Below are 56,347 nucleotides of genomic sequence, written 5' to 3' on the forward strand. Positions count from 1 at the left end.
TCCGCTCAGCTATCTGCTGGCCTTTATCGGCGCCTTTATCTGGGCGGCCTACTGCACGGTGACGGCCAAATATGCCCGCGGCAAAAATGCCATTACCCTGTTCGTCCTGTTAACCGCGCTGACGCTGTGGCTGAAGTTTCTCGCCACGCCGCAGCCGCCGATGGTCTTTAGCTGGCCGGTCAGCATCAAGCTGCTGACGGTAGCGGTGGCGCTCGGTCTGGCCTACGCCGCGTGGAACGTGGGGATCCTCCACGGCAACGTCAGCCTGCTGGCGGCGGCCTCCTACTTCACGCCGGTGCTCTCCTCCGCGCTGGCGGCGATCCTGCTTAGCGCCGCGCTATCGTGGCCCTTCTGGCAGGGGGCCGGGATGGTGTGTCTCGGCTCCCTGCTCTGCTGGTACGCGACCCGCCGTTAGCCGAGATCGCCGCCCGCCACCGGGAGGGTCACGCCGGTGATATAGCTAGCCTCATCGCTGGCGAGGAACAGGATCGCGTTCGCCTGTTCCGCCAGCGTGCCGTAGCGGTGCATCAGGCTGCTGGCCACTGTCTGATCGACCACCTGCTGATACCACGCCTTCTCCTGCTCACCGGGCTGCTCGTCGTTACGCGGCGTCAGGCGCGGCGGCGCCTCCGTCCCGCCCGGCGCGACCGCATTGATGCGGATGCCGCTGCCGCTGTACTCCATGGCAATCGACCGGGTCAGCGCATTGACGCCGCCTTTCGCCGCCGAGTAAGGCACCCGGTTGACCCCCGCCGTCGCCACCGATGAGACGTTGACGATGCTGCCTTTGCCCTGCTTGAGCATCCAGGGCAGCGCCGCGCGGCAGCCCCACAGGGTGGGAAACAGCGAGCGGCGGATCTCTTTCTCAATCTGGTCCGGCTGGTATTCGGCAAACGGCCGCGCCCAGATGGTCCCCCCGACGTTATTGATTAGCACATCGATGCGGCCAAAATGCGCGACCCCGTCGGCAAACGCCTGCTCGGCGCTCGACCACTGTTCCAGGTCCGCCTCCAGCGCCAGCACCTGACTGCCGGACTGCGCCAGGGTCGCCGCCAGCTCGCGCACCCAGGGCGCGCGATCGATGAGCAGCAGAGCCGCGCCTTCCGCAGCCGCCTGCTCCGCGGTCTGGCGGCCAATGCCCTGGGCCGCGCCGGTGATGGCGACCACTTTATCGCGAAAACGCATACTACCTCCTTATGCCGCCGCGCTCTGGCTGGCGATAAATTTCTCGTACCAGAAGCCCGCCGGGGCGATCCCTCGCTCGCGCAGCGCCGTGGCGACCGCGTTGACCATCGGTGGCGGGCCGCAAAGATAGATATCGACCTCGCCATTATTCAGCATGGCGTCGTCAAGATGATCGGTGACAAAGCCGCGCTGCGGGCAGGCACTGTTTTCCTCCGCCACCACCGGCAGCCAGCGAAAGTGGGTTAACTGCTGACGGAATGCCTCCAGCGCCTCGGTCTTCACCAGGTCGCCGTCGCGCGTGACGCCATACAGCAGGGTCACCGGGCGCGAGCTGTTCTGCGCCTGCAGGGTCTCGAGCATGGAGAGCAGCGGCGCCAGCCCGGTACCGCCGGCCAGCATCAGCAGCGGACGTTCGCCATGGCGCAGATAGAAGCTGCCCATCGGGCCGCTGAGGATCAGGCGATCGCCGGGCCGCGCCTGCCGGGTTAACCACTGGCTCATCATGCCGCCGGGCACGTTACGGATCAGGAAACGTCCTTCTGCCGAGCCTGGGCGGGAGCTGAAGGAATAGGCGCGAACGTGCGGCGTGCCTGGCACCTGGATGTTGACGTACTGCCCCGCCAGGAAGTCCAGCGGCTCATCGAGGGCGACCACCAGCTCGACGGCGGTATCGGACAGACAATTCACCTGCCGCACCTGCGCCCCGGTGTTCGTCAGGGCGGTTTTACACTGGGCGGCAACCACCGGCACATCGATTACGCAGTCGCTGGTGGGCACCATCTGACAGGTCAGCACCTGGCGGGCCTGCGCTTCCTCGTCGCTTAGCGCTTCGTCGAGATACTCGTCGCCGAGAGCGTATTCCCCGCTGGCGCAGTGGCATTTGCAGGTGCCGCACACGCCGTCCGAGCAGTCCATCGGCAAATTCACCTTCTGCCGATAGGCGGCATCCAGGACTTTCTCTCCGGCATGGCATTGAATAAAGCGGGTAATACCGTCCTCAAAATTAAGAGCAATAGTGAAGGTCATAAGCGCCTCTTAAATGTGGTAAACGTCGATCACCTGACGGATATAATCGTTATTCAGGCGCACGGTTTTGCGCACGATCTGCGGCCTGCCGTCCTGCTCGGTCAGCGTGCAGCAGGTGGCGCCGAAAAAGGCGTCGGTGTGCTGATAGCGGTGGCTCCAGGTCACCCAGCTGTAACGCACCTCCAGCCCTTCATCGTTCTCCCCCAGCAGCTCGACGTTACTGATGATATGGGTGGTCCGCGGCTCCGGCGTGCTGGCCCCGGACCGCTCGGTTTTAATGCGGTAGACGCGATCCTCCAGCCCTTCGCGGTTGGGATAGTAGATCAGCGAAATCTCTTTTTGCGGATCGCGCGTCAGCTGGTCATCGTCGCCCCACGCCGGCATCCAGTAGACGACCTGCGGGCTGTAGCAGCTGAGCCATTCATCCCACTGACGATCATCCAGCAGACGGGCTTCGTAGTAGAGAAACTGGCGTACCTGTTCGAGGTTCAGCATCAGGCCACCTCCACGCGCTGGGTGATCGACTGGTCATAGCGTTGCTGCTCTTGTTCAATCGCCGCCAGCATCAGCGTCTGCCAGTGATGGTGATGGGCGATATACAGCGCCTCGTCCTCCGATTTCACGCCGCTTAAGCGCGGATGAAATCCGGCGTGCTGCGCATGCTCATCCGGACCGTCGACCCAGCGCAGCGCGCCGCGGCTGAGATCGCTCCACGCCAGGTTTTCGCCGAGATAGCCGCGCTGACAGGCGCTGAACTCTTCGAGGTCGTCCGGGGTCCCCATCCCGCTGACGTTAAAGAAATCCTCGTACTGGCGGATGCGCAGGGCCCGCGCCTGGTCGGATTCCCCCTTCGGCGCAAAGCACCAGATAGTGACTTCGGTTTTGTCCACCGCCAGCGGACGAATGACGCGGATCTGGGTGGAGAATTGATCCATCAGATAGACGTTGGGGTACAGGCACAGGTTGCGGGTTTCGTTGACCATCTGGTCGGCGCGGAGTTCGCCGAATTCCGCCTGCAGGCGCTCGCGGTGGGCATACACCGGGCGCACCTCCGGGTTCAGCGCCCGGGTCCACAGCAGCATATGGCCGTTATCAAATCCGTAGCCGCCGCCGAGGCTTTTTGACCAGCCGTTGGCGTCCACCGCATGGGTGCCTTCCGCTTCATAGTTGCGCCGCGACATGGTGGAGGCATAGTTCCAGTGCACCACGCTCACGTGGTAGCCATCAGCGCCGTTCTCTGCGCCCAGCTTCCAGTTGCCCTCGTACACATAGCTCGACGATCCCTTGAGCACCTCCAGCCCCTCCGGCGCCTGGTCGACGATCAGATCGATGATTTTGCAGGTTTCCCCGAGATAGGCTTCCAGCGGCTGCACGTCGGCATTGAGGCTACCGAATAAGAAACCGCGATAGGACTGAAAACGCGGCAGCTTTTGCAGGTCGTGCGATCCTTCCTGTTTGAAAGTGTCAGGATAGCCGCCGGTGCTTTCATCTTTGGCTTTTAATAGTTTGCCATTATTGCTGAAGGTCCAGCCGTGAAACGGACAGGTAAATGAGTTTTTATTCCCGGTTTTCCGTCGACATAACATCGCGCCGCGATGGGCGCAGCTGTTAATTAACGCATGCAGCTCGTTCTTTTTATCGCGGGTAATAATGACCGGCTGACGCCCCAGCGTCAGGGTATAATAATCCCCCGGTTCGGCTATTTGGCTTTCATGGGCGAGAAACGCCCAATTACCTTCAAAGATATGCTTCATTTCAAATTCAAACAGCTGCGGGTCGGTAAATATCGAACGGTGGCAGCGGTAAATATGGTTTTCACGATCGACAATTAAGGCGTTGTTAATTTTTTCTTTAAGCGCTGATAGCGTTTTTTGCATGAGTCAGTCCCTCCTGCAGTATTCAGGATGAAAGAAACCGGGTGAATGGTTTGCTTTCAGGTGCAATGTCTGGCCCGGGCAACCGCATGCCCGGGGCCGTTACAGCAGATTACGCTTTGGCGCGCAGGCGGGCGCCGCGCTGCTCTTCGTCGGCGCTGAGCGCTTTACACAGGGTGAAATCAAAACAGACCTCAGTGTGCTCTCCCTCAAGGTCGCGCTGCGCGATAGTCTCGCGGTCCGTCACTTTGATCGGGTCGGCAATCAGGCCGTCGCGGGTGGCAAAGGCAAAATCATCCCACAGGTATTTATCGCCGCTGAGGTTGATCTGGCTGGTGAGATGTTTATGCCCCGGCGCGGAGACGAAGAAGTGAATGTGCGCCGGACGGTTGCCATGGCGGCCTAACCGATCCAGCAGCTTCTGCGTCGGGCCATCCGGCGGACAGCCGTAGCCGGAAGGCAGGATGCTGCGCACGCTGTAGCGGCCATCGGCGCCGGTGCGGATCCGCCGGCGCAGGTTGTATTCGCTCTGGCTCGGGTCGAAGAAGGAGTAATTGCCGAGGGTATTGGCGTGCCAGATATCGACAATGGCGTTGGCCACCGGCCGGCCCTCGGTATCGTTGACCTGGCCATGCAGCCACATCACTTCCCCGGCGTCGGCGCCATCATCCATCCGGGCGTGGCCGTCCGCCAGCGGCGCATTAGCCACATACAGCGGCCCTTCGATGGTGCGCGGGGTGCCGGTTTCCCGGCGCGCCGCCGCGTCAATGGCGTCCTGACGCAGGTCGAGGAAATGCTCCAGACCCAGTCCCGCCGCCAGCAGCGCCGCCTCCTGACGGCCGCCCAGCGCATGCAGATAGTTCACCGCATGCCAGAACTCTTCTTCGGTGACGTTATAGTCGTCGATCAGCGTACAGATATTCTCCAGCAGACGGTGAATAATGGCTTTAAAACGTTCGTTACCGCCAGGGACATGTAAACCCGCGCCTTCACGTAATAATTTCTGCACGGCTTCTTGTTGTACGAAAGCATTACTCATCATTATTCTCTCTTATCGTTGTAGGGTATTTCCCGGGTCACCCCGGCATAAGGTCAGGTGTTATTATTATTAGCTATCGTCGTCACGAACAGACGAGGGATGACGGCACAGCGCCTCGACGCGAATATCCATAAAAGGATACAGCGGCAATCCCATTAATATTTGATGTAACTCTTCGGCATCGTTGACATCGAAAATACTGACATTGGCGTAAAGACCGGCGACGCGCCAGATATGTCGCCATTTGCCTTCCCGCTGTAATTGTTGTGAATAGGCTTTTTCGCGTTGCTTTATTTCCTCCGCTTCGGCGACGGGAAAACCAAGCGGAATATTCACGGTCATCTCCACTTTAAATAGCATGTGTTTCTCCTGTTACCCGCTACGCCTGGCGGGTGTAAAAACGCAGTTTGTCTTCATCCAGCTCGACGCCAAGACCCGGGGTTTGCGGGAGCACCACCTCGCCGTCGGCAAAGGAGAGCGGTACGCTGACGATATCGTCTTTCAGCAACAGCGGGCCGAACATCTCGGTGCCCCACTGCAGCGGCAGCGTCGACCAGGCATGCAGCGAGGCGACAGTCCCCACGGTCCCCTCCAGCATGGTGCCGCCATACAGGCCAATCCCCGCCGCCTGGGCGACGCGAGCCAGCGCCAGTACGCTATTCGGTCCGCCGGCCTTGGCTATTTTCAGCGCGTAAGCGCCGGTAAAGCCCTGCTGCGCCAGTTGATAGCCATCGTAAGCGGTGGCTACCGCTTCGTCGGCGAGGATCGCGGTTTCAATATGCTGGCTCAACCGCACCAGCGCCGCGTTGTCGTGGGCGCTGACCGGCTGTTCGATGAGGTCGACGCCCATCGCCGCCAGCTCGCGGCAGCCTTTCGCGCCGGTCGCGGCGTCCCAGGCCTGGTTGACGTCGACGCGGATGCTGGCGCGATCCCCTAACGCTTCCACAATGGCGCGGGTATGGCGCAGGTCGGTAGCTAATTCGCGGGCGCCAATTTTCAGCTTAAACGCCCGATGGCGGCCCTCTGCTAACAATTTTTCCCCTTCGGCAATATCTTTTGCGGTATCGCCGCTGGCTAACGTCCACAGCACCGGCAAGGACGTTTGCAGCGCGCCGCCGAGTAGCGCCGACACCGGCAGGCCCAGCGCTTTGCCATGCGCATCCAACAGTGCGGTTTCAATGGCGGACTTCGCAAAGGTGTTGCCTTTAACGGCGCTGTTCATGCGGGCGGTCAGCGCATTCAGGTTATCGGCCGGTTGCCCCAGCAGCAGCGGCGTCAGGTAATGCGTTATCGCCGACGAGATAGCCTCCGGGCTCTCGACGCCATAGCTCAAGCCGCCGATGGTGGTGGCCTCGCCAATGCCGCAGATGCCGTCGGAGCGAGTAAGGCGCACGATCACCAGCGTCTGACATCCCATGGTGGTCATCGACAATTTATGTGGCCGGATGGTTGGGACATCCACAATCCAGCTCTCAATACCTTCTACGGTGGCAGTCATTTTCGCTTCCTGATGAGATGTATAACTTTTTGTACCCACATCCATAACGGGGAGGGCTGTGCCATTGACAATAGGGTTCGGTCTGGCGGGTGGTCAACGGCGATAATCGAAATGTTGTGCGATTATCGGCACGTTTGTTAAAAGGCGGTTAATAATGTGATCGCGGTGGTAAAACCGGCACAATTCAGGACGGTGCGGTTTGCGCACGGTATAGTGATGCCCCGTGAGCTTTGCAATGCAACGGAGAGGGAATCCATGCGTGACCATACCCCCACCACCCTAAGCGCCAGGCAGGCCGAGCACGATCCCAACTTTATGCTGTCTCTGGCTCGCGGGCTGGAGGTGCTTAACGCCTTTACCCCGCAGCGTCAGCGGCTGACCATTTCCCAGTTAAGCCAGAAAACGCAAATTTCCCGCGCGGCGGTACGCCGCTGCCTGTATACCCTCGCCGCGCTGGGCATGGTCCATAGCCCGGATGGCCGCCATTATGAGCTGTTGCCCCGGGTGCTGGCGGTGGGCCATGCCTATCTCGCCGGCACCCCGCTGGCGAAAGTGGCGCAGACGGCGCTGGATAGCCTCGGCAAAGCCCTCGGCGAATCCTGTTCGGCGGCAACGCTCGATGGGGATAACGTGCTCTATATCGCCCGCGCCGCGGTGAATAATTTACTGAGCGTCGATCTCGGACGCGGCAGCCGTCTGCCGGCGTGGGCGACGTCGATGGGTCGCGTATTGCTCAGCGCGCTGCCGGAGGAGCAGCTGGAGGTGACACTGTCACGCGCTATGCTCATTCGCTACACCCCACACACCCTGTGCGATATGGCCGGGCTACGCGCGGAGATTGATCGGGTGCGCATGCAGGGCTATGCCCTCGCCGACCGCCAGATAGAGGTGGGCCTGTGCTCGCTGGCGGTGCCGGTGCTGTCGCGTCATGGCCAGGTGGTGGCCGCGCTGAATGTCGGAGTGCCGGCTGCGACGGTCAGCGCCGCGGCGTTAAAAGAGAAGGCCCTCGCCCCGCTACGTCGCGCGGCGATGGACCTGTCGCTACAGCTATAGCGCCGACTGCGGCTTCGTCGCCGTGGCGAGACTGCGCCAGATCCCGGCGGCCAGCAGCAGAAGCATGACCCCCGCTGTCGCCAGCACCAGGCTGTGCGCCTGGGTAAAGGCCGCCTTCGCCGCCGCCATTAGCGCCTCCGCCACCCCGGCGGGCAGCGCCTGGGTCAGGCTGACCGCCTCGCCGATCGATGACGACGCCTGCTGCGCGATCGTCTCATTCAGCCCGGACGGTAGCACAATGCTGGCGCTGTAGCTGCGGGTGAGGATCAGGCCGAACAGCGCAATGCCGAGGCCGGCGCCCAGCTCATAGGCCATGGTTTCGATCGCCCCGGCCGCCGCCGCTTTCTCCTTCGGCGCCGCCGCCATAATGGCGGAGCTGGAGGCCAGCAGCGCGCTGGCGACGCTAAAGCCCAGCAGCGTCATCAGCCCCCAGGCCAGCCAGTGTTGAGTGCTGAAATCGGTCAGCGCCAGGCCCAGAAAGCTGAAGGCGCTCAGCAACATCCCGCCGGTAGCCACCTCGCGCAGTCCGAGCTTCGACACCAGCATCCCGGCAATCGGCCCGCTAAAGCCGCTGGCCACCATCACCGGCAGCATAAACATCCCCGCCTCGAACGGCGTTTTCTGATGCACAAACTGCAGCTCCTGCGCCATCAGCAGCTCAAAACCCACCAGGGTAATCAGGGCCGTCATCGCCATCATCACCCCGCTTAAAATAATACGATGGGTGAACAGGCGCATATCCACCATCGGCCGGGCCGCCGACAGCTGTTTGCGGATAAACCAGGTCAGCATCGCCGCCCCGCCGATCGCCACCAGCGCGGTGAGCCACAGTGCCAGCTGGCCCTTCAGGGCCGATTTGGCGCTAAACACCAGCATCAGGATCGCGGCAATCAAAATGAGCGCCTGCAGCAGGTTCAGCGGCTGGTCGCGGCGCGCGGGCTGGCGCGGCACCACTTTCGCGTTAATGGCGATAACCACCAGCACAATCGGCACGTTGATCAGGAACACCGATCCCCAGTAGAAATGCTCCAGCAGCATGCCGCCCACCAGCGGACCAAAGGCCGCGCCGCCGGAGCCCACCGCCGCCCACAGCCCCAGCGCCATATTGCGCTGGCTGGCCTCGGCGAAGGTGCTGCGGATCCCGGCAAGCGTCGCCGGAACGATCATCGCCGCCCCCACCGCCAACAGGGCGCGAGAGGCAATCAGCGTCAGGGCGGTCGGCGACAGCGCGGCGCACAGCGAGGCGACGCCAAAAATAGCGCTGCCGAGCAGTAGCAGACGTTTAAAGCCGATTTTATCGCCAAGGGCGCCCATCGGCAGCACCATCCCGGCCATCACCAATGAATAGATATCAATGATCCACAACAGCTCATTGCCACTGCTGCCCAGCGCGACGCTGAGGGTCGGCGCGGCCACATGCAACACCGTGGCGTCAATCGCCACCGGAATATAAACCAGCAAAATCGCCATCAGCGTCATCCATTGCCGTGACATAACGTGTACCTCAATGTTAGAACTTGGACACATGTCCAGGATGGCGATCCTGCCGGATTGTTGAACACATGTCCAACTTTTTGTTACACTCGGCCAAAGCCAGATATCAGCGGGGTTCTATGCACTATTTACAGCGGGATGAGCGACGGGAAGGAATTATGCAGGCCGCCATGCGTCTGGCGCTGCGCGGCGGCTTCAGCGCCATGACCGTCCGGCAGATCGCCCGCGAGGCGCAGGTGGCCGCCGGACAACTGCACCACCACTTCGCCTCCATTGGCGAGCTGAAGTCCCAGGTGTTCATCCGTCTTATCCGCGAGATGCTCGACATGCCGCTGGTGGCGGAGGATGCCAGCTGGCGCGAGCGGTTATTCTCGATGATCGGCAGCGAGGATGGCCGGCTGGAACCCTATATCCGCCTGTGGCGGGAAGGCCAGGTCCTGGCCGACAGCGACCCGGACATCAAAGCGGCCTACCTGCTGACCATGACCATGTGGCATGCCGAGACCGTGGCGATCGTGGAACAGGGTCTCGCCTGCGGAGAGTTTCACTCGAGCGAGCCGCCGGTGGATATCGCCTGGCGTTTTATCGCCCTGGTGTGCGGCCTCGACGGAATTTACGCCCTCGGCACCCAAACCCTGGACGAGACGGCGTTTAGCCGTTACGTCAATAAGATGATTACGCTGGAGTTATTTTAGTTAAATTTTACATTTAGTAACAATTAATCCCGTTACGCTCTCCACGTGCTCTCCGACAGCACGTTTTTTTTATCTACGCTTTTTAGATAACGCCAATTAAGGGTTATTCACCGTCACCTTGTATTCAGCTGTTGACCTTATTTATTTACTCCATTCCGGGCAATTAGAGGGCAATATGTCGGTACAGAATGAGAAAGATAATCATTACCTTTTGAAAAACTGGCGGCCAGAAAATAAGGCCTTCTGGGAAAACAAGGGTCAGGCCATTGCGAGAAGAAACCTCTGGATATCAGTCACCTGCTTACTACTTGCCTTCTGCGTATGGATGTTATTCAGCGCCGTGGCGGTCAACCTTAATAAGGTCGGTTTTCATTTCACTACCGACCAGCTTTTTTTATTAACCGCACTTCCTTCACTTTCCGGCGCGATATTACGGGTCCCCTACTCCTTTATGGTACCCCTCTTCGGCGGGCGCTACTGGACCGTATTAAGTACAGTGATCCTAATTGTGCCTTGTATTTGGTTAGGCGTGGCGATCCAGAATAGTGCTACTCCATTCTGGGTATTTATTGTTATTGCGCTGCTGTGCGGTTTTGCCGGGGCTAATTTTGCTTCCAGTATGGGAAATATCAGTTTCTTTTTTCCCAAAGCCAAACAGGGCAGCGCGCTGGGGGTCAACGGCGGCCTGGGCAATCTCGGGGTCAGCGTGATGCAGATGGTCGCCCCGGCGGTGATCTTCCTGCCGCTCTTCACCTTCCTCGGCGTCCATGGCGTCACCCAGCCCGATGGCTCGACCATGGCCCTGAGTAATGCGGCGCTCGTCTGGGTACCCCTCCTTCTGCTTGCCACCGCTGCCGCCTGGTTCGGTATGAATGATATCGCCAGTTCGAAGGCCTCGATTCGCGATCAGCTTCCCGTACTCAAGCGCCCGCATATGTGGCTGTTGAGCCTGCTCTATCTGGCGACTTTCGGCTCATTTATCGGCTTCTCCGCCGGCTTCGCCATGCTGGCGAAAACCCAGTTTCCTGCGGTCGACATTCTCAAGCTGGCTTTCTTTGGACCGTTTATTGGCGCGCTGGCGCGCTCGTTCGGCGGGATCATCTCCGACCGTCTGGGCGGTGTGCGGGTGACGCTGGTCAATTTCGTGCTGATGGCGCTCTTTACCGGTCTGCTGTTCCTCACCCTGCCGGGCAGCGGATCCGGCAGCTTCCTCGCCTTCTACGTGGTGTTTATGGGGCTGTTCTTAACCGCCGGGCTCGGCAGCGGCTCCACCTTCCAGATGATCGCCGTCATCTTCCGTCAGCTCACCATCGAGAGCGTGAGGCAGCGCGGCGGCAGCGAAGAAGAAGCGCAGCATGAAGCCGTAACCGATACCGCTGCCGCGCTGGGCTTTATCTCGGCAATTGGCGCCATCGGCGGCTTCTTTATCCCGAAAGCCTTCGGCACCTCGCTGGCGATGACCGGTTCGCCGGTCGGGGCGATGAAGGTCTTTTTCGTTTTTTATGTGGTTTGCGTATTGGTGACCTGGCTGGTCTACGGCCGACGTAAACCCGCTTAACCATAACGATTTATCTGCCGGATGGCGGCTTCCGCCTTATCCGGCGTACGCGTTCGTTCGCTCATCCGGCCGGGTGGCACGATGCCGGACTTTATCGGAGCAGGAGAAATGTCATGAGTAAACTACTGGATCGCTTTCGCTACTTTAAGCAGAAAGGCGAAACCTTTGCCAACGGCCACGGTCAGGTCTACAACAACAACCGTGACTGGGAAGACAGCTACCGTCAACGCTGGCAGTTCGACAAAATTGTCCGCTCCACCCACGGCGTGAATTGCACCGGCTCCTGCAGCTGGAAAATTTATGTCAAAAACGGTCTGGTGACCTGGGAAACCCAGCAGACCGATTATCCGCGTACCCGCCCGGATCTGCCGAACCATGAACCACGCGGCTGCCCGCGAGGCGCCAGCTACTCCTGGTATCTCTATAGCGCCAACCGTCTGAAGTACCCGCTGGCGCGTAAACGGCTGATTGCGTTGTGGCGCGAAGCACTGGCGCAGTTTCCCGACCCGGTGCAGGCCTGGGATAGCATCATGCAGGATCCGGCCAAAACCACCAGCTATAAAGCGGCGCGCGGCAAAGGCGGCTTTGTCCGCTCCAGCTGGAAAGAGCTGAATCAGCTCATCGCCGCCGCCAACGTCTGGACCATCAAACACTACGGCCCGGACCGTGTCGCCGGGTTCTCGCCGATCCCGGCGATGTCGATGGTCTCCTACGCGGCGGGTACCCGCTATTTATCCCTTATCGGCGGCACCTGCCTCAGCTTCTACGACTGGTACTGCGATCTGCCCCCGGCCTCGCCAATGACCTGGGGCGAGCAGACCGACGTGCCGGAATCCGCCGACTGGTACAACGCCAGCTACATTATCGCCTGGGGCTCCAACGTGCCGCAGACCCGGACCCCGGATGCCCACTTCTTCACCGAAGTACGCTACAAAGGCACCAAAACCATCGCCATCACCCCGGACTATTCGGAAGTGGCCAAACTGTGCGACCACTGGCTGGCGCCGAAGCAAGGTACCGACAGCGCGCTGGCGATGGCCATGGGCCACGTCATCCTCAAAGCCTTCCACCTTGATAACCCGAGCGATTACTTTCTTAACTACTGCCGCACCTATACCGACATGCCGATGCTGGTGATGCTTGAGCCGCGCGACGATGGCAGCTATGTGCCAGGCCGCATGCTGCGCGCCTCCGACCTGCTGGATGGACTGGGCGAAACGAATAACCCGGAATGGAAAACCGTCGCCTGCACCGCCGACGGCGAACTGGTTGCGCCAAACGGTTCCATCGGCTTTCGCTGGGGCGAAAAAGGGAAATGGAATCTCGAACCGCTGGCTGACGGCAAAACGGTGGAGCTCACGCTGTCTCTGCTGGATATTCGCGACAGCGTGGCGTCAGTCGCCTTCCCCTACTTCGGCGGCAATGAAAACCCGCATTTCCGCAGCGTGCCGCAGGCACCGGTAACCCTTCATCCGCTCCCGGTGAAACAGCTGACGCTGGCCAGTGGCGAAAGCGGCCTGGTGGTCAGCGTATATGACCTGATTCTGGCTAACTACGGCCTGGACCGAGGGCTTGATGATGTCAATGCGGCGAAAGATTTCGCCGAGGTTAAAGCCTATACCCCGGCGTGGGCGGAGCAGATCACCGGCGTGCCGCGCCAGCATATCGAACAAATCGCCCGCGAGTTCGCCGATACGGCGCATAAAACCCATGGCCGTTCGATGATTATCCTCGGCGCCGGGGTAAACCACTGGTACCACATGGATATGAACTACCGGGGGATGATTAACCTGCTGGTGTTCTGCGGCTGCGTCGGCCAGAGCGGCGGCGGCTGGTCGCACTATGTCGGCCAGGAGAAGCTGCGCCCACAGACCGGCTGGCTGCCGCTGGCGTTCGCGCTGGACTGGAACCGCCCGCCGCGGCAAATGAACAGCACCTCCTATTTCTACAATCACGCCAGCCAGTGGCGCTATGAAAAACTGACCGCGCAGGAGCTGTTGTCGCCGCTGGCCGACGCCAGCAAATTTAGCGGCAGCCTTATCGACTTCAACGTCCGCGCGGAACGGATGGGCTGGTTGCCTTCTGCGCCACAGCTCAACGTCAACCCGCTGACCATCAAGCAGCAGGCCGAGGCCGCCGGGCTATCGCCCTCGGAGTTCACGGTGCGGTCGCTAAAATCCGGCGAGATCCGCTTTGCCGCCGAGCAGCCGGACAGCGGCAAAAACCATCCGCGGAACCTGTTTATCTGGCGCTCTAACCTGCTGGGATCGTCCGGTAAGGGGCATGAGTACATGTTGAAATACCTGCTCGGGACCGACAGCGGTATTCAGGGGGATGAACTGGGCGCCAGCGATGAGGTGAAACCTGAGGAAGTCGAGTGGCAGACGGCGGCTATCGAGGGCAAACTCGACCTGCTGGTGACGCTGGATTTCCGCATGTCCAGTACCTGTCTCTTTTCCGATATTGTTCTACCGACCGCCACCTGGTACGAAAAAGACGATATGAACACCTCGGATATGCATCCGTTTATCCACCCGCTTTCCGCCGCCGTCGACCCGGCGTGGGAGGCAAAGAGTGACTGGGAGATTTACAAAGATATCGCCAAATCCTTCTCGCAGGTCTGCGTCGGCCATCTCGGGAAAGAGACCGACGTGGTGCTGGTCCCGCTGCAGCATGACTCTCCGGCTGAGCTGGCGCAGCCGTTCGAGGTGCTTGACTGGCGCAAGGGCGAATGCGATCTGATCCCCGGGAAAACCGCTCCGTCGATTGCCCTGGTGGAGCGCGACTATCCCGCCACCTGGGAACGCTTCACCTCTCTCGGGCCGCTGCTCGATAAGCTTGGCAACGGCGGGAAAGGCATCTCGTGGAATACGCAAAGCGAAGTCGATTTCCTCGGCAAGCTTAACTACCTCAAGCAGGACGGTCCGGCCAAAGGCCGGCCGCGGATCGACAGCGCCATTGACGCCTCCGAAGTTATTCTCAGCCTCGCGCCGGAAACCAACGGCCAGGTGGCGGTGAAAGCCTGGCAGGCGCTGGGAGAATTTACCGGTCGCGACCACACTCATCTGGCGCTGAATAAAGAGGATGAGAAGATCCGCTTCCGCGATATTCAGGCGCAGCCGCGCAAGATCATCTCCAGCCCAACGTGGTCCGGACTGGAAAGCGAGCACGTCTCCTACAACGCCGGTTATACCAACGTGCACGAACTGATCCCGTGGCGCACCCTCTCCGGGCGGCAACAGCTGTATCAGGACCATCCGTGGATGCGGGCTTTTGGCGAAAGCCTGGTGGCTTATCGCCCGCCCATTGATACCCGCAGCGTCAGCCAGATGAAGGCCGTGCCGCCGAACGGTTTTCCGGAGAAAGCGCTGAACTTCCTGACCCCGCACCAGAAATGGGGGATCCACTCCACATACAGCGAAAACCTGCTGATGCTGACGCTGTCGCGCGGCGGGCCGATCGTCTGGCTCAGTGAAACTGACGCCAGAGAGCTGGGCATTGAAGATAACGACTGGATTGAAGCGTTCAACGCCAACGGCGCCCTCACCGCCCGGGCGGTGGTGAGCCAGCGCGTGCCGCCGGGGATGACCATGATGTATCACGCTCAGGAGCGGATTATGAATATCCCGGGTTCGGAAGTGACCGGCCGCCGCGGCGGCATTCATAACTCCGTCACCCGCGTCTGCCCGAAGCCGACGCACATGATCGGCGGCTACGCCCAGCTGGCCTATGGCTTTAACTACTACGGCACCGTCGGCTCCAACCGCGACGAGTTCATCATGATCCGCAAAATGAAAAATATTGCCTGGCTGGATGACGAAGGTCGCGATCAGGTACAGGAGGCGAAAAAATGAAAATCCGTTCTCAGGTTGGAATGGTGCTGAATCTGGACAAATGCATCGGCTGTCACACCTGCTCGGTCACCTGTAAAAACGTCTGGAGCAGCCGGGAGGGCATGGAGTACGCGTGGTTCAATAATGTGGAAACCAAACCGGGCATTGGCTACCCAAAAAACTGGGAAGACCAGGAGCAGTGGCAAGGCGGCTGGATCCGCGGCATCAGCGGTAAACTGACGCCCCGCCTCGGCAATCGGGTTAGCGTGCTGTCCAAGATATTCGCCAACCCGGTGCTGCCGGCGATTGACGATTACTACGAACCTTTCACCTACGATTACCAGCATCTGCACAACGCGCCGGAGGGAAAATATCTGCCTACCGCCCGCCCTCGCTCGCTGATCAGCGGCGAGCGGATGGATAAAATTGACTGGGGCCCGAACTGGGAGGAACTGCTCGGCGGTGAGTTCGAGAAACGCGCCCGCGACCGTAACTTCGAAGCCATGCAGAAAGAGATGTACGGCCAGTTCGAAAACACCTTTATGATGTACCTCCCGCGCCTGTGCGAGCACTGCCTCAACCCGAGCTGCGTGGCCACCTGCCCGAGCGGCGCCATCTACAAGCGTGAGGAAGATGGCATCGTGCTGATAGACCAGGACAAATGCCGCGGCTGGCGGATGTGCATCAGCGGCTGTCCATATAAAAAAATCTACTTTAACTGGAAGAGCGGTAAGTCGGAAAAATGCATCTTCTGCTATCCGCGCATTGAGTCCGGGCAGCCAACGGTGTGCTCCGAAACCTGCGTCGGGCGCATCCGCTATCTCGGCGTCTTGCTGTATGACGCCGACCGTATCGAAGAGGCTGCCAGCGCCGAGCATGAAACCGACCTCTATGAGCGCCAGTGCGAGGTATTCCTTAATCCAAACGATCCGGCGGTCATCGAGGAAGCGTTAAAACAAGGCATCCCCCACAATGTCATTGAGGCGGCGCAGAAATCGCCGGTCTATAAGCTGGCGATGGACTGGAAACTGGCCCTGCCGCTGCATCCGGAGTATCGCACCCTGCCGATGGTCTGGTATGTGCCGCCCCTGTCGCCGATCCAGTCGGTTGCCGACGCCGGCGGCCTGCCCAACAACGGCGCCATCCTGCCGGCGGTGGAGAGCCTGCGCATTCCGGTCCAGTACCTGGCGAACCTGTTGAGCGCCGGGGATACCGGGCCGGTATTGCGCGCGCTGAAACGGATGATGGCGATGCGCCACTACAAGCGCTCGCAAACCGTCGAGGGCGTGACCGATACCCGGGCAATTGAAGAGGTGGGACTCAGCGTTGAGCAGGTCGAAGAGATGTATCGCTATCTGGCGATCGCCAACTACGAAGACCGCTTCGTGATCCCCACCAGCCATCGCGAACTGGCGGAGGATGCCTTCCCGGAACGCAACGGCTGCGGCTTTACCTTCGGCGACGGCTGCCACGGGTCAGATACGAAATTCAACCTGTTTAACAGCCGGCGGATTGACGCCATCGACGTCAGCGGCGTGCGTAAGCATGGGGAGGGAGAGTGATGCGGATCCTGAAAGTGCTCGGTCTGCTGCTGGAGTATCCCGACGAGGTGCTGTGGGAGAACCGCGACGAAGCCCTGGCGCTGGTCAGCGCCGATATCCCATCCCTGACGCCCTTTGTCGGGGAGCTGCTGGCGGCGCCGCTGTTGGATCGCCAGGCCGACTGGTGCGAGGTGTTCGAGCGAGGGCGCGCCACCTCGCTGCTGCTGTTTGAACATGTGCATGCTGAGTCCCGCGACCGTGGCCAGGCGATGGTGGACCTGATGAATCAGTATCAGCAGGCAGGTCTGCTGATCGATTGCCGTGAACTGCCCGACTATCTGCCGCTGTATCTGGAGTATCTCAGTATTTTACCCCTCGCCGACGCCCGCGAAGGGCTGCAGAATATCGCGCCGATTCTGGCGCTGATCGGCGGCCGCCTGAAGCAACGAGAATGCTCGTATTATCAACTGTTTGACGCCCTGCTGGCGCTGGCAAAAAGCCCGCTCACCAGTGACAGTGTCACCAAACAGGTGGCGGGAGAAAAGCGCGACGATACCTGTCAGGCGCTGGACGAAGTGTGGGAAGAAGAGCAGGTGAAGTTTATTGAAGATAATGCGACCGCTTGCGACAGCTCGCCTATGCAAGCTTATCAACGACGCTTTAGCCAGGATGTGGCGCCGCTGTACGTCGACATCCGCGCCGGAGGCCCGAAATGATCCAGTATCTGAACGTCTTCTTTTACGATATCTATCCTTACCTTTGCGGCGCCGTGTTTCTGCTCGGCAGCTGGCTACGCTACGACTATGGGCAGTATACCTGGCGCGCGTCTTCCAGCCAGATGCTGGATAAACGCGGGATGGTGCTATGGTCGAACTTGTTTCATATCGGCATTCTCGGCATTTTTTTCGGCCATCTCTTTGGCATGCTGACCCCGCACTGGGTCTACTCGTGGTTCCTGCCGATGTCGCAGAAGCAGCTGATGGCGATGATCCTCGGCGGCGTGTGCGGGGTGCTCACCCTGGTGGGCGGCATCGGCTTGCTGGCGCGCCGCCTGACCAACCCGCGCATTCGCGCCACCTCCACCACGGCAGATATTCTGATCCTGTGCATTTTGCTGATTCAGTGCGCGCTGGGGCTGACGACGATCCCCTTCTCCGCCCAGCATCCGGACGGCAGCGAAATGCTCAAGCTGGTGGACTGGGCGCAGGCGGTGGTCACCTTCCACGGCGGCGCCTCGGCGCATCTGGACGGCGTGGCCTGGATTTACCGCGTCCACCTGGTGCTGGGGATGACCATCTTCCTGATCTTCCCGTTCACCCGTCTGGTTCACGTCTGGAGCGCGCCGGTGGAGTATTTCACCCGCCGCTACCAGGTGGTGCGCTCCCGACGCTGAGCGCTGGCGGCTGTTATTATTCATCCTAACCGGTAGCCCGGACGCGGCCTTCGCGCGAGTCCGGGTAGTTATCGGCCCGGGCTCCAGCCGTTATGCCGGGTGGCGGCTGTCGCCTTACCCGGCCTACAGGGCCCTCTCACAGGCTCAGACCCCGTAGGCCCGCGCAAGCGCAGCGCCGCCGGGCAAGATATCAGGCACGGTACCTGTAATTTCGCCGGGTGGCGGCTGTCGCCTTACCCGGCCTACAGGGCCCTCTCACAGGCTCATCCCCCGTAGGCCCGCGCAGGCGCAGCGCCGCCGGGCAAGATATCAGGCGCGGTACCTGTAATTTCGCCGGGTGGCGGCTGTCGCCTTACCCGGCCTACAGGACCCTCTCACAGGGCTCATACCCCGTAGGCCCGCGCAGGCGCAGCGCCGCCGGGCATGAGGAGATTTACTTCCCGGCTTCCGGATGGGTATCGAACGCCGCCATCACCGCCGCCAGCGCCGCTTCGCTGAAGCCATGTTTAGGATCGTCCACGCCGAGGCCGAAGCGGGTCTGCAACCCTTCGTACAGCGCGGAGACATCGGCAAAATCGACCTTCTCCACCACGTGGTTATTCTCCCAGTGGGTAAAGTGGAAATTGGTGAGGGTCATTTTGCCGCCGTCAGGCAGATGACGGCACATCAGCAGGTGGTGACGGAAGTGGGACTGCGGCCAGTGCGCCGACCAGAAGTTACCCATCACATAATCAGACGCATACTGGCGGCCTAAATCGAAATGGTACATCGACTGCCAGTGTTCGTGATGGTTGAACTGCAGCGTCCACTCATCCCCTTCATGCACCAGACGATAGCTGCCGTGCGGCGTCTGCTGCGGGATATCGGCCAGCAGCTTGATCGGCGCGGTCAGCGTCTGGCCGCCGAAGCCAACGTCGGCTACCCAGCGCTCGCCCGCCACTTCCACCAGCAATAAACGGTGAGTGCGCGGCGGCATCTGCGGCGGATTGGCCAGCACCACCCGGCCAAGCAGGCTGCGAACGTTAAAGCCTATTTCGCGCAGCGCGCGCTCCAGCAGGCCATTTTGTTCAAAACAATATCCCCCGCGGCGGCCGGCGATCAGCTTCTCTTCCAGCGCCAGGTCGTCAAGATGGATCTCGCGCGGCAGCAGGACGTCGAGGTTTTCAAAGGGGATGGCGCTGTTATGCTGCAGATGCAGTTGGCGCAAGGTATCAATGGAAACTTCAGGTTCGCCCGTCCAGCCCAGACGGGAAAAATAGGCGCGTAAAAAGGGACTCATCAGGGTCTCCAGCTGTAGGTGTCCGACATTTATAGCCTATTTTTCCGCACCGACCCTCTTTTTTGTGCGCTTGCCGTTAACCGCGCGTGCTGCGCTGCATCAGCGCCAGCGCCGTCAGCATCAGGACCAGACCGGTCAACAGCGTCAGGCTGGCCATCGCCATGCCCTGACCAACGGATCCCTGTTCAAACTGGCGCCAGATAAACACCGCCACGGTCTGCGTGCCGGCGGGCGACAGCAGCAGCGAGGTCACCAGCTCCCGGGACGCCACCGCAAACACCATCAGCATCGCCGCCAGCAGCGCCGGAAAGACCAGCGGCAGGACAATCAACCGCAGCGCCCGCAGCGGCGACGCGCCGTGCACCCGGGCGGCGGGCTCAAGGTTCGGGCCCAGCTGGCGCAGCGCGCTGCCGACATAGCGCACCGGCCAGGGCAGCAGCAGGCAGCAATAGGAGAGCAGCAGCATCCACAGCGTGTTGTAGGGCGAGCACGGCCAGAAGGGCTGATTCCACAGCAGGATCAATCCCACCCCCACCACCACGCCGGGCAGCGCCGCCGGCATCAGCGACAGCGCATCCACCACCCCGCGCCCTTTGATCTTCTGCACCATTACCAGCCAGGCGGCCAGCAGCCCCAGCGCGCCGACGATCAGCGCCGAACCTAACGCCAGCGACAGGCTGACGCCGAGGGCCGACAGGGCGTCGCCCTGCTGGTCGAACAGCGCCGCGAAGTGACGCAGCGTGACATTCTCCAGGCTCACCCCGCCCGAGAGGGTGCCCATCAGGCTGGTGAGCATCATCGAGACGGCGGGGACCCCGACCGCCAGGCCGCCGACGGCCGCCATCACCAGCAGCGCGGGCAGCGTCATCCAGCCCAGCGACGCTCCGCGGTTTTCTCCCGGTTTACCGGTGACGCTGGTGACCTCCTTCTCCCCCACCAGCCGCGTTTGCAGCCACCAGGCGAACAACGCCACCGCCATCAGCAGCAGCGACAGCAGCGCAGCGCCGGTGAGATCCACCGGCCAGTCGGCCAGCTTTTTCTCAATGCCCACCGTCAGCATCACTACTCCCGCCCGACTGCCCAGCGCCGCCGGGACGCCAAACTCCTCGATGGCGAGAGTAAAGGCCAGCAGCATCCCCGCCGCCAGCGCCGGGGAGAGCATCGGCAGCGTCACGTGCCAGAAGCCGCGCCAGGCGCTGGCGCCATGGACCCGGGCGACCATCGCCAGCCGTTGCCCGCTCGCCAGCAGGCTGCGGGAGACGGCAAAGTAAACCACCGGAAAAATGTTAAAGGTCATCACCAGCACGATCCCGCTGCGGCTGAACAGCAGATCGTTTAGCTGCCAGCCAGTCAGCTGCTGCAGATAGCCCTGGCTTTGCAGAGCCAGCATCCACGAGAGCGCCGAGATATAGGGCGGCGTCAGAAAGGGGATCAAAAACAGCAGGTCCCACAGCCGGGGCAGCGGCAACGAAAACATACCGCGCAGAATACCGAGCGGCAGGCCGATCATCACGCTGGCCACCGCCACGCCGCCGGCAATCCACAGCGTACCGCCGAGCATCGACGGCAGCTGGGGGTCGGCCAGCAGCGGCGAGACACCGCCAAAGGCGTCATGGAGCGAACCGGCGCTAAAATGGGGAAAAATCGCCTGCAGCAGAATAAACAACAGCGGTAACGCGACCAGCAGCGTCAGGGCGGCAAGCGTCACGCCGGAAAGGAATTTTTGTTTCACAGCGGTTCCTGAAACGAAGCGTTCTCCGGCGGCCAGCGCCGGAGAACCGTGTCAATTAGTGGGCATACAGCTGACTGAAGCGGCTGAGGACGGCGCTACGCTCGCTACTCCCCTCGCCGCTGGTGGGCAAGACCTTCAGCGCTTCCAGCAGCGGGCGTTTGGCGGCCACATCGCGGCGAGCGGGCATCAGCCAGGCGTCGGCGACCCGCGCCTGACCTTCCGGCGACAGCACGTAATCGATAAAGGCTTTGGCCTCGTCGGCATGCTGGCTGGTTTTGAGGATCATCATCGGGCGCGGGGCGATCACCGTCCCGCTGGCCGGGAAAATCACCTTCAGCGACTCGCCCTGCTGAATATTGCCGTAGGAGACATAATCCACCGCGCCGAACACCGCCGCTTTCGCCCCCTGCATCACCGGCGTCACCGCCTGGGCGTTGGGGCCGCTGACCACCATGCCGTTCTTTTTCAGATCGTCAAACAGCTGCCAGGCCTGGTCGCCCATGCTGTTTTGCAGGCCAATCAACAGATCCAGCGACGCGCCGGAGAGCGACGGGTCGGGCGTGGTCACCTTGTCTTTAAACGCCGGCTGGGTGAGGTCGCGCCACTCTTTCGGCTCCGGAGTGCCGCTTTTGCTGTTCCAGACGATGCCAAGCGCCGAGACTCCCTGGGCGATATAGTCCGCCGATTTCAGATTAGCCAGTACCTTGTCGGCGTTGGCGCTGTGAAAAGGCAGCAACCAGCCCCGGTTGTGCAGATCCTCCGCGGTATCCCATGAAGCGGAGATCAGCACATCCGCCTGCGGGTTGGCCTGCTCGGCCTCCAGACGGGCCATCACTTTGCCGGTGGTGGCCTGGAAAACGGTCACCTTCACCCCGGTCTGTTGTTCAAAACCACTGGCCAGGTTTTTCGCCAGCGAGCCGGGGCCGGCAGTGTAAACGGTCAGCGCATGGGCGCTGGAGAGCATCATGGCGGAGAGAGCCATCGCGAGTACCACTCCTTTCTTAACGGTCATAACGGTGTTCATGCAACTTCCCCTGAGGTTGGCGTAACGGCGCGGACAGCGGCCACGCGGCCCGCGGATAAATGGACGATCCGGTCGGCTAACAGGTCGGCTTCACGGCGGTCGTGGGTGACATACACGGCGGTGGTGCCGAGCTGTCGCAGCAGGCGGCTCATTTCGCCACACAGCGATTCGCGCAGTTCGCTGTCCAGGTTGGATAGCGGCTCATCAAACAGCAGCACCCGCGGCGCGGCGACGATCGCCCGCGCCAGCGCCACCCGCTGCTGCTGGCCGCCGGAAAGGCCTGAAGGTTTACGTTCCGCAAAGCCGTGGAGGCCCACCCGCGCCAGCGCCTCGCTCACCCGGCGCTCGCGTTCGGCGCGGGCAACGCCGCGCATGCGCAGCGGAAAGGCGACGTTCTGCGCCACGCTCATATGCGGCCAGAGGGCGTAATCCTGGAAAACCATGCCGATATCGCGCTGTTCCGGGGGCAATCCCCATCCTGCGCGGGCGACCAGCCGATCGCCAAAGCGGATTTCACCGCTGGCCGGCACGCTCAGCCCGGCCAGCAGGCGCAGCAAGGTGCTTTTGCCGCAGCCGGACGGGCCCAGCAGCGCCACAATGCTGCCGGGTTCGATATGCAGCGAGAAGCCATCGAGAATGGGGATCTCTGCGAAGGCGAATGAGACCGCCTGCAGAGTGATAGGGGTCAGCGCGCGCATTGTCGCCCTCCCTTGCGGGAAAGCAACCCCTGCCCGGCGGTCGACATCCGACGGGGCGCGCTCACCTGGGATAACATCAGGGGAGCCAACATATTGTGATCCTCTTTGGGACTTTGTGCTGGCGACTATAGTCAGACGAGATGACGTATTGATTACATTTTCATTGCGGCTTAACGTGTTACCTGCCAACCGACCCATTACTCAAGGAACGCCTATGAGCCGCTTTCGCCACGTGGAACTGCAGTATGCCAGCCGCCTGCTCAACCACGGCCCGACCATTTTGATCACCAGCTACGACGCTGCGTCCGACCGGCGCAACGTCATGGCCGCCGCCTGGTCGATGCCGGTGGAATTCGCCCCGCCGCGGGTGGCTATCGTGGTGGATAAAAGCACCTGGACGCGGGAAATCATCGAGCGCAACGGCACCTTCGGCATCGTGGTTCCCGGCGTGGCCGCCGCCAGCTGGACCTACGCGGTCGGCAGCGTCAGCGGCCGCGATGAAGACAAATTCAATGCTTACGGAATTCCGGTGGTGAGCGGCCCGGAACTGGGACTGCCGCTGATCGAGGAGAAGTGTCTGGCATGGATGGAGTGCCGTCTGCTGCCGGCGACGGCGGCCCAGGAGCAGTACGATACGCTGTTTGGCGAAGTGGTTTCCGCCGCCGCCGATGAGCGCGCATTTGTCACCGGACGCTGGCAGTTCGATGACGATAAGATCAATACCCTGCATCATCTGGGAACCGGCAATTTTGTCGCCAGCGGCCGCCACGTGCGGGCCAATACTCCGGAAGAATAAATATTCAACTACTGCGCACTTTCTCCCGGGGGCGGCGCGCAGCGCCTTGCCCGGGCTACCGGATCGCAGATCGCTGGAGACGCGTAGCCCGGACAGATGCGCAGCATCGCCTCCGGGGAGAGAACTAGCTCTGCAAACGCCGCCGGTCTTCGCTGGGCGTCAGGCCAAAAACCTTTTTATATAAAGTGGTAAAGTGATTACTGTTGGCAAAGCCGCATAGATAGGCCACTTCGGTAATCGTCATATCGGTCTCGCGTAATTTTACGCGCGCCGAAACTAATCGCAGACGCTTTAAATAATTATCCGGCGTCAATCCCGTCGCCTCTTTAATATGGCGAAAAGCGGTACGCGTGGTCAGATGGAATTTCTCCGCCAGTTGCTGCCAGTTATGCTCTTCAAAGCAGTGCTCCTGTAACCAGGTCAGCAATTTATGCAGCTTATATTTAGTGGTGCTATATTCGGCTTCGGTTTCGGCATGCAGAATCGTCGTCACCAGCTGGAAAAACGCGGCTTCGCGCAGAGCAATATTTTGCTCCTGCCGCAGCTCGGCAGAAAATATCTTATCCACCAGTTCCTTGCAGATATGGCGGGTGTCCGGCGCCAGCCAACCGTAGCAGGACGCATTCTGCGCAGAGAAAGTCTGTAATAAGGTATCGAGAGGCTGTAAATAATGAAAGCCTACCAACGGATTAATCAGCACATTAATTAACTTAAGCGTCCCCAGCTCATCATAATAATGAACGTCGCCAGGCTGAACGTAAAAAACGTCGCCCTGTTGAATATATAGTGGTCTGCCATTAATAACGTGTAAACCGTGCCCTTCCTCAACGATCACCAGCTCAGCAAATTCATGACAATGTTCATGGCTATTATCTTCCGGATCGCTGGCATACATGCCCAGCTTATCCTGCGGATGGGTGAAATAATACTCAACGGTCAACATCATCATCTGTAAAGTCCAAAACGGCTTACGGCGCAGAGGCAAGATAATGCATTTTCCCGACCGCCACGAGCAATATGTTTGGAAGTGTGATCGGCAACTCGCCCATCTCATTATCAGTGCCAATCTGGCAAATGCATTGGCATTGCCAGAGTGGTTGCCCCCGTGGCCGGCATCTTATGCTGCGGACAAATAAATACAGAGGACGCAGTATGTCACAGGCAATTCAGCATAATTCTCAGGTCTCGATGACCCGCCACCCGGATTTTCTACGCACCGCCGAGACGCTCCGGCCCGCGCTATGCCGCCAGGCGTACCCGCCGATCGCCGTGGTGGAAGCCCACGCCGACGCCACGGCGCTGTTTGGCTGGCGCGCTGAGCCGGTAAGTTCCCTGGCCGCGTTTTATCAGCGCGAGCTGAGCAGCGGCGATAGCGTCATTATTGATTTTGGCAGCCACTTTGTTGGCTACCTGCATTTTCTCTGTCAGAGCGTCGGGAGCCCGCCGGACGCTCCGGCCCATCTGCAGTTCACCTTCGGCGAAACGCTGAGCGAGGTGTGTGAACCGTTCAGCGATTACCAGGGCTGGCTCAGCAGCAGCTGGCTGCAGCAGCAGGATCTGTGGCTTGATGTCCTGCCGGCCAACGTTGATCTGCCGCGCCGCTACTGCTTCCGCTATCTGAAGGTGGAGGTCAAAGCCGTGTCGCGCAAGTTTCGTCTGCAGTTCAACCAGATTCAGGTGAATGCCGTTACCTCCGCCAGCGGCGCATGCCCGGCAGCGACAACCGCCGACCCGCAGCTCAAGGCCATCGACAGCGTTGCCGTTCTGACTCTGCAAAACTGCATGCAGGAGGTGTTTGAGGATGGCCCCAAACGCGACCGCCGCCTGTGGCTCGGCGATTTACGTTTGCAGGCGCTGGTGAACGATGTGACCTTCGCCCGTCACGATTTAGTACGCCGCTGCCTGTACCTTTTCGCCGGGCATACTCGTGAGGACGGTATGGTATCGGCCAACGTGTTCGTGCAGCCGGATGTCATTGCTGACGATACCTTTCTTTTTGATTATTCTCTGTTTTTTGTTGACGTTCTCTACAACTATCTGCAAAGCGCGGAGGATATTGCTACGGCCCGCGAGCTGTGGCCCACGGCCCGTCGTCAGATTGAACTGGCGCTGAAACGCTGCGACGCCTCCGGGGTTGTGCGCGATAGCGACGACTGGTGGGTGTTTATCGACTGGCAGGCATCGCTGAATAAACAGGCTGCAGCGCAGGGCGTGCTGATTTACTGCCTGCAGCGCGCCGTCTGGCTGGCGGAGCGTTTCGAACCTGAGCTGGCCGTCCGCTATCGCCAGCGTTTACAGCAGCTTAAAGCTGCGGCCCTCGATGTCTTATGGGACGAGCAGCAAGGCTTCTACATCAGCGGCGAGCAGCGGCAGGTCTCATGGGCATCGCAAATCTGGCTGGTACTGGCGGAAGTCGGTACTCCTCAGCAGCGCCGGGAGATCATGCATAATCTGGAGCAAAATCCCCCCGCGATCGCCATGAACACGCCATACCTGCGTCACCACTATATTGCAGCTCTTCTGCAGTGCGGGCTGCGCGACGACGCTATTGCGCAGATCAAAGCCTACTGGGGAGCAATGGTCGACTACGGCGCCGATACCTTCTGGGAAATCTTCGACCCGGCGCATCCTGATTTTTCCCCTTATGGCAGCAAGCTGATAAACAGTTATTGCCATGCGTGGAGCTGCACCCCGGCCTGGTTTATTCGCCAGTACGGACTTTAACAACAACGATAAGCGAGTTTACTTTTATGGCAGAAACAACCTTTACCCTTTGGCGGCAGCGCCTTGGCTATGGCATCGCCGACCTCTCCTGCAACCTTGTGTGGCAGATGATCTCTCTTTATCTGATGTTCTTTTACACCGACGTGATGGGCCTGCCCGCTTATTACGTAGGCCTGATGTTCCTCGTGACGCGCCTGGTGGACGGCGTTGCCGACGTGCTAATGGGGCTGGTTATCGACAATACCGCCACCCGCTGGGGGCGCTGCCGTCCGTATCTGCTGATTGGCGCGATCCCCTTCGGACTGCTGTGTATTCTGGCCTTCTACGTGCCTGATTTCGGCACCACCGGTAAGCTGATCTACGCTTTTGTCACCTATCTGTGCCTGTCGTTTCTCTATACCCTCGTTAATATTCCATTCTGCGCCATGCTGCCGTTTCTGACGAACGACTCGCGGGAGCGCACGACGCTGTCGGCGGTACGTATTCTGCTCGGCTCGCTCGGCGCGACTATTGTCGCGGTCGCCACGCTGCCGCTGGTTGGCGCGCTGGGGAAAGGCAATCAGGAGCACGGCTTCTTCTATACGGCGGTGGTTTTCGGCGTTATTGCCACCTTTTTTCTGCTGGTGAGCTTCCGGAACGTTAAGGAAAATATCAGCATTACTCAGGAGCGCATGACCTTAAAACGCGCCTGGGTCAGCCTGCGCGCCAACCAACCATGGTTCGTCTTCGCCATCAATATTTTCCTGATGTGGGGCGCGTTTTTCTTCCAGACCGGGGCGCTGGTCTACTTCTTCCATTATTACGTCGGTAATAACGATCTCACGGCGATCGTCGCCGGGATCTCCACCTTCGTTCCTCTGCTGGGTACCCTCACCGTTCCGCTGCTCGCCAGCCGGATGAAAAAGCGCCACGTCTATCTGGTCGCCAGCGCGATCAACCTGGTCGGCATGGTCATGATGATGGCGGCAGGCGTTAACAGCTGGGGTCTGGTTGCCGGAGCGGTCGTACTCTCGCTTGGCGCCGGACAGCGCACGGCAATTTACTTCTCTATGCAAGCCGATCCGGTGGATTACGGAGTATGGAAAACCGGCATCAATACCGCCGGCATTTTAACCTCCATCAACGGCTTTCTTGGCAAGGTGGCGATGGCGGGCGCGGGAGCCATTACCGGGGTCCTGCTCTCATCCGGCGGTTATATCGCTAATCAGACGCAAAGTGACGGCGCGATGCTGGCGATAAAAGCCTGCTACCTCTATATCCCGGCGCTGCTGATTGTCGCCTCAATGCTGTGGATGGGTCGCTTCTACCGACTCGACGACCAGTACGAGCAGATCCGCGCCGACCTTGACGCTGGACGCCGTGCGCCGTCGAACCCATCGCCCGTTGCTGGAGAAAACCACGCCCTGTAAGGCGCAGCACCCCCTACATACCTCTGAAAAAAATAAGGATTGATATGCGTATCTCTTTGATTAGCGCAGCGGTTTGCTGCGCCCTTTTTTCGGCTTACGACGCGAGTGCGGCCCCGCTCACCGTCGAACAACGGCTGGCGCAGCTGGAGGCCCGGCTTAATCATGCGGAGCAGGAGGCCGGAGAGGCCAAACGTCGGGCGCAGCAGGCGGAGCTGCGCACCAGCGCCGCGGAACAACGCGCGGCGGCAGCGGAAAAGCAGGTGCAGACCCTCAGTCAGCGCACCGCAGCGACCGAGCAAAAGCAGCAGGCTGCCGACAAACAGCTGGCGAAAAGCAGCCTCAGCGATGGCTTCGAGTTCAACGCCTACGCGCGCTCCGGGATGCTGGTTGACAGTCATGGTAAAGGCGCGCGCGGCGGGCCGGGAATCTCCCCGGCCAGTTCGCTCAACGGCGATGCCCACGTTGGCCGTCTCGGCAACGAGAAAGATAACTACGTGGAGCTCAGCTTCGGCAAAAAAATGACCTTCAGCGACGGGTCATGGGCGCACTTTAAAACCATGCTTGCCGACGGGGCAACCAACCCGGATCCATGGGTACAGGATAACGACAGCCACCACCTGAACGTGCGTCAGCTGTACGTCGAGATGGGCAATTTCGCCGATTTTTCCGGGCCGTTCAGGAGCGCGTCCATCTGGGCGGGCAAGCGTTTCGACCGCGATAATTTCGATATCCACTTTACCGATAGCGATATTATGTTCCTCGGCGGTACCGGCGGCGGGATCAATGACGTGAAGTGGGGGGATACGCTGCGCGGCGATTACTCGGTCTATGCGCGTAACTTCGGCGATCTGGGTAGCGATAACTACCAGGATAACGATATACAGAACCTGATGTTCACCGCCAACCACTTCTGGAACAACTGGCAGCTGATGACCACGGCGATGACCGCCCAGGGCAATGATGATCTGAAAGATAATACCTCGACCACCGGCAGTTACGCTCTGCGCAGCGATAATACGGCGAAAAACGGCTACTACGCGATGCTGGCATATCACGACAAACAGCAATTCTATGGCCTCGCGCCGGGCGTATCTGAGAGCGCCCTGCAGTACGGCGGCGGGCTGGGCGCCGAGGCGCGCCAGCCCGGCAGCGATGGCGATCTTACCGAGAACGCAAAGTCCCTGCGTTTTGCGTCCTACGGCATTTTGCCGTTGGGGAAAAACTGGCAGCTTGCACCATCGGTTATCGCCCAGCATAGCGAAGATCGCTACCGCGATGGCGACCGCTACGATTGGGCAACCTTTAACCTGCGGGTTTCCCAGGGCATCACCCGCAACTTCGCCCTGCTATACGAGGCGTCCTGGCAATATATGGACCTGAATCCCAACGGCCGAACCTATCGCTACGACAGCGGCGTGCATCAATACCAGGCGGTGAGCGGCGATTTTTACAAGCTGACCTTCGCCCCGACGTTCAAAGTGGGCGATGTGTTTGATATCAAAGCGAGGCCGGAGATCCGCTTCTTTGTCACGTGGATGAATTGGGATAAAGACCTGGATCGCTATGCGATCAACGATGATTTCGGCAGTAAAGGCTTTACCGCCGGAGGAAACTGGAACTTTGGCGTGCAGACGGAGATTTGGTTTTAATAAAGCAGCCCGTCCGGGGCAAACGCCTGGACGGGTTGATTTAAATACACGCTGTTACTTAACGCCTACGGCCGCTGCAAAGTCCTGCTGTTTTAAACCTGTGGCTTCACGTATCGCTTTCACGTCAATTTCGCTGAAGGTATGAACGTGCTGCTCCTTCGGCATTTGTTGACCTTTCTCGATCCTGACCATTTCTTCTGCACTCGCCAGCAGATCGGCAAACAATTCATCTTTCATATACACCTCAGTTGGCTCTCTGGCGCTTAGGATAGATGAATATGATGTTTCTCTCAGTGCGTAGCCGGAGATTCCCCTGCCGGAGGCGGCGCAAAGCACCTTGTCCGTTGGACAGATGCGCAGCATCGCCTCCGGGGCGCCGGGTTACATGCTATAACCCGGCTTCTTAATCAACTGCGCCATCTGCGGGGCGATCTCGCTGTCCCACACCGCCTGCCACGCGTCCGGCTCAACCTGAGTGAGCGCGACGCTGACCGCGCCCTCTTTACTGTTCAGATGGCGGATCAGCACCTCGGTAATGTCGGCGGCCAGCGCGGTTTTTTGTTCGTCAGTCAGTTCACGGGGAAAGCATTTAATATCAACATGCGGCATAGCAAAGACTCCTTGTGGTGAAGGCCATAACGCTACCACAGAATGGCGGTTGCGGTTGGCATCGCGTGCGTTAAATCAGCTTGTTACGTCGTAGCGCCGCGGCCAGCTCCGGTCGCTGATAGATCGCCAGGGCGACGGCGGCAAATTTGGGCGTATGGGCGTTAAACCACGCCTGCCTGGGCCCCCAGCTATACATCGCCGCGATATAGCAGTCCAGGAGGGTAACCGACGCGCCCAGCGCCCATGGCCCGGCGACCAGCTGCTGTTCGAACCAGAGATAAAGGTTGTTCCGGTACTGGCGACAATTTTCCACCAGCTGCTCCGCCGCGGCGGGCGCCCAGCGTTCCGGGTAGTCGGCATAGGTAAAGGTGGGATAGACATTCGCCACCAGCCAGATCAGCAGACGCTGAAACTGCTGACGCTGCGGCGTCCCCGGCGCGGGGGCCAGATCGGGGCGCTGGTCGAGGATCATCAGCGCGATGGCGGCGGTTTCGGTCATGATGCTGCCGTCGGCCAGCGTCAGGGTAGGCACCTGGCACAGCGGGTTAATCTGCCGCAGGCGCTCGCGCGCCGGGCCGGGCTGGTCAAAGCCCTCGACGTCAACCACCTCGTAGGGAATATCGGCCAGGGAGAGCATCAGCTCGCTAATCGTCGAGCCCCATCCCGGCACGCCATATACGGTAATCATGGTCTGCCTCCAGGGTAAAGCCTAAGTGTAGGCAGAAAATTGCCGCTCACCCACCCGGCATACCCTGGCCCTGGCGGTTAGTAGGTGATCCCCGGCGGGTTGACCACCGACTGCGCCACCGCTTCGCCCTGCTCTCCCCAACGCGCCAGCACCTGTTGATATTCACCGCGGGCGATCGCCCCGTCGAGGGCGGCCTGTAGGGCAAAGACCAGACCGTTGCCTTTTTTAGTGGTCGTCGCCACCCAGGCTTTTTTCGGCCCGAGGCCTACCACCCGGGTCTGGCCGTTAAGGGCCGCTTTATAGGCGGCCACCGACTGCGGGCCGAAAAAAATATCCGCCCGCCCGGACTGGATATAGAGGTTGCCGGATGCATCATCGGTCAGGTAGACCGGCTGGGCCGGCGCCCGCCCGGCGGCCCGGTTGTCCTCATTCCAGCCCAGCAGGATCCGCTCCTGATTGGTGCCGGACCCAACGATCACTTTGCGCCCGGCGAGGTCTGCGGGTCCATGCACCGCGGCGATGTCGCTGGTGGATTTCACCGAAAAGGCCAGAGAGTCCACCCGGTAAGTCGCAAAATCAAACTTCTCTTTACGCTTCTCGGTTACCGCGATATTGATCAGCGCCACATCGTAGCGGCCGGCGGCGATACCCAGCGGCCAGTCCTCCCACGCGGTGGGCACCAGCCTGAGCTTCAGGCCAAGGCTCCCGGCCAGCAGGCGGGCTATATCCGGGTCGCTGCCGATCCGCGTGCGGTTGTCGCTGGCCAGCAGCGCCAGCGGTGGCGAATTGAGCGCCGAGATCGCCACCGTCAGCGTCCCCGGCTCCACGAAGCGGTAGCCCGGCGGAATTTTCGCTATCGCCTGCGGGTCCCGGGTGACCGGCAATGGCTGCTCATTGGCGCGCAGATCCAGCGCCGCGTGAGCGTCCAGCGCCAGGGCGCTGAATACAAGGGTCGCTATCGCTCTGTTCATGACGGCAGCACCCTGGATAAAAACTGCCGGGTACGCGGATGCTGCGGATGGTTGAGCACCTCGTCGCTGCTGCCCTGCTCGACGATCCTGCCGTCGACCATAAACACCACCTGGTCGGCCACCTCACGGGCAAAGCCAATCTCGTGGGTGACCACCACCAGGGTGGTGCCAGAGCGCGCCAGCTTCTTGATCACATCCAGCACCTCGCCCACCAGCTCCGGATCCAGCGCCGAGGTGGGCTCATCAAACAGGATCACCCGCGGGTCCAGCGCCAGCGCCCGGGCTATGGCGATACGCTGCTGCTGGCCGCCGGAGAGATGCCGCGACCAGGCGTCGGCTTTATTGCGCAGTCCGACGACGTCCAGCAGCTCCCAGGCACGGGCAATGGCTTCTTTGCGCGTGACCTGCCTGTGGGCGATCGGCGCCTCTATCAGGTTCTCCAGCACCGTCAGGTGCGGAAACAGGTTAAAGTTCTGGAACACGTAGCCGACGTTGATCCGCTGGCGGAGGATCTCCTTCTCTTTCATCTCATACAGCTTGTCGCCTTTGCGGCGATAGCCAATGTAGTCGCCATCAATCTGAATAAACCCCTCATCGACGCGCTCGAGGTGATTAATGGTGCGCAGCAGCGTCGACTTGCCCGAACCGGAAGGGCCGAGGATCACCGTCACCGTGCCCGGAGGTATCTCCAGCGACACATCGTCCAGCGCCTTGTGGCGGCCATAGTATTTGCTGACCCCGGTGATAGAGATATGGCCATTACGAGAGCTGAGCATGGACGGCCTCCTGGGGCTGTGGTTGACGTGCGGGTTGATTCAGACGGCTGCCGCGGGTGCTGTTCACCGCCGAGCGGCGCTCACTGCGCGCCAGGCCACGTTCCACCAGGTACTGAATGGCGGAGAGGACGCTGGTGATCGCCAGATACCAGGCGGCGCCGACCATCAACAGCGGGATCACCTCCTGGGTACGGTTGTAGATCATCTGGATGGTGTAGAACAGCTCCGGCATCGCCAGGACGTACACCATCGCCGTTCCTTTCGCCAGACTGATGATCTCATTGAAGCCGGATGGCAGGATGGTGCGCAGCGCCTGCGGCAGAATAATGCGCAACGTGCGTCGCCAGGCGGGTAGCCCCAGCGCGGCGGCGGCTTCATACTGCCCGTGGTCAACGCCGAGGAAGCCGCCGCGAATAATCTCCGCGGTATAGGCGCTCTGCACCAGGGTCAGGCCTACCACCGCCGTGGAGAATTGCCCCAGCACGTTTATCGTCTGGTAGCTGGCCCAGGTGACGCCGGTAAACGGGATCCCCAGCGACAGGGTGTCGTAGAGATAGGAGAAGTTGTAGAGAATGATCAGCACGACAATCAGCGGCAGCGAGCGAAACAGCCAGATATAGCCCCAGGCGAGGCTGCTGAGCAGCCACGATGAGGACAAGCGGGCCAGCGCCAGCAGGCCGCCGAAGATCACGCTCAGCACCGTGCCGAGCAGGGTCAGAAGCAGGGTTTGCCCCAGCCCTTCGAGGATCACCGGGTCGAAGAACCAGCGGGCGAAGACGCCCCACTCCCAGCGCGGGTTAAAGGCCACCGACTGGATCACCACCGTCAGCACCAGCAGGGCCACCAGGGCTCCCACCACCCGCAGCGGATAGCGCGCCGGCACCACTTTGATCGTTTCAGATGTATGCATCATGCCTCCTCAGGCGCTGTGGCTGAAGGCGCTCACCGCCAGCGCTTTAGTGAACCGCAGCCGGCCATCGTAGGGCGGCTGACTGTACTCTTCGGGGTCTCGCGCGAGGTCGAACTGCGCCTCATACCCCTGGCTGAGATAGAGCTTGACCGCCTCCGGCTGACGAAAGCCGGTGGTCAGGTAGATATGGCTGTACCCGGCCAGCACCGCCCGCCGCTCCAGCTCCTGAACCACCTTCGCCGCCAGCCCCTGCTGGCGCAGACGGCGATGCGTCCAGATACGTTTGATCTCTGCGGTGTGGCGATCCTTCGGCTTATAAGCGCCGGTGGCGATAATTTCGCCCTCACGCTCAAGGACGATAAACAGCCCCTGCGGCGGCAAATACCACTCGCTCAACTCCACTTCCGCATCGCGGGAAAAATAGTCACCGTAGCGGGCGGCGTATTCGGCAAACAGCCCGCTAATAATCGGCTGCAGCTCCGGTGCGTCCGGAGAAATATCGCGGAATGCTTCGCTCATCGCGCCTCCTGTCAGTCGCCCAGTCCGGGTGGGTTGATTTCTGATTGCGGAATGCTTTCCACCCCTTCGCCCCAGCGGTTAAGCACTTTGGCGTAGTCCCCGCTGGCGATAGCGCCGTTCAGCGCCGCCTGGACGGCATTCACCAGCCCGCTGTCTTTTTTCAGCGTCACCGCGATATGCGCCGCTTTCGGCCAGCCGCCGTCAACGCTGCCCACCAGTTTGGTTTTGCCGGTCAGCGCCGCCTTCCACGCGCCAATCACATTGGGGCCGAAAAAGGCATCGGCTCGTCCGGTCTGCAGCGCCAGAGTCTGGGCGGCATCATCCTTGGTGTAGACCGGGGTAAACGGCTTCAGCCCTTTTTTGACGTTCTCCGCGTTCCACGCCAGCAGGATCGCCTCCTGGTTGGTACCGGAGCCGACGATAATCTTCAGCCCGGCGATGTCTTCCGCCTTGTCAATCTTGCTCAGCGGACTGCTGCTTTTGACGTAGAAGCCCAGCGAGTCTTTGCGGTAGGTGGCGAAATCGAACTTCTCTTTCCGCGCTTTGGTGACCGTAATATTGCTGATCGCGGCATCATATTTGCCGGAGGTAACCCCCAGCGGCCAGTCTTCCCAGGAGGTGGGAACCACGTTCACCTCCAGCCCGAGACTCTCCGCCACCAGCCGGGCGATATCCGCCTCGCTGCCGAGCAGGGTTTTGTTGTCATCGGCGAAGACCGTCAGCGGCGGTGAGTTCAGGGCCGCCACCGCGACGGTAAATTTCCCCGGCGCCGCCAGATGCAGATCTTTCGGCAACAGGGCAATGGCCTGCGGGTTTTTCGCTGTGTGAATGGGCGTTTCGTTGGCCTCAAGGCTTACCCCGGTGCCATTGATCTTGACGTCCTGTGCCCACGACGAGGCGCTAAATGCCAACGCGACGGCCAGCAAGAGTGTTGTTTTCTGCATAGCATGATTCTCTTTTCTTATTTTTGGAATTGATTAGCGGGTAGCGCCAGGCCCAGACTTTCCCGCAGGGTGGTGCCCGGATAGTCGCGACGGAACAGGCCGCGCGCCTGTAACAGAGGCACCACCTCATCCACAAAGCGCGGGAAGGTTTCCGGCGTGCCGCCCTGAATAATGAAGCCGTCCGCCGCGCGCTGTTCGAACCACAGTTGCAGCCCGTCGGCGACATCGCTGGCGGTGCCGGTAAAGCGCGGACGCGGGCTCGCTGCCTCCAGGGCCACCTGGCGCAGGGTTAATCCGCGCTCGCGGGCGTGACGTTTAATCTCGTCGGTGGTACTGCGGAAGCTGTTTTGCCCGAGGTCGCCAATATCCGGGAACGGTTCATCAAGCGGATATTGCGAAAAATCATGGTGTTCGAAATACCGCCCCAGATAGTTCAGCGCATCCTCGATGGAGACCAGCGCCGCGGTGGTCTGGTACTGGCGCTCCGCGTCTTCGGCGTCATCGCCGACAATGACGCTGACGCCCTGGAAAATATGCAGCTGATCCGGGGTGCGCTGCCAGGCCGCCAGCTGGCTTTTCACGTCCTGATAAAATGCCTGCGCCTCGGCCAGCGATTCCTGATGGGTAAAAATGGCATCGGCGTGGCGTGCGGCTAATTTTTTGCCGTCGTCCGACGCGCCAGCCTGGAAAATAATCGGTCGTCCCTGCGGCGTGCGGGCAATATTCAGCGGTCCGGCCACTTTAAAGAAATCGCCGTGATGATCGAGCGTATGCAGCTTATTTTTGTCAAAGAACTGACCGGTCGCTTTATTACGCACAAAGGCATCTTCTTCCCACGAATCCCACAAGCCTTTCACCACCTGCAGATATTCATCGGCAATGCGATAGCGCAGCGCATGATCCGGATGCTGGGCCCGGGAGAAGTTTTTCGCCGACCCTTCCAGCGGCGAAGTGACCACGTTCCAGCCCGCCCGCCCCTGGCTTAAATGGTCGAGGCTGGCGAACTGGCGGGCGGTGGTAAACGGCTCGCTGTACGAAGTGGATAAGGTCCCCACCAGTCCCAGACGCCGGGTGACCGCGGCCAGCGCGGAAAGTACCGTTAAAGGTTCGAAGCGATTTAAAAAATGGGGAATCGATTTTTCATTAATATATAAACCGTCGGCGACAAAAATAAAATCCAGTTTTCCCGCTTCCGCTTTTAACGCCGTCTCTGTAACAAAATCAAAATTAATACTGGCGTCCGCTTGCGCTGCCGGATGACGCCAGGCGGACATATTTCCCGATGCGCCATGTAATATCGTCCCCAGACGCAATTGTCGATTTTCAGACATAGCTACCCCTTCCCCTGTCATCCATTAAATGTGTTGTAATGCCTGCTCCGCCAGACGGGCGAAATAGTGCGCTGCGGGCGCCATCAACCGTTCGTCCGGATTAAATGCCGGATGGTGCAGACCATATTCGCTGGCGCTGCCGATGCTGACGAACGCCCCGGGAATATGCTGAAGATAGACCGCAAAATCTTCACCACCGAGATGCAGATCGGCGTGGTGGGTGCGGTACCCGGCCTGGGCCGCTACCTCGCTGGCGAAGTCGGCCCAGCGGGCGTCATTGACCAGCGCCGTCGGGCCGGCATACCAGAAGACGTCAATCTGTGCGCCAAAGGCGCTGGCGAAACCGGCCGCGATCTCGCTGACCCGGGCCTTGACCCGCTGCTGCACTTCACTGCTGTGGGTGCGCAGCGTCCCTTCCAGCTCGACGCTCTCCGGCAGCACGTTCCAGGTATTGCCTCCCTGGATCCGCGTCACGCTGAGCACCACCGAGTCGAGGGTGTTCACTTCCCGGCTGGCCACGCTCTGCAGCACCGTCACCAGCTGGCTGGCCAGCAGGATCGCATCCTTGCCTTCGTGGGGGCGGGCGGCATGCGCGCCCTTCCCGGTCACTTTGAAGACGAAGCGGTCGACGTTGGCGTAGAACGCGCCGCCGCGGGTGGCAAATTCACCCACCGGCAGGCCGGGCTCATTGTGCATGCCAAAGATCGCCGACACCTCCTCCAGCGCCCCGGCGCGGATCAGGGTTTTCGCCCCGCCGAAATTTTCTTCCGCCGGCTGGAACAGGATCCGCACCCGCCCCGGGAGTTCCGCTTCCCGATCCTTCAGCAGCAGCGCCGCTCCCAGCATTACGCTGGTGTGAATATCGTGCCCGCAGGCATGCATCACCCCTTGATTCTGCGAGCGGTAAGGCAGACCGGTCGCCTCCTCGATGGGCAACGCGTCGATGTCCGCCCGCAGGGCAATCACCTTGTCGCCGCTGCCGACTTCGGCCACCAGCCCGGTTTTCAGATCGTAGGGCAGCAGGGTCACCCCACCGCTTTGCAGCCAGTCGCGGATCCGCGCAGTGGTGGCCACCTCCTGCAGGGAGAGCTCCGGGTTCTGGTGCAGCTCGCGCCGCCAGCTAATCAGTTGTTGTTCAAAGGACATTCAGCACCGCCTTGCCGTAGTGAGCCTGCGCCAGCAGGCGCAGGGAGCGCAGGCGCGCAGGCCCGTCGCTAATGGGGGTATCAATGATGAGTTCATCCAGCTGATCTTCCGCCTGCAGCGCGTCCAGCCGGGCTTTCACCTCTTCGGGGGTACCCGATATCAGCGAAGATTCGCGGCGGGCGATACGGGTGGGACGGCTACCGGCCTGGCGGGCAAAGGCAACGGCCTGCGCCTCACTGCCGACGGTCACCCGCTGGCCGTTCTCCAGCTCAACGCCCCACGCCTCCACCTGCTGCGCCAGCGCGGCGGCGGTAGCGGGATCGTCGGCGACCACCACCTGCACGGCGACAATCGCCTCGCGCGGACTCAGCTCGCGCCAGCGGTTGAGCACCGTGCGGCGCAGCGCGCTGTCGCCATTGAGATGGGCGGCAAAGACAAAGTTCCAGTCAAGGCGGGCCGCCAGTTCAGCACTATCCAGGCTGGCGCCGAGCAGAAAACCGTCTGCCCGGCGCGGCGGGATCGGCGTGGCGCGCAGGCTCTCTTCCCCTCCGGGCTCAGTCAGCGACAGCCAGTTATCCAGCTGCGCCAGCTGGTCGGCAAAGGCGCCTTTCTCTTCCTGATGCAGGCCCTGCTGCAGCGCGCGGGTGGAGAGCGGCAGGCCGCCAGGCGCCTTGCCGACCCCGAGATCGATGCGGCCCGGCGCGAGGGCGGCCAGCAGGTTGAAGTTTTCCGCGACCTTATAGGGGCTATAGTGCTGGAGCATGACGCCGCCGGACCCGAGGCGGATCCGCCGGGTGTGGCCCAGCAGCCAGGCGATAACCAGCTCCGGCGAGGGGCTCGCCAGCTGATCGGTATTGTGGTGTTCGGCGACCCAGAAGCGGTGATAGCCCCAGGCTTCGGCGTGTTGCGCCAGCGTTAATGTACGCGCCAGCGCCTGCGCGGCGGTTTCCCCGGCGGCAAGCGGACTTTTATCCAGGATACTGATTCGATAAGACATTTCGCAGGCTCATATGAAAGTACGTGCCTGCATTATTAAAATCTCTGCTAACTATTGAGAAACAATTAATTCACATGTGTACTGCTGAAAATTAGATATGCCCGCCTGACCGCTGCGCTTCCAGCTCGCGGAGCAGCGCCTCGGCCTGCCGCGGACTGCGCAGCCGGACGAAGCGAATATGACGATATTGAGGATCCTGCATATCGGCCAGATAGCGTCGGCGATTCTGCCGCCAGGTTTTCAGCGTCCAGAGGATGATGGATTCCCGGCTGCAGAACGAACGGCGGAAACTCTCGCGGTTGCCGGTGCCCGGCCACAGCTCCTGACGGCGCCACGCCCGGCTCGCGGCCCGCCACACCGCCTGGCGCAGCGTGCGCCAGAGGCCATAATCCAGCCAGATCACCAGATCCACCTCGCGCCATTTGACCCCGCGGCTGCGATTGTAGTTGCCATCCAATACCCAGCCCGGGGTGGCCGTCGCGGCGGCAATGGCGGCGAAAAACGCCTCATCCGGCGCGCCCTGCCAGTTCGGCCGCCAGTACAGGCGATCCAGTTCGATGCACGGCAGCCCCAGCCTGTGCGCCAGGCGACGAGCCAGGGTGGATTTGCCTGAGCCGCTGGTGCCGACCACATTGATGTTCATCTCTGTTTCTCCCTGGTAGCCATTTCCGTTGTTTGCCGCCTTTGCCGGGATGGGAAAAGGCAGTATGTACAGCCGCTTACGCCAGCAAGCGAAAGGCAAAAAATTTCCGGCTGATCGCCCCACCTGTCATCCCGCGCCAGTGGAGATAGCGCCGCCGCCGACAAAGCAGTCGTTATCCAGCGTCAGGCTGGCGATCTTATGCACCGGGCCTCGCATACAGACCTGAAAATCCGCGCCGAAGGTGATGCGCAGCTGGCCGCCTGGCATGTTGACCTCCACCCGATCGTCCACCTTCCCTAACCGGCGCATGGCGCTGGCCGCCGCGCAGCTGCTGCTCCCGGAGGCCATCGTAAACCCGGCGCCCCGCTCCCAGATACCAATCTTCAGCGTATGGCGATCGACAACTTCCACGAACTGCACATTGCAGCGTTTGGGGAACAAGGGATGATGTTCAATTTGCGGTCCTAAGCGATGAACCTGTTCCAGATCGAGCTTATCCACGAGGACAACGCAGTGGGGATTGCCCATAGAGACCAGCACGACGGACAGGGTTTCATCCGCCAGCGGCAAGGGATAATTCACCGCCTCGGGCAAATTCACCAGGGCGGGTAACGCCGCCGGATTGAAATTCGCCCGCCCCATGTCGACGCTAATCTGATGAAAATCGCTCTCCACGGTGCAATAGACATCTCCGCCCGCCGTGTGCACTAAAAAGGGCTCATGCCCGACACGACCGATATCAAACAGATAGCGCGCATAGATCCGTAGCCCATTACCGCTTTTCTCCGCCTCGGAGCCGTCCGGATTGATAATACGCAGCGTGGGGTGGGTTCGATCGCCGCTGTCGATCAGGAGACCATCAGAACCGACGCCATAGTGGCGATGGCACAGAATTCGAATATGCTCGTTGCTCAGCTGGTCGGCAACGGCGCGATGGCATACCAGGTAATCATTACCCAGTCCGTGATATTTATGAAAGAGTAAGGGTGTCATAGTGTGGGGTCGCCTGGCGCTACGGGTATGGTTTTGCATCTTACAATACCTGCCCCGGCAGAATGAATTAAACAATAAGGGTTAACCGCTCTGTTCATTCTGCTCCCCTGCAGGCATCACGCTTCCTCCGCCTGCGCGGCGCCGTGACCAACGCTGAAGCCATTTATGCTGGAATAACCGGATATTAACATCAAAATCACTGATGATAATGGCTAAAAAATGGTCGTGGATGACCGGTTAAACACCCGGCTGCGACCCGGCGAGCAGGTGGCCATCGCCCGTGGCCAACGGATGCAAAAGCAGCGAACTGCGCCTCCGCCGTCCCCTGACAACCTCGCGCTTACCCCAGTCGACGCCAGCATACCAGCGCTTTCATTCTGTTGCGGGAAACTCTGCGACGCTGATCTCATTGATAAATCTGTCAAATGCTATCGGTAAATGTTTTAGGTGCGTAACTATTAGGTTACGTGTAGGATTCAGCGCCATGTCTGAGCTTATCTCCTACGTCAGAATGATGAGAAAGCCAGCATAATGTGCCAGCCGTCCTCCACGCCGGCTGCAAACATGGGCATTGACAGGAAACTGATACATCAATGAATACGAAACACGACACTGCAGCGGAGCACCATGCTGCAAAACGCCACTGGCTTAACTCACATGAAGCGGGTTATCACAAAGCGATGGGCAACCGTCAGGTACAGATGATCGCCATCGGCGGCGCCATCGGTACCGGTTTGTTCCTCGGCGCCGGGGCACGTTTACAAATGGCAGGGCCAGCGCTCGCACTGGTCTATCTGGTCTGCGGCATCTTCTCTTTCTTTATTCTTCGCGCCCTCGGCGAACTGGTTCTCCACCGCCCCTCGAGCGGCAGCTTCGTCTCCTATGCCAGGGAATTCCTCGGCGAAAAGGCCGCCTACGTGGCCGGCTGGATGTACTTCGTTAACTGGGCAATGACCGGGATCGTCGATATCACCGCCGTGGCGCTGTATATGCACTACTGGGGCGCGTTTGGCGATGTGCCGCAGTGGGTCTTCGCCCTCGGCGCGCTGGCCATCGTCGGCACCATGAACATGATCGGCGTGAAGTGGTTCGCCGAGATGGAGTTCTGGTTCGCGCTGGTCAAAGTGCTGGCGATCGTCGCGTTTCTCGTGGTCGGCACCATTTTCCTCGGCTCCGGTAAGCCGCTGGACGGTAATGCCACCGGCTTCCACCTGATCACCGATAACGGCGGCTTCTTCCCGCACGGCCTTCTGCCGGCGCTGGTGCTGGTGCAGGGCGTGGTCTTCGCCTTCGCCTCCATTGAGCTGGTGGGCACCGCGGCCGGTGAGTGTAAGGATCCGGAGACGATGGTGCCGAAGGCCATCAACAGCGTGATCTGGCGTATCGGCCTGTTCTACGTCGGATCGGTGGTGCTGCTGGTGCTGCTGCTGCCGTGGAACGCCTACCAGGCGGGACAGAGCCCGTTCGTCACCTTCTTCTCCAAACTGGGCGTACCGTATATCGGCAGCGTGATGAACATCGTAGTGTTAACCGCCGCCCTCTCCAGCCTCAACTCCGGCCTCTACAGCACCGGGCGTATTCTGCGCTCCATGTCGATGGGGGGCTCCGCGCCGAAGTTCATGTCGAAGATGAGCCGTCACCACGTCCCTTACGCCGGGATCCTGGCAACGCTGGCGGTGTACGTGGTCGGGGTGTTCCTCAACTATCTGGTGCCGTCGCAGGTGTTTGAGATCGTCCTCAACATCGCTTCGCTGGGGATCATTGCGTCCTGGGGCTTCATCGTGGTGTGTCAGATGCGTCTGCGCAAAGCGATTAAGGAAGGAAAAGCGGCTCAGGTGAGCTTCAGAATGCCTGGAGCGCCGTTCACCTCCTGGCTGACGCTGCTGTTCCTGTTCAGTGTGCTGGTGCTGATGGCCTTCGATTATCCGAACGGCACCTATACCATTGGCTCCATCCCGTTGCTGGCGGTGCTGCTGGTGGCGGGCTGGTTTGGCGTGCGTAAGCGCGTGCATGCGATTCACAGCACAGCGCCGACGCTCAAGCAGTAAATGGCAGGACTCCCGGTTTGTCCATCGCGGGCAAACCGGGAGGTCAGGACTTAGTTATCCTCAACCAGCTGCGACACGTCGCTGCTGTTAATTTCCCGCTTATTACCAGACTCATCGATATAGCTGGTCATCCCCGTTTCTTTATCCAGCTGCGGCTTGCCGTGGGTGACGATCGTCTGACCGCTTTTGGTGGTCATAACGTAGTTGGACGAACAGCCGGCCAGCAGCGCCAGCATCGCGCCGGCGCAAATCACCATGAATGGTTTTTTCATTTTATCTCCACTGATTACCACTGCCCGCGCGAGGCGGGAAAGCGATAAGTGTATAACCTTCAGGTTTATCAGGCCAATACGCGTTTGTAACAGAGGGTGAGATGCCGGGCGCAACCACCGGTGACGATGGTCGTCGCGCCCGGGACCTTACAGGGCGATGCGGATCACATCGTCCGGCGCCGTGGCCTCTTTCTCACGGCTGGATGCTTGTTTCACGCTGACGTACAGCGTTTTGCCGTCCTCAGAGAGCGCCAGGCTGTTGGGATGGGTCGGCGTTTTAAAGGTCTTCACCACCTTATAGCTCTTGCCGTCGATAACGCTCACTTCCCCCGCCTTACGATGCGTCACATAGGCTTCGTTGCGGGTGGGGTTAAACAGCACCGCCAGCGATTCCGGCGCGGTGATTTTCTCCAGCACTTTGCCGTCGCGGGTATCGACCACCAGCACTTCCGGCTGCTTGCTGTCGGTAATAAAGGCGCGGTGGCCGGCGGTATCGAGGCTCAGGTTAAGGTAGAAATGCGCCTTGCCGTCATCCAGCAATTTTTTGCGCGACACAATGGTGTTGCTCTCGCTGTCGATGGTCAGCAGTTCGCCGTCGGCATTGGTGGTATAAAGGCGTTTCGCCTGCGGATCGATCGCCAGGCCGGTGGCCATCGCCCCGGTGCCGGTAATCGTCGTTTTCAGCTTCAGGGTAGCGCCATCCACCACCCAAATCACGCTCTCTTTGCCCAGACCGGTAATGTAGATAGTGTTGGTCTGCTCATTGACCGCCAGCTCGCGCGGCTGCAGCGGGCGCACGGTTTCACTGCGCTGACGCTCGTCCAGCACCAGTCGCCCCTTCACAGCGCCGGTTTTGGCGTCAATGGCGGTGACGGTGCTGTCGACGGTATTACCAAACCACAGCGTACCGGTGGCATGGTTGATAGCGGCGCCAAACGGCTTCAGATCGTTGTGAATAATCTGCGTCACGTCGAGGGTGGTGGGGTCAAGACGATAAACAATCCCCCCTTTGTCCAGCGAACGACTTTGCGAAGTGGCGACCCACAGCGCGTTCTCCTGCTGGCTGTAGGCCATTTCGTAGGCCCCTTTCCCGACGGCCTTGCGCAGCATCTCTTCCGCGGCGTGGGCGCTAAAGCTGCCTGCCAGCAGCAGAGAAGTGAATAACAGTGAATGGCGCAGACGCGGCGCGGCAAACTGACGTAATGACATGACGACTCCCTTTGATGAACCTGTATGTGCTGACCCGACATCGCTTCCGGCGGCAAAGTCATGGCTCTGCCTTATTTTGAATGCGAATAGTAATCATTAATCATCTCAAAGTGGAGCGCTAATTGTTGTTGCCCGGTAAATTCGTCAGCCTGAAGCACTATCCGTTAACCAACGGCAGTTAATAATTTTCAAATATTTTACAAACGGGGTAACATATATACATATGTTCCATTTGGTTCGTCTCCCGAGTACTATCGATGAAAATCCTATCCGTGCGACACGCGGCCCTGCCGGCCCTGCTGCTGCCGCTCATCGCCGCCGCCCAGGCCGCCGATGAACAAACCATGGTGGTGACCGCTGCGCCAACCACTGTTTCTGAACTGGATACCCCCGCCGCCGTCAGCGTGGTCAATGGCGATGAGATGCGCCAGGCCGCGCCGCGCGTCAACCTCTCTGAATCGCTGGGCGCCGTGCCGGGCCTGCAGGTGCAGAACCGACAAAACTATGCCCAGGATCTGCAGTTGTCGATTCGCGGCTTTGGCTCCCGCTCTACCTACGGCGTGCGCGGGCTGCGCATCTATGTGGACGGCATCCCGGCGACCATGCCCGACGGCCAGGGGCAGACCTCCAATATCGATATCGGTAGCGTCGACACCCTCGAGGTGCTGCGCGGCCCCTTCTCTGCCCTCTACGGTAACTCGTCCGGCGGGGTGATCAATGTCACCAGCCAGACCGGCACCCAGCCGCCCACCGTGGAAGCCAGCAGTTACTATGGCAGCTTCGGCACCTGGCACTACGGGATGAAAGCCACCGGCGCCGTTGGCGACGGCAGCCACGCAGGGGATGTGGATTACACGGTGTCGACTAACCGCTTCACCACCCATGGCTATCGCGATCACAGCGGCGCGCGCAAAAATCTGGCCAACGCCCGGCTGGGGGTGCGCATCAACGACGTCAGTAAGCTGACGCTGCTGCTGAACAGCGTTGATATCAAAGCCAATGACGCCGGCGGCTTAACCGCCGATGAATGGCGCGATAACCCGCGCCAGTCGCCTCGCGGCGACCAGTATAATACCCGCAAGGATACCCGGCAGACCCAGGCTGGCCTGCGCTACGAGCGCCAGCTGAGCGCCCAGGACGATCTCAGCGTCATGATGTACGCCGGGGAACGCGAAACCACCCAGTACCAGTCGATCCCGCGCGCGCCGCAGCTGAAGCCGAGCCATGCCGGCGGGGTGATCGACCTCACCCGCCACTACCAGGGGATCGATACCCGGCTGACCCATCGCGGCGAGCTGCTGGTGCCGGTCACCCTGACCGCCGGTCTTGACTACGAGAACATGAGCGAGCGCCGCAAGGGCTATGAAAACTTTGTGATGGTCAACGGCGCGCCGCAGTATGGCGAACAGGGCGCGCTACGCCGTAACGAACGTAACCTGATGTGGAACGTCGACCCTTACCTGCAAACCCAGTGGCAGCTCACCGACAAACTTTCGCTCGATGCCGGGGTGCGCTACAGCTCGGTATGGTTCGACTCGAATGATTACTACATCACCCCAGGCAATGGCGACGACAGCGGCGATGCCAGCTATCACAAATGGCTGCCCGCAGGCTCGCTGAAGTATGCCCTGACCGACGCCTGGAACGTTTACCTCTCCGCTGGCCGCGGCTTCGAGACGCCGACCATTAACGAGCTGTCATACCGCGCCGATAACCAGAGCGGTCTCAACTTCGGCCTGAAGCCCTCCACCAACGACACGGTGGAGATCGGCAGCAAGACGCGGATCGGCAATGGGTTGCTCACCGCCGCCCTGTTCCAGACCGATACCGATAATGAGATCGTGGTCGACAGCAGCAGCGGCGGACGCACCAGCTATAAAAACGCCGGCAAGACCCGTCGTCAGGGGATGGAGCTGGGACTGGATCAGCAGTTTGGCGAGAGCTGGCGCCTGAAGGCGGCCTGGACCTGGCTTGACGCGACCTATCGCACCAACGTCTGCGGCGACGCCAGCTGCAACGGCAACCGTATTCCGGGGATCGCGCGCAATATGGGTTATGCCTCCTTCGGCTATCAGCCGGAGCAGGGCTGGTACGCCGGGAGCGATATTCGCTACATGAGCGACATCATGGCGAATGACGAAAACACCGCCAAAGCCCCTTCCTGGACGGTGGTCGGCCTGACGACCGGCTATAAGTGGAGCTATGGCAGGATGGATATGGATCTGTTCGGCCGGGTCGACAACCTGTTCGACCGCGAATACGTCGGGTCCGTCATCGTTAACGAGTCCAACGGACGCTACTACGAGCCCGCGCCGGGACGCAACTACGGTATCGGGCTGAACCTCGCCTGGCGCTTCGAGTAACGCCCGGCTTCGCCCGCGGACCGGCGGGCGAAGGCGTTACCCTCAGGCGCTGGCGCCCGGGGCGCTGATTACAGCAGGTTTCTCAGGGACAATTCGAAAATGATCTTTTCCGCCTGGCAGGAGAAGGCGATGGACAGATCGAGTTTCACCTCGTCGCCGGCGGCGGCGAGCGTGTAGTCAACCTGCGGTGGTTCACTGGCCGGCGCCGCCGCGGCGGCACGCTCGCGAACGGCGGCTACGGTTGACTCCGCTTCCTCGCGGCTCGGGAATAACTTCTCAGCCCGGTAGACGCACTCCTCGTTATCAATAATTGTCCCGACATCAATGGCGCAGCCTTTGGTGCTGCATTTATCTACTACATCTTTCATCGTCATAACCTCTTGAGTTTTCTTAAGGATAAGAATCCGCTCGCCGAAAAGCAAACCATTAATATCCGTAAGGATTAGCGATTTTTATTCTATCGCGCCGCGCCGGACGCTAGCTTGCGCCACCGCAAGGCGAGGCATGATGATGCAGGACCGCCGCGACTCACCGCGCGATTACCCCTGCAACCGTGCTAGCCATCACACTATTCTGCACACTTTCTCGTCTGCCTCGCGCCTCAGCGTTAGTCTGGTCACAGAACAACGCCAACAAGGAGCTGCTATGGCACTGCCGATAATGATTGATTGCGATCCGGGACATGATGACGCGATCGCCCTGGTCCTCGCCCTCGCCTCGCCGGAGCTGGAAGTGAAAGCCGTCACTGCCTCCGCAGGCAACCAGACCCCGGAGAAGACCCTGCGCAACGTGCTGCGTATGCTGACCCTGCTGAACCGCGCGGATATTCCGGTCGCCGGCGGTGCGTGGAAGCCGTTAATGCGCGATCTGATCATTGCCGATAACGTGCACGGGGAAAGCGGACTGGATGGCCCGAACCTGCCGGAGCCGGCCTTTACGCCGCAAAACTGCACCGCCGTCGAGCTGATGGCCAGGGTGCTGCGCGAAAGTCAGGAGCCGGTGACGCTGGTGGCCACCGGGCCGCAGACGAACGTAGCGTTGCTGCTCGCCAGCCATCCGGAGCTGCACGCGAAGATCGCCCGCATCGTGATCATGGGGGGCGCCATGGGGCTGGGCAACTGGCAGCCGGCGGCGGAGTTTAATATCTACGTCGATCCGCAGGCGGCGGAGATGGTCTTTCAGTCGGGGATCCCGGTGGTGATGGCGGGCCTGGATGTCACCCACCGGGCGCAGATCCTTCCTGCGGATATTGAGCGATTCCGCCAGATTGGCAATCCGGTATCGACCATCGTCGCCGAACTGCTCGACTTCTTTATGGCCTACCATAAGGACGAAAAGTGGGGCTTCGACGGCGCGCCGCTGCACGACCCCTGCACCATCGCCTGGCTCCTCAAGCCGGAGCTCTTTACCACTATCGAGCGCTGGGTCGGCGTGGAAACGGAAGGCAAATATACCCAGGGGATGACGGTGGTCGATTACTACCATCTGACCGGCAATCCGCCCAATACCACCCTGATGCTGGATGTGGACCGCGAAGCCTTTGTCGATCTGCTCGCCCAGCGGTTAGCCTTTTACGCCTGATATTCATGCAGCGCCTCTCTTCCCGGCCGGGAGAGAGGCGCGTTCAGGCTATACCCGGCGTATTAGTCGTCCGCCGACACGCGGATCACCACCTTACCAAAGTTTTCACCTTTCAACAGGCCGATCAGCGCCTGCGGCGCCTGCTCCAGACCGTCGATCAGCTGTTCGCGATATTTAATTTTACCCTCCTGCACCCAGCGCCCCATCTGCTGCTGGAATTCCGCGATCCGATGCCCATAATCCTGGCCGATAATAAAGCCCTGCATCCGAATGCGTTTCTTGAGGATGGTCGCCATCAGCAGCGGCAGACGGTCAGGCCCGTCCGGCAGACCGGTGGCGTTATAGCCGCTCACCAGCCCGCAGACCGGAACCCGCGCCGCGGTGTTGAGCAGCGGCAGTACCGCGTCAAAAACCTTGCCGCCGACGTTTTCGTAGTAAACGTCAATGCCCTGCGGGCAGGCCTGGGCCAGCTGTTCGGCAAAGTCCGCCGCGCGATGGTCAAGGCAGACATCAAAGCCTAAGGTGTCAACCGCATAGCGACATTTCTCCGCGCCGCCGGCGACGCCGACGGTACGGCAGCCCTTAATTTTGCCGATCTGTCCGACCGTAGCGCCCACCGGCCCGGTGGCCGCAGCGACCACCAGCGTGTCACCCGGCTTCGGCTGGCCAATGTCCAGTAATCCCATGTAGGCGGTGAAGCCCGGCATCCCCAGCACCCCCAGCGACCAGGACGGGTGCTGCGGGTTGTCCCCCAGCTTCACCAGCCCGCTGCCGTCGGAAAGCTCATAATCCTGCCAGCCGCTGTAGCCCAGCACCCAGTCGCCGGGTTGAAAATCATCATGCTGCGAGGTCACGACGCGACTCACGGTCCCGCCCACCATCACCGCGCCGATGGCCACCGGCGGTGAATAGGACGGCGCGTCGCTCATCCGCCCGCGCATATAGGGATCCAGCGATAAATAAACGGTACGCAGCAGAACCTGACCCGGCCCCGGGGTGGGCACCTCGCGCTCTTCCAGGCGGAAATGCTCTGCCGTCGGTTCACCATGGGGACGGGAAGCCAGTACCCAGCGGCGATGGCGTTGCGGTTGTTCTGACATAGCAAACTCCTCTTGTTAGCAGACAGTACTGAGGCTAGCTGCTTTATGCGCAATGCGCTTTATCATTACGAGCCGGATGGCGATTGATTAAGGCGCACCACCAGATAGACGCAGGTCTCTGCGGATTCATTGATAAAGCGGCAGTCGTTCGGTGGGCCGAGCTCCAGACAGTCCCCGGTCTGCATCTCGTGGCGGGTATTCCCTTCCAGGAACACCAGCTCGCCCCGCTGCAGCCAGATCAGCTGGCGGGCCAGCGCATAGGACGAAGCCGGCATCGGCACATCGCTGCCGGGCGGCAGCTCGATCTGTACCAGGTCAATGGGCAGATCGCTGCGCGGCGAAACGTGGCGGCGGAGATAGTGGCTTTGCGGGTCGTGCCATACCGGCTGGCTGGCAAAACGCAGCAGCTTACCTTCCTGCATTTCCGCCCTGGCGATCAGGGTCGACATACTGATGCCGAAGGCGCCGGAAAGGCGGCCCAGCATCGACGCCGTCGGGCTGCTTTCGCCGCGCTCGATTTTATGGATCATCGCCCGCGAGGCACCCGCCCGTTCGGCCAGGTCGTTCAGCGACCAGCCACGGGATTCGCGCTCGATGCGGATGCGCGCGCTGATACGCTGATTGAGGTTGTCTTCTATAGTATTCATAACGTAACACTATAGTGTGCGCGCAGGCATTACACAACCGCCCGTCGGGCCGCGTAACCCCTGGCCCATCAGGAAAAAATTTGCTGAAAACGGATGACAGCGTGGCGTTCATTATTGTAATAATATCGTACTACTATAGTGTACGAAAAACTGAGGTTTGCTATGTCCATCCGCCCTGCCATTAAAGACGATTGCGCGGCGATCGCCGAGATCTATAACCACGCCGTCGTGCATACCGCCGCTATCTGGAATGACAAAACCGTGGATACCGACAACCGCATCGCATGGTTTGAAGCCCGCCAGCTGGCAGGCTTTCCGGTGCTGGTGAGCGAGGAAAACGGCGTCATCACCGGTTATTCCTCCTTTGGCGACTGGCGCGCGTTTGACGGCTTTCGCCACACCGTGGAGCATTCGGTGTACGTTCACCCCGAGCACCAGGGGAAAGGCCTGGGCCGCAAACTTCTGGTCGCCTTGATCGCCGAAGCGCGTCGGCTGAATAAACATGTGATGGTCGCCGGGATCGAGTCGCAGAACCACGCCTCGCTGCACCTGCATGAAACGCTGGGCTTTATCACCACCGGGCAGATGCCGCAGGTGGGAACCAAATTTGGTCGCTGGCTGGATCTGACCTTTATGCAGCTACAGCTTGATGCGCGCCAGGACCCGGACGGCCAGGCATGAATGGGTCGCTTACCCTCGCCTTTCTGGTGGCCGCCGGCGTAGGCCTGGTGGTGCAGAACACCCTGATGGTGCGCATCACCCAGTCGGTGTCGACGATCCTCATCGCCATGCTGCTCAATTCGCTGGTCGGTATCGTTATTTTCGTGACCTTGTTGCTGCTGCGCCAGGGTGTCGCCGGCTTTCATGAGCTGGCCCTGAACGTGAAGTGGTGGACGCTGATCCCCGGCATGCTGGGATCCTTTTTCGTCTTCGCCAGCATCAGCGGCTATCAGACCGTGGGCGCAGCCACCACCATCGCGGTACTGGTGGCCAGCCAGCTGGTCGGCGGGTTGATCATGGATTTAATTCGCGCCCACGGCGTACCGCTGCGGGCGCTGATCGGGCCATTATGCGGCGCGGTGATGCTGGTGGTGGGCGCCTGGCTGGTGGCCAGACGCCAGTTCTGAGCGCCTGTTCAGAGGATCGCGCCGCCTTTGGTCAACTGCTCGCGGCGCGCGTCCTGCTCTTCCTGATGCTGTCGCCCATGGTGAGCGATGGCGGTGCGCAGGCGCTGCTGCTGAGTATAGCGTTCCTCACGACTGAGCTGCGCGTCATCGCTCAGGGCGATCAGCAGCTCATTCATATGCGCGATAACGCCCTCGGCAAGGATGTCATCGACTTTAACGATGACCTCATCCAGATGTGCCATTCTGTTCTCCTTTCACTTAATTCAGCTTCGCTTTGGAAAAATCGCTCCCCATCATGCTCACAGTGTAGCCGCTGACGTTGCTGCGGGTGGCATAGAAGGTCTTGCCGGTCGCCAGGGTGATCCACGGCGCCTGCTGGTAGAAGATCTCTTGCGCCTGTTCGTAGAGTTTGGCGCGCGCCTGCGGATCGCTCACCAGCAGGGCTTTCTTCACCAGCGCGTCATACGACTTATCGCACCAGCGGGCGGCGTTAGAGCCGGTCTGGATATTATCACAGCTGAGCAGCGTGCCGGCAAAGTTGTCCGGGTCGCCATTGTCTGACATCCAGCCGTACAGGGCGCTGTCGTGTTCGCCTTTACGCATGCCGGCCAGGTATTCGCCCCACTCATAGCTGACGATCTTCGCTTTCACCCCGACTTTCGCCCAGTCGTTTTGGATCATTTCAGCAATGCGTTTTGAGTTCGGGTTGTAGGGCCGCTGAACCGGCATCGACCACAAGGTCACTTCCGCCCCTTGCTCCAGACCCGCCTGTTTGAGCAGCGCCTTCGCTTTCTGCGGATCGTAGTCGTAGTCCGGGAGGTCTTTTTTATACCCGAGCATGGTGGATGGGATTGGCGACTTCGCCACCGTACCGGAATCGAGGAACACCGCCCTGACGATGGCCTGTTTGTCGGTAGCGTAGTTTAACGCCTGGCGCACCAGCACATTATCAAACGGTTTTTTCTCGGTGTTGAACGCCAGATAGCCGACGTTCAGCGCCTCGACGGCGTGCAGCGTCAGATCGTTATTGCCCTTGATCACCGGGAACTGTACCGGCGAAGGCGCCGGAATAATCTGGCACTCGTTAGTCTGCAGTTTAGCCAGTCGGGTCTCGACGTTCGGCGTGATGGAGAAGATCAGGTGCTTCGTCGGCACCTCGCCTTCCCAGTAGTGGGGATTGGCGATATAGCGGATTTGCGAATCCACTTTATACTGCTGCAGAGCATAGGGTCCGGTGCCGACAGGCCAGTTATCGACGTTTTCTGGCGTTCCTTTCTTCAGCATCGCCTCGCCATATTCCGCCGACAGAATAGAGGCGAAGTCCATTCCCCAGTCGGCAAGAAACGCCGCGTTCGGCTGATTGAGCACAAACTGGACGTGATAGTCATCGACCTTTTTCACCGACTTAATCAGCTTATCGAGGCCCACATCGTGGAAGTACTCATAGTTCCCCTGCGACACCTTGTGATAAGGATGCTGAGGATCCATCTGGCGCAGTACCGAAAACAGGACGTCGTCGGCGTTAAAATCGCGGGTCGGTTTGAAGAATTTATTGCTGTTGAACTTCACTCCCTGACGCAGCGTGAAGGTCCAGGTTTTGCCATCTTCAGAGACGTGCCACTCGGTGGCCAGCGACGGGATCGGCGTGTTCTTCACCGGGTCAAAGGTGACCAGGCGGTTATACAGCACCTGCGAGCTGGCGACGAACGACGGGCCGGAGCTGGCGATCTGCGGGTTAAAGGACTCCGGGGAGGCCTCTGAGCAATAGACCAGCGTGTCATTGCCCGCGGCCCATGCGGCGCTGGCCGGCAGCAGCGCGCTCAGCAGCAGCGCCAGCGTGGTTTTCCCTGTAGACATGGTTATAAGTCCTGATTATTGATTATAAGAACCGTAATAACAGCACAGCCCCTGGCCCCCAGCAAATAATCAATGGCTATCACCTTATGCCAATCGCGCTGAATTTGCTGATTTAATCGGCGTCGCGCTGCTTTTTGCGCCAGGTACGGTTGGGATGTTGTGAGCTACGCACAATTCCGGCAAAAAAATGTGCGATAACCGCCCCGCTCACGCTCGCCGCCAGCCGCGACCGGTACACTGGAGGAACCGCAGAATAAGAGGTTACCTCCATGACAATCACCTGCAATCTGTACCTTGACGGCCAGTGGCACGATGCCGAAGACCGTCGGACCTTTACCCGGCGCCACCCTGCCCACGATGACGTCGCCTCGGTTGCCGCTGCCGCCAGCCTCGCCGACGGTAAACGCTGCGTCGAGGCCGCGGCCAGCGCCTTCCCGCAGTGGCGCGATACATCCCCGGCGGAACGGCGACGCTTACTGCTCGACGCGGCGGAGCATATGCTGCTGCGGGAAGCTAAATTTATCGCCGCCATGGCGGCGGAGACCGGCGCCACCGCCCACTGGGCGGGATTTAACGTCCATTTGGCGGCCGATATCCTGCGCGAAGCGGCGGCGCTGACCACCCAGATCGAAGGGCAGATCATTCCATCCAACGTGCCGGGCAATCTGGCGATGGGGGTCCGCCAGGGTGCCGGCGTGGTGCTGGGCATGGCGCCGTGGAACGCGCCGCTGATCCTTGCCACCCGGGCGCTGGCGACGCCGCTGGCCTGCGGCAACACGGTGATCCTCAAGGGCGCTGAGCTCTCCCCGGCTACACAAGGATTGATTATCGACGCCCTCGACGCGGCGGGCTTCCCGCCGGGCGTGGTGAACTATCTCACCTGCGCGCCTCAAGACGCGCCGGCGCTGGTGGAGTCGCTGATCGCCCATCCGGCGGTGCGGCGCGTCAACTTTACCGGCTCCACGCCGGTGGGGCGGATTATCGCCCGCACCTGCGGGCAGTATCTGAAACCGGCGGTGCTGGAGCTCGGTGGCAAAGCGCCGCTGCTGGTCCTCGACGATGCCGACATTGAGCAGGCGGCGGCGGGCGCCATTTTTGGCGCCTTCGCCAACGCCGGACAGATCTGCATGTCCACCGAGCGCATTATTGTCGACAACGCCGTGGCGGAGCGCTTTATCCCTCTGCTGACCAGGCGCGCCGCTTCTCTCCCCGCCAGCCTGACCGGCCCGGTGGTCGACATGAACACCGTCACCCGCTGCAACGCGTTAATCGACGATGCCTTAGCCAAAGGCGGCCGCCTGCTGACCGGCGGCAAAGCCAGCGATACCCACATGGCGCCTACCTTGCTGGACGGCGTCACCCGCGAGATGCGGCTGTGGAACGAAGAGTCCTTCGGCCCGGTAAAAGCGATTATTCGCGTTAATAACGACGAAGAGGCGCTGGCGGTAGCCAACGACAGCGACTATGGCCTTTCCGCTGCGGTCTACAGCCGCGACAGCGCCAGAGCGTGGAACCTGGCGCAACGTCTGCAAACCGGCATCTGCCATATCAATGGTCCAACTGTTCATGATGAAGCGCAAATGCCGTTTGGCGGCTGCAAAGCCTCCGGCTATGGCCGGTTCGGCGGTCGGGCCGGGATTGCGGAATTTACCGAGCTGCGCTGGATAACGCTCCAGACCCAGCCTCGCGAACTGCCATTCTGACGCCGTCCCCCCCTTAGCCGTGGCTGGCGATAAGCTGCGCCAGCCCTTCCGGGTTTTCCCACGCCATCGAGTGCCCCGCGTGGGGCACAATCCCGACCGGGATCCCTTGCGCCTCTACCCGTTCGATATCCGCATAAGGGAGCGACTGCTCGCCGACGATCAGCATCTTCTGACAGCGCAACTGGCAGAGCTGGGTAAACCAGGGGGTGTCGCTGCCGTGTATCAGGCTGCTGGCGGCTCGCCAGACGGCCCAGGGGGCGCTGTTTTGCAAACAGCCGGCCCAGGGCGAGCGCTCTTCCGCCAGCATCCTGGCGTAACCTTCGGCGATAAAGGCCGCCTCTGACTGCGCCGCTATGCGCCGGCTGTACTCGCCGCCTCCGGCGACCAGGTTGGGTTCAGAAACCAGCAGCGTGGTCACCCGCTCCGCCAGCAACCCTGCCGCTTCGATGGCGATGCTTCCCCCCATGCTATGCCCGTACAGCGCGAAGCGCTGCAGGCGCAGGTGGTCGAGGACTTGCTCCACTCCTTGCGCCTGGCTATGTATGTTGTAACTAAAGTCGTGCGGTTTATCGCTGTAGCCGAAGCCCGGTAGATCGATAAGTATTTTGCGCCGCCCGTTGAGCGCGGGGGCGCTGGCGACGCGGGGGTAGTCGTAAGATGACGCGCAGCCGAGGCCGTGGATAAACACCAGCGGAAGCCCCTCTCCCGGAAGATCGAGCCAACGCAATGTGGCGCCTGCGACGGACGAAAAGAAACCGTTCACCTGTTTGCCTCCATGATAAGGTTACTGTGTTTTTATACAGTAACCTTATCCTTGCCGCCACCCTTTTCTGTCGTCCGCCGCCGGAGCGTTAAAACAGCGAGACGAGGAGCGCCATCGGGAAGCTGAACGGCCAGGTGGCGCCGATCAACAGGGCCGCCAGCAGGCGGATCACCCGGCTCTCTTTGGTTAAAAACCAGCTAATTACGGCGCAGATCACGCCCATAATGGCGTAAAACACCAACATTTTTTGATATAACGTCATTCTTCGTTTTCCTTCCCTGAGGAGCGTTCCATGGTGGGATAATTATCTGCCATGACGTCGTGATTCAGAGATACCTGTATAACAAATTCAGAATCGGGCTGAATATTCAGAACAAAGCCCGATTCGTCTTAATCCGATAGCGCAACCGCGCCCGCCGTACTATACCTTTAGGGACTTACTCATTAAGGTGGCGTTATGGATGTCTCCAGCAAGACCGTCGTTATGATTAATGTCTGCGCCGCGTTCGCGCTTATCAGCCTGCTGTCGGTGAGATTTGGCTGGTTTTAATCATTTTACTCAGCAACGAAACCTAAAAAAGCAGCCCTCTGGGCTGCTTTTTTACGTGCGGAGGCTCGCGCCTATATTAGGGTCATAAACAACACGGGCTGAGTGACCTGCGAAAATAACCTTGTTTAGCGCAGGGTTATAATGAGGCAAAACATTCACTTTCTCACTATCCCATTCGGCGGCGGCGCAAACGGCCTGCCCCACTCCCGCGCTCTCACAGCCCTGAATACGTTTTGCCGGCGCGTTACCATAGCTCAGCGCCACGGTGCCGACAGCCAGCAGAATAAAAGCAAAAATTTTCACAGCGACATCAACGTTAAAACCGAATATGCGTGAAATGATCGCATGAGCGGCGGCGGAAAGTCAAACCCGGGAGCGTGCGCCACCGCGCTGGCGCGTATGGCGGATTGACGCGCCGGTTATTAAATATTGCGAATAAATATTACCCGTTAACCGTAAATATAAAAGCCTTATTTATCGTCGTGAAATAGTTTCTGTTCAGCGCAATCTGATTCGTCTGATAAAGATAATATTTCGCCAATCGCAAACCAAAAGATTATCGCGCGTTGGCCGAAAATGCGATATACCGCGCAGGCGCTGGATCTTAATAAGATAAAAGGCGGCTACAAGCCGTTGTAACTTAACCTTTTCATGTCAGGCCTCGCTGGCGAGGGCCCCCAATAGCGCTAAATGACAACAAATATCATTTGCCTTCTCTTCAGAGAATACTTACATTCATAACTATTGGTAATGTTTTTAGCGCTGTGCGCTTTTCTATTTCGAGGTGGATATGTCCGGAATCATCACCCTGGTCATCGCGCTGATCCTGCTGGTCGCGGCGGTGTATAATCTTATTTCCTATATACGGGACCGTCGCAGCGCCAGCTTGCCGAGCAAAAAAACCAAGCGCTGAACACGGTTAACGCGATTTCCTTCCTGCGCCAGCATCGCTGGCATACTCCTCTTCCTGGCTTAGTGCGGACATAAAAAAAGCCCCTGCCATCAGGCAGGGGCCGGTATTGGGTCGCAAACCGCGACGTTGCCGCCTCACCCGCCGGGCGCGACGCGCCCAGGGTGACTGGCGAACCCCATCCGGCGCT

General features: G+C 60.3%; 53 protein-coding genes and 2 pseudogenes (1 of these 55 cut by a window edge). 20 read left to right on the forward strand and 35 right to left on the reverse strand.

Features of this window, described 5'->3' with window-relative positions; genetic code table 11:
- Positions 1-415, forward strand: partial view of an aromatic amino acid DMT transporter YddG gene (gene yddG, locus ABLU95_RS05595; protein ID WP_032453011.1) — the 3' end only. 464 nt of this gene lie to the left of the window's left edge; the window shows 415 of its 879 coding nt (coding positions 465-879); the start codon falls outside the window, past its left edge; the stop codon is at positions 413-415.
- On the opposite strand, the gene benD is transcribed toward yddG, so the two are convergent.
- The 7 genes from benD to ABLU95_RS05630 all read right to left on the reverse strand — a co-directional run bounded on the left by benD (position 412) and on the right by ABLU95_RS05630 (position 6,667).
- On the reverse strand, positions 412-1,185 hold the full coding sequence (benD, locus tag ABLU95_RS05600) for a benzoate diol dehydrogenase BenD (RefSeq protein WP_065881635.1): 774 nt from the start codon (positions 1,183-1,185) through the stop codon (positions 412-414). The two genes, yddG and benD, sit on opposite strands and share 4 nt — an antisense overlap.
- A gap of 9 nt (positions 1,186-1,194) precedes the next feature.
- Positions 1,195-2,211, reverse strand: coding sequence for a benzoate 1,2-dioxygenase electron transfer component BenC (gene benC, locus ABLU95_RS05605; RefSeq protein WP_348878997.1), 1,017 nt, complete (start codon positions 2,209-2,211; stop codon positions 1,195-1,197).
- 9 nt (positions 2,212-2,220) lie between these two features.
- Entirely contained in the window at positions 2,221-2,706 is a 486-nt protein-coding gene (gene benB, locus ABLU95_RS05610; protein ID WP_023289852.1) for a benzoate 1,2-dioxygenase small subunit, read from the reverse strand.
- Positions 2,706-4,088: a Rieske 2Fe-2S domain-containing protein gene (locus ABLU95_RS05615; RefSeq protein ID WP_348878999.1), complete on the reverse strand. Its 1,383-nt coding sequence runs from the start codon at positions 4,086-4,088 to the stop codon at positions 2,706-2,708. Before ABLU95_RS05615 ends, benB begins: the two co-directional genes overlap by 1 nt.
- 109 nt (positions 4,089-4,197) lie before the next feature.
- Positions 4,198-5,124, reverse strand: coding sequence for a catechol 1,2-dioxygenase (catA, locus tag ABLU95_RS05620; protein WP_048298680.1), 927 nt, complete (start codon positions 5,122-5,124; stop codon positions 4,198-4,200).
- 69 nt (positions 5,125-5,193) lie between these two features.
- Positions 5,194-5,484, reverse strand: coding sequence for a muconolactone Delta-isomerase (catC, locus tag ABLU95_RS05625; RefSeq protein ID WP_023289855.1), 291 nt, complete (start codon positions 5,482-5,484; stop codon positions 5,194-5,196).
- Positions 5,485-5,503: 19 nt separating this feature from the next.
- Complete coding sequence (locus ABLU95_RS05630; RefSeq protein WP_348879001.1) at positions 5,504-6,667, reverse strand: muconate cycloisomerase family protein; 1,164 nt, start codon at positions 6,665-6,667, stop codon at positions 5,504-5,506.
- A 171-nt stretch (positions 6,668-6,838) separates the two neighbouring features.
- Here ABLU95_RS05630 and ABLU95_RS05635 point away from each other — a divergent pair, with 171 nt between their 5' ends.
- Positions 6,839-7,675 (forward strand): IclR family transcriptional regulator C-terminal domain-containing protein, encoded by an 837-nt coding sequence (locus ABLU95_RS05635; RefSeq protein WP_325084646.1) that lies wholly within the window; start codon positions 6,839-6,841, stop codon positions 7,673-7,675.
- On the opposite strand, the gene kmrA is transcribed toward ABLU95_RS05635, so the two are convergent.
- Positions 7,670-9,169 carry an efflux MFS transporter KmrA gene (kmrA, locus tag ABLU95_RS05640; protein ID WP_348879004.1) on the reverse strand — a complete coding sequence of 500 codons (1,500 nt, stop codon included), beginning with the start codon at positions 9,167-9,169 and terminating at the stop codon, positions 7,670-7,672. The two genes, ABLU95_RS05635 and kmrA, sit on opposite strands and share 6 nt — an antisense overlap.
- Before the next feature lie 119 nt (positions 9,170-9,288).
- Here kmrA and ABLU95_RS05645 point away from each other — a divergent pair, with 119 nt between their 5' ends.
- The 6 genes from ABLU95_RS05645 to narI all read left to right on the forward strand — a co-directional run bounded on the left by ABLU95_RS05645 (position 9,289) and on the right by narI (position 18,189).
- Complete coding sequence (locus ABLU95_RS05645; protein ID WP_032429166.1) at positions 9,289-9,864, forward strand: TetR family transcriptional regulator; 576 nt, start codon at positions 9,289-9,291, stop codon at positions 9,862-9,864.
- Positions 9,865-10,039: 175 nt separating this feature from the next.
- On the forward strand, positions 10,040-11,422 hold the full coding sequence (locus tag ABLU95_RS05650; protein ID WP_065881626.1) for a NarK family nitrate/nitrite MFS transporter: 1,383 nt from the start codon (positions 10,040-10,042) through the stop codon (positions 11,420-11,422).
- Between the two features lie 113 nt (positions 11,423-11,535).
- Positions 11,536-15,276, forward strand: a complete 3,741-nt coding sequence (locus ABLU95_RS05655; protein ID WP_044523471.1) for a nitrate reductase subunit alpha — start codon at positions 11,536-11,538, stop codon at positions 15,274-15,276.
- A complete protein-coding gene (narH, locus tag ABLU95_RS05660; protein ID WP_023289862.1) occupies positions 15,273-16,817 on the forward strand; it encodes a nitrate reductase subunit beta in 1,545 nt (514 codons plus the stop codon). The genes ABLU95_RS05655 and narH overlap by 4 nt, the downstream gene beginning before the upstream one ends.
- Complete coding sequence (gene narW / locus ABLU95_RS05665; RefSeq protein ID WP_065881624.1) at positions 16,817-17,512, forward strand: nitrate reductase molybdenum cofactor assembly chaperone; 696 nt, start codon at positions 16,817-16,819, stop codon at positions 17,510-17,512. Before narH ends, narW begins: the two co-directional genes overlap by 1 nt.
- Complete coding sequence (gene narI, locus ABLU95_RS05670) at positions 17,509-18,189, forward strand: respiratory nitrate reductase subunit gamma (protein WP_023289864.1); 681 nt, start codon at positions 17,509-17,511, stop codon at positions 18,187-18,189. The genes narW and narI overlap by 4 nt, the downstream gene beginning before the upstream one ends.
- Before the next feature lie 433 nt (positions 18,190-18,622).
- Here narI and nhoA read toward each other — a convergent pair whose 3' ends face one another.
- From nhoA to ABLU95_RS05690, 4 genes are all read right to left on the reverse strand, one after another.
- Positions 18,623-19,468, reverse strand: coding sequence for an N-hydroxyarylamine O-acetyltransferase (nhoA, locus tag ABLU95_RS05675; protein ID WP_048297608.1), 846 nt, complete (start codon positions 19,466-19,468; stop codon positions 18,623-18,625).
- A gap of 76 nt (positions 19,469-19,544) precedes the next feature.
- Positions 19,545-21,200, reverse strand: coding sequence for an iron ABC transporter permease (locus ABLU95_RS05680; protein WP_348879009.1), 1,656 nt, complete (start codon positions 21,198-21,200; stop codon positions 19,545-19,547).
- A 55-nt stretch (positions 21,201-21,255) separates the two neighbouring features.
- Positions 21,256-22,224 carry an ABC transporter substrate-binding protein gene (locus ABLU95_RS05685; RefSeq protein WP_277475719.1) on the reverse strand — a complete coding sequence of 323 codons (969 nt, stop codon included), beginning with the start codon at positions 22,222-22,224 and terminating at the stop codon, positions 21,256-21,258.
- Positions 22,221-22,922 (reverse strand): ABC transporter ATP-binding protein, encoded by a 702-nt coding sequence (locus tag ABLU95_RS05690; RefSeq protein ID WP_218810942.1) that lies wholly within the window; start codon positions 22,920-22,922, stop codon positions 22,221-22,223. The genes ABLU95_RS05685 and ABLU95_RS05690 overlap by 4 nt, the downstream gene beginning before the upstream one ends.
- A gap of 214 nt (positions 22,923-23,136) precedes the next feature.
- Here ABLU95_RS05690 and ABLU95_RS05695 point away from each other — a divergent pair, with 214 nt between their 5' ends.
- Positions 23,137-23,718: a flavin reductase family protein gene (locus tag ABLU95_RS05695; protein ID WP_048297612.1), complete on the forward strand. Its 582-nt coding sequence runs from the start codon at positions 23,137-23,139 to the stop codon at positions 23,716-23,718.
- A 124-nt stretch (positions 23,719-23,842) separates the two neighbouring features.
- On the opposite strand, the gene ABLU95_RS05700 is transcribed toward ABLU95_RS05695, so the two are convergent.
- Positions 23,843-24,667, reverse strand: coding sequence for a helix-turn-helix domain-containing protein (locus ABLU95_RS05700; RefSeq protein ID WP_277475720.1), 825 nt, complete (start codon positions 24,665-24,667; stop codon positions 23,843-23,845).
- 203 nt (positions 24,668-24,870) lie between these two features.
- Between ABLU95_RS05700 and ABLU95_RS05705 the strand changes: the two genes are divergently transcribed.
- The 3 genes from ABLU95_RS05705 to ABLU95_RS05715 are packed head-to-tail and all read left to right on the forward strand — an operon-like array spanning position 24,871 to position 29,500.
- Complete coding sequence (locus tag ABLU95_RS05705) at positions 24,871-26,442, forward strand: sugar hydrolase (protein ID WP_348879011.1); 1,572 nt, start codon at positions 24,871-24,873, stop codon at positions 26,440-26,442.
- A gap of 26 nt (positions 26,443-26,468) precedes the next feature.
- Complete coding sequence (locus ABLU95_RS05710; RefSeq protein ID WP_044523481.1) at positions 26,469-27,851, forward strand: glycoside-pentoside-hexuronide (GPH):cation symporter; 1,383 nt, start codon at positions 26,469-26,471, stop codon at positions 27,849-27,851.
- 44 nt (positions 27,852-27,895) lie between these two features.
- Positions 27,896-29,500, forward strand: a complete 1,605-nt coding sequence (locus ABLU95_RS05715) for a carbohydrate porin (protein ID WP_048297615.1) — start codon at positions 27,896-27,898, stop codon at positions 29,498-29,500.
- A 60-nt stretch (positions 29,501-29,560) separates the two neighbouring features.
- Here the strand turns inward: ABLU95_RS05715 and ABLU95_RS05720 are convergent.
- The 12 genes and pseudogenes from ABLU95_RS05720 to dapF all read right to left on the reverse strand — a co-directional run.
- A pseudogene (locus ABLU95_RS05720) lies at positions 29,561-29,737 on the reverse strand (transcriptional regulator); the annotation flags it as partial.
- A 144-nt stretch (positions 29,738-29,881) separates the two neighbouring features.
- Positions 29,882-30,109: a tautomerase PptA gene (gene pptA, locus ABLU95_RS05725; RefSeq protein WP_004891592.1), complete on the reverse strand. Its 228-nt coding sequence runs from the start codon at positions 30,107-30,109 to the stop codon at positions 29,882-29,884.
- Between the two features lie 70 nt (positions 30,110-30,179).
- Complete coding sequence (locus ABLU95_RS05730; protein WP_065881607.1) at positions 30,180-30,797, reverse strand: glutathione S-transferase family protein; 618 nt, start codon at positions 30,795-30,797, stop codon at positions 30,180-30,182.
- Positions 30,798-30,874: 77 nt separating this feature from the next.
- Positions 30,875-31,726, reverse strand: coding sequence for a transporter substrate-binding domain-containing protein (locus tag ABLU95_RS05735; protein WP_072096569.1), 852 nt, complete (start codon positions 31,724-31,726; stop codon positions 30,875-30,877).
- A gap of 38 nt (positions 31,727-31,764) precedes the next feature.
- Positions 31,765-32,544 carry an amino acid ABC transporter ATP-binding protein gene (locus ABLU95_RS05740; protein ID WP_348879012.1) on the reverse strand — a complete coding sequence of 260 codons (780 nt, stop codon included), beginning with the start codon at positions 32,542-32,544 and terminating at the stop codon, positions 31,765-31,767.
- A complete protein-coding gene (locus ABLU95_RS05745; RefSeq protein WP_277475736.1) occupies positions 32,528-33,454 on the reverse strand; it encodes an amino acid ABC transporter permease in 927 nt (308 codons plus the stop codon). The genes ABLU95_RS05740 and ABLU95_RS05745 overlap by 17 nt, the downstream gene beginning before the upstream one ends.
- 9 nt (positions 33,455-33,463) lie before the next feature.
- Positions 33,464-33,973 carry a GNAT family N-acetyltransferase gene (locus tag ABLU95_RS05750; RefSeq protein WP_004202731.1) on the reverse strand — a complete coding sequence of 170 codons (510 nt, stop codon included), beginning with the start codon at positions 33,971-33,973 and terminating at the stop codon, positions 33,464-33,466.
- An 11-nt stretch (positions 33,974-33,984) separates the two neighbouring features.
- Positions 33,985-36,248 (reverse strand): annotated as a pseudogene (locus ABLU95_RS05755) (NtaA/DmoA family FMN-dependent monooxygenase).
- 24 nt (positions 36,249-36,272) lie between these two features.
- Positions 36,273-37,394, reverse strand: a complete 1,122-nt coding sequence (locus tag ABLU95_RS05760) for a M20 peptidase aminoacylase family protein (RefSeq protein ID WP_218810936.1) — start codon at positions 37,392-37,394, stop codon at positions 36,273-36,275.
- Positions 37,384-38,391 (reverse strand): MsnO8 family LLM class oxidoreductase, encoded by a 1,008-nt coding sequence (locus ABLU95_RS05765; RefSeq protein ID WP_218810935.1) that lies wholly within the window; start codon positions 38,389-38,391, stop codon positions 37,384-37,386. Before ABLU95_RS05765 ends, ABLU95_RS05760 begins: the two co-directional genes overlap by 11 nt.
- A gap of 91 nt (positions 38,392-38,482) precedes the next feature.
- Positions 38,483-39,034: a (d)CMP kinase gene (locus ABLU95_RS05770; protein ID WP_044523492.1), complete on the reverse strand. Its 552-nt coding sequence runs from the start codon at positions 39,032-39,034 to the stop codon at positions 38,483-38,485.
- A gap of 126 nt (positions 39,035-39,160) precedes the next feature.
- Positions 39,161-40,027 (reverse strand): diaminopimelate epimerase, encoded by an 867-nt coding sequence (dapF, locus tag ABLU95_RS05775; protein WP_348874854.1) that lies wholly within the window; start codon positions 40,025-40,027, stop codon positions 39,161-39,163.
- A gap of 593 nt (positions 40,028-40,620) precedes the next feature.
- Here dapF and ansP point away from each other — a divergent pair.
- Positions 40,621-42,075, forward strand: a complete 1,455-nt coding sequence (gene ansP, locus ABLU95_RS05780; RefSeq protein ID WP_023289881.1) for an L-asparagine permease — start codon at positions 40,621-40,623, stop codon at positions 42,073-42,075.
- A 50-nt stretch (positions 42,076-42,125) separates the two neighbouring features.
- On the opposite strand, the gene ABLU95_RS05785 is transcribed toward ansP, so the two are convergent.
- Together ABLU95_RS05785 and ABLU95_RS05790 are read right to left on the reverse strand one after the other, a co-directional pair.
- The gene (locus tag ABLU95_RS05785) at positions 42,126-42,347 is read right to left on the reverse strand and encodes a YgdI/YgdR family lipoprotein (protein ID WP_002906779.1); all 222 of its coding nucleotides are present in this window, start codon (positions 42,345-42,347) and stop codon (positions 42,126-42,128) included.
- A gap of 147 nt (positions 42,348-42,494) precedes the next feature.
- A complete protein-coding gene (locus ABLU95_RS05790; protein WP_065881585.1) occupies positions 42,495-43,556 on the reverse strand; it encodes a YncE family protein in 1,062 nt (353 codons plus the stop codon).
- A gap of 257 nt (positions 43,557-43,813) precedes the next feature.
- Here ABLU95_RS05790 and pqqU point away from each other — a divergent pair, with 257 nt between their 5' ends.
- Positions 43,814-45,919 carry a TonB-dependent receptor PqqU gene (gene pqqU / locus ABLU95_RS05795; protein WP_044523495.1) on the forward strand — a complete coding sequence of 702 codons (2,106 nt, stop codon included), beginning with the start codon at positions 43,814-43,816 and terminating at the stop codon, positions 45,917-45,919.
- A 68-nt stretch (positions 45,920-45,987) separates the two neighbouring features.
- Here the strand turns inward: pqqU and ABLU95_RS05800 are convergent, their stop codons facing one another.
- Positions 45,988-46,287: a DUF406 domain-containing protein gene (locus ABLU95_RS05800; protein WP_348879017.1), complete on the reverse strand. Its 300-nt coding sequence runs from the start codon at positions 46,285-46,287 to the stop codon at positions 45,988-45,990.
- A 277-nt stretch (positions 46,288-46,564) separates the two neighbouring features.
- On the opposite strand from ABLU95_RS05800, the gene rihA reads away from it, so the two are divergent.
- The gene (gene rihA, locus ABLU95_RS05805; RefSeq protein ID WP_086075347.1) at positions 46,565-47,500 is read left to right on the forward strand and encodes a pyrimidine-specific ribonucleoside hydrolase RihA; all 936 of its coding nucleotides are present in this window, start codon (positions 46,565-46,567) and stop codon (positions 47,498-47,500) included.
- Positions 47,501-47,562: 62 nt separating this feature from the next.
- On the opposite strand, the gene ABLU95_RS05810 is transcribed toward rihA, so the two are convergent.
- Positions 47,563-48,600: an NADP-dependent oxidoreductase gene (locus ABLU95_RS05810; protein WP_044523497.1), complete on the reverse strand. Its 1,038-nt coding sequence runs from the start codon at positions 48,598-48,600 to the stop codon at positions 47,563-47,565.
- Between the two features lie 65 nt (positions 48,601-48,665).
- Positions 48,666-49,247 (reverse strand): XRE family transcriptional regulator, encoded by a 582-nt coding sequence (locus tag ABLU95_RS05815; protein ID WP_023289886.1) that lies wholly within the window; start codon positions 49,245-49,247, stop codon positions 48,666-48,668.
- A gap of 162 nt (positions 49,248-49,409) precedes the next feature.
- Here ABLU95_RS05815 and ABLU95_RS05820 point away from each other — a divergent pair, with 162 nt between their 5' ends.
- Positions 49,410-49,928: a GNAT family N-acetyltransferase gene (locus tag ABLU95_RS05820; RefSeq protein ID WP_023289887.1), complete on the forward strand. Its 519-nt coding sequence runs from the start codon at positions 49,410-49,412 to the stop codon at positions 49,926-49,928.
- On the forward strand, positions 49,925-50,374 hold the full coding sequence (locus tag ABLU95_RS05825; protein ID WP_023289888.1) for a DMT family transporter: 450 nt from the start codon (positions 49,925-49,927) through the stop codon (positions 50,372-50,374). Before ABLU95_RS05820 ends, ABLU95_RS05825 begins: the two co-directional genes overlap by 4 nt.
- Before the next feature lie 8 nt (positions 50,375-50,382).
- On the opposite strand, the gene ABLU95_RS05830 is transcribed toward ABLU95_RS05825, so the two are convergent.
- On the reverse strand, positions 50,383-50,616 hold the full coding sequence (locus ABLU95_RS05830; protein WP_023289889.1) for a YdcY family protein: 234 nt from the start codon (positions 50,614-50,616) through the stop codon (positions 50,383-50,385).
- A 16-nt stretch (positions 50,617-50,632) separates the two neighbouring features.
- Positions 50,633-52,231 carry an ABC transporter substrate-binding protein gene (locus ABLU95_RS05835; protein WP_023289890.1) on the reverse strand — a complete coding sequence of 533 codons (1,599 nt, stop codon included), beginning with the start codon at positions 52,229-52,231 and terminating at the stop codon, positions 50,633-50,635.
- Between the two features lie 269 nt (positions 52,232-52,500).
- Here ABLU95_RS05835 and ABLU95_RS05840 point away from each other — a divergent pair, with 269 nt between their 5' ends.
- Complete coding sequence (locus ABLU95_RS05840; RefSeq protein ID WP_348874844.1) at positions 52,501-53,934, forward strand: aldehyde dehydrogenase; 1,434 nt, start codon at positions 52,501-52,503, stop codon at positions 53,932-53,934.
- A gap of 13 nt (positions 53,935-53,947) precedes the next feature.
- Here ABLU95_RS05840 and ABLU95_RS05845 read toward each other — a convergent pair whose 3' ends face one another.
- Positions 53,948-54,697, reverse strand: a complete 750-nt coding sequence (locus tag ABLU95_RS05845; protein ID WP_049013243.1) for an alpha/beta hydrolase — start codon at positions 54,695-54,697, stop codon at positions 53,948-53,950.
- An 88-nt stretch (positions 54,698-54,785) separates the two neighbouring features.
- Complete coding sequence (locus ABLU95_RS05850) at positions 54,786-54,959, reverse strand: GhoT/OrtT family toxin (RefSeq protein ID WP_008804686.1); 174 nt, start codon at positions 54,957-54,959, stop codon at positions 54,786-54,788.
- A 195-nt stretch (positions 54,960-55,154) separates the two neighbouring features.
- On the opposite strand from ABLU95_RS05850, the gene yncL reads away from it, so the two are divergent.
- Positions 55,155-55,247 carry a stress response membrane protein YncL gene (gene yncL, locus ABLU95_RS05855; RefSeq protein WP_002906891.1) on the forward strand — a complete coding sequence of 31 codons (93 nt, stop codon included), beginning with the start codon at positions 55,155-55,157 and terminating at the stop codon, positions 55,245-55,247.
- A gap of 51 nt (positions 55,248-55,298) precedes the next feature.
- Here the strand turns inward: yncL and ABLU95_RS05860 are convergent, their stop codons facing one another.
- On the reverse strand, positions 55,299-55,550 hold the full coding sequence (locus tag ABLU95_RS05860; protein ID WP_117136113.1) for a hypothetical protein: 252 nt from the start codon (positions 55,548-55,550) through the stop codon (positions 55,299-55,301).
- A gap of 487 nt (positions 55,551-56,037) precedes the next feature.
- Between ABLU95_RS05860 and ABLU95_RS05865 the strand changes: the two genes are divergently transcribed.
- Positions 56,038-56,160 (forward strand): small membrane protein, encoded by a 123-nt coding sequence (locus ABLU95_RS05865; protein ID WP_004175940.1) that lies wholly within the window; start codon positions 56,038-56,040, stop codon positions 56,158-56,160.
- Positions 56,161-56,347: the final 187 nt, after the last annotated feature.

This window comes from Klebsiella sp. GG_Kp146 (genome assembly GCF_040061975.1).
Classification (GTDB): Bacteria; Pseudomonadota; Gammaproteobacteria; order Enterobacterales; family Enterobacteriaceae; genus Klebsiella; species Klebsiella quasipneumoniae.

Bases quoted from the DNA above. Each gene is read 5' to 3' on its own strand.
- benD (WP_065881635.1), bottom strand. From the start codon at position 1,185: ATGCGTTTTCGCGATAAAGTGGTCGCCATCACCGGCGCGGCCCAGGGC.
- benC (WP_348878997.1), bottom strand. From the start codon at position 2,211: ATGACCTTCACTATTGCTCTTAATTTTGAGGACGGTATTACCCGCTTT.
- benB (WP_023289852.1), bottom strand. From the start codon at position 2,706: ATGCTGAACCTCGAACAGGTACGCCAGTTTCTCTACTACGAAGCCCGT.
- ABLU95_RS05615 (WP_348878999.1), bottom strand. From the start codon at position 4,088: ATGCAAAAAACGCTATCAGCGCTTAAAGAAAAAATTAACAACGCCTTA.
- catA (WP_048298680.1), bottom strand. From the start codon at position 5,124: ATGAGTAATGCTTTCGTACAACAAGAAGCCGTGCAGAAATTATTACGT.
- catC (WP_023289855.1), bottom strand. From the start codon at position 5,484: ATGCTATTTAAAGTGGAGATGACCGTGAATATTCCGCTTGGTTTTCCC.
- ABLU95_RS05630 (WP_348879001.1), bottom strand. From the start codon at position 6,667: ATGGATGTGGGTACAAAAAGTTATACATCTCATCAGGAAGCGAAAATG.
- ABLU95_RS05635 (WP_325084646.1), top strand. From the start codon at position 6,839: ATGCCCCGTGAGCTTTGCAATGCAACGGAGAGGGAATCCATGCGTGAC.
- kmrA (WP_348879004.1), bottom strand. From the start codon at position 9,169: ATGTCACGGCAATGGATGACGCTGATGGCGATTTTGCTGGTTTATATT.
- ABLU95_RS05645 (WP_032429166.1), top strand. From the start codon at position 9,289: ATGCACTATTTACAGCGGGATGAGCGACGGGAAGGAATTATGCAGGCC.
- ABLU95_RS05650 (WP_065881626.1), top strand. From the start codon at position 10,040: ATGTCGGTACAGAATGAGAAAGATAATCATTACCTTTTGAAAAACTGG.
- ABLU95_RS05655 (WP_044523471.1), top strand. From the start codon at position 11,536: ATGAGTAAACTACTGGATCGCTTTCGCTACTTTAAGCAGAAAGGCGAA.
- narH (WP_023289862.1), top strand. From the start codon at position 15,273: ATGAAAATCCGTTCTCAGGTTGGAATGGTGCTGAATCTGGACAAATGC.
- narW (WP_065881624.1), top strand. From the start codon at position 16,817: ATGCGGATCCTGAAAGTGCTCGGTCTGCTGCTGGAGTATCCCGACGAG.
- narI (WP_023289864.1), top strand. From the start codon at position 17,509: ATGATCCAGTATCTGAACGTCTTCTTTTACGATATCTATCCTTACCTT.
- nhoA (WP_048297608.1), bottom strand. From the start codon at position 19,468: ATGAGTCCCTTTTTACGCGCCTATTTTTCCCGTCTGGGCTGGACGGGC.
- ABLU95_RS05685 (WP_277475719.1), bottom strand. From the start codon at position 22,224: ATGAACACCGTTATGACCGTTAAGAAAGGAGTGGTACTCGCGATGGCT.
- ABLU95_RS05690 (WP_218810942.1), bottom strand. From the start codon at position 22,922: ATGCGCGCGCTGACCCCTATCACTCTGCAGGCGGTCTCATTCGCCTTC.
- ABLU95_RS05695 (WP_048297612.1), top strand. From the start codon at position 23,137: ATGAGCCGCTTTCGCCACGTGGAACTGCAGTATGCCAGCCGCCTGCTC.
- ABLU95_RS05700 (WP_277475720.1), bottom strand. From the start codon at position 24,667: ATGATGATGTTGACCGTTGAGTATTATTTCACCCATCCGCAGGATAAG.
- ABLU95_RS05705 (WP_348879011.1), top strand. From the start codon at position 24,871: ATGTCACAGGCAATTCAGCATAATTCTCAGGTCTCGATGACCCGCCAC.
- ABLU95_RS05710 (WP_044523481.1), top strand. From the start codon at position 26,469: ATGGCAGAAACAACCTTTACCCTTTGGCGGCAGCGCCTTGGCTATGGC.
- ABLU95_RS05715 (WP_048297615.1), top strand. From the start codon at position 27,896: ATGCGTATCTCTTTGATTAGCGCAGCGGTTTGCTGCGCCCTTTTTTCG.
- pptA (WP_004891592.1), bottom strand. From the start codon at position 30,109: ATGCCGCATGTTGATATTAAATGCTTTCCCCGTGAACTGACTGACGAA.
- ABLU95_RS05730 (WP_065881607.1), bottom strand. From the start codon at position 30,797: ATGATTACCGTATATGGCGTGCCGGGATGGGGCTCGACGATTAGCGAG.
- ABLU95_RS05740 (WP_348879012.1), bottom strand. From the start codon at position 32,544: ATGCTCAGCTCTCGTAATGGCCATATCTCTATCACCGGGGTCAGCAAA.
- ABLU95_RS05745 (WP_277475736.1), bottom strand. From the start codon at position 33,454: ATGCATACATCTGAAACGATCAAAGTGGTGCCGGCGCGCTATCCGCTG.
- ABLU95_RS05750 (WP_004202731.1), bottom strand. From the start codon at position 33,973: ATGAGCGAAGCATTCCGCGATATTTCTCCGGACGCACCGGAGCTGCAG.
- ABLU95_RS05760 (WP_218810936.1), bottom strand. From the start codon at position 37,394: ATGTCCTTTGAACAACAACTGATTAGCTGGCGGCGCGAGCTGCACCAG.
- ABLU95_RS05765 (WP_218810935.1), bottom strand. From the start codon at position 38,391: ATGTCTTATCGAATCAGTATCCTGGATAAAAGTCCGCTTGCCGCCGGG.
- ABLU95_RS05770 (WP_044523492.1), bottom strand. From the start codon at position 39,034: ATGAACATCAATGTGGTCGGCACCAGCGGCTCAGGCAAATCCACCCTG.
- dapF (WP_348874854.1), bottom strand. From the start codon at position 40,027: ATGACACCCTTACTCTTTCATAAATATCACGGACTGGGTAATGATTAC.
- ansP (WP_023289881.1), top strand. From the start codon at position 40,621: ATGAATACGAAACACGACACTGCAGCGGAGCACCATGCTGCAAAACGC.
- ABLU95_RS05785 (WP_002906779.1), bottom strand. From the start codon at position 42,347: ATGAAAAAACCATTCATGGTGATTTGCGCCGGCGCGATGCTGGCGCTG.
- ABLU95_RS05790 (WP_065881585.1), bottom strand. From the start codon at position 43,556: ATGTCATTACGTCAGTTTGCCGCGCCGCGTCTGCGCCATTCACTGTTA.
- pqqU (WP_044523495.1), top strand. From the start codon at position 43,814: ATGAAAATCCTATCCGTGCGACACGCGGCCCTGCCGGCCCTGCTGCTG.
- ABLU95_RS05800 (WP_348879017.1), bottom strand. From the start codon at position 46,287: ATGAAAGATGTAGTAGATAAATGCAGCACCAAAGGCTGCGCCATTGAT.
- rihA (WP_086075347.1), top strand. From the start codon at position 46,565: ATGGCACTGCCGATAATGATTGATTGCGATCCGGGACATGATGACGCG.
- ABLU95_RS05810 (WP_044523497.1), bottom strand. From the start codon at position 48,600: ATGTCAGAACAACCGCAACGCCATCGCCGCTGGGTACTGGCTTCCCGT.
- ABLU95_RS05815 (WP_023289886.1), bottom strand. From the start codon at position 49,247: ATGAATACTATAGAAGACAACCTCAATCAGCGTATCAGCGCGCGCATC.
- ABLU95_RS05820 (WP_023289887.1), top strand. From the start codon at position 49,410: ATGTCCATCCGCCCTGCCATTAAAGACGATTGCGCGGCGATCGCCGAG.
- ABLU95_RS05825 (WP_023289888.1), top strand. From the start codon at position 49,925: ATGAATGGGTCGCTTACCCTCGCCTTTCTGGTGGCCGCCGGCGTAGGC.
- ABLU95_RS05830 (WP_023289889.1), bottom strand. From the start codon at position 50,616: ATGGCACATCTGGATGAGGTCATCGTTAAAGTCGATGACATCCTTGCC.
- ABLU95_RS05835 (WP_023289890.1), bottom strand. From the start codon at position 52,231: ATGTCTACAGGGAAAACCACGCTGGCGCTGCTGCTGAGCGCGCTGCTG.
- ABLU95_RS05840 (WP_348874844.1), top strand. From the start codon at position 52,501: ATGACAATCACCTGCAATCTGTACCTTGACGGCCAGTGGCACGATGCC.
- ABLU95_RS05850 (WP_008804686.1), bottom strand. From the start codon at position 54,959: ATGACGTTATATCAAAAAATGTTGGTGTTTTACGCCATTATGGGCGTG.
- yncL (WP_002906891.1), top strand. From the start codon at position 55,155: ATGGATGTCTCCAGCAAGACCGTCGTTATGATTAATGTCTGCGCCGCG.
- ABLU95_RS05865 (WP_004175940.1), top strand. From the start codon at position 56,038: ATGTCCGGAATCATCACCCTGGTCATCGCGCTGATCCTGCTGGTCGCG.